51 protein-coding genes, 1 tRNA gene, 3 rRNA genes, 1 other RNA gene and 1 pseudogene (2 of these 57 running past the window's edge) are annotated in these 57671 nt (G+C 63.9%); 28 read left to right on the top strand and 29 right to left on the bottom strand.

Going from position 1 to position 57671, the window contains the following annotated elements:
• Both CDOO_RS03915 and CDOO_RS03910 read right to left on the bottom strand, forming a co-directional pair.
• Window positions 1-806, bottom strand: the 5' portion of a protein-coding gene (locus CDOO_RS03915) for an NCS2 family permease (protein WP_018021980.1). The gene continues 688 nt to the left of window position 1, outside the view; only the first 806 of its 1494 coding nucleotides appear in the window; its start codon is at window positions 804-806; its stop codon lies beyond the left edge, outside the window.
• Between the two features lie 100 nt (window positions 807-906).
• Window positions 907-1665, bottom strand: coding sequence for a DUF3027 domain-containing protein (locus CDOO_RS03910; protein WP_018021981.1), 759 nt, complete (start codon window positions 1663-1665; stop codon window positions 907-909).
• Between the two features lie 29 nt (window positions 1666-1694).
• Between CDOO_RS03910 and CDOO_RS03905 the strand changes: the two genes are divergently transcribed.
• A complete protein-coding gene (locus CDOO_RS03905) occupies window positions 1695-2561 on the top strand; it encodes a glutaminyl-peptide cyclotransferase (RefSeq protein ID WP_018021982.1) in 867 nt (288 codons plus the stop codon).
• Window positions 2562-2572: 11 nt separating this feature from the next.
• Window positions 2573-3115 carry a DUF2771 domain-containing protein gene (locus tag CDOO_RS03900; RefSeq protein ID WP_026159360.1) on the top strand — a complete coding sequence of 181 codons (543 nt, stop codon included), beginning with the start codon at window positions 2573-2575 and terminating at the stop codon, window positions 3113-3115.
• Here CDOO_RS03900 and CDOO_RS03895 read toward each other — a convergent pair.
• Window positions 3112-3495, bottom strand: coding sequence for a cold-shock protein (locus tag CDOO_RS03895; RefSeq protein ID WP_026159361.1), 384 nt, complete (start codon window positions 3493-3495; stop codon window positions 3112-3114). The two genes, CDOO_RS03900 and CDOO_RS03895, sit on opposite strands and share 4 nt — an antisense overlap.
• 535 nt (window positions 3496-4030) lie before the next feature.
• Here CDOO_RS03895 and CDOO_RS03890 point away from each other — a divergent pair.
• Complete coding sequence (locus CDOO_RS03890) at window positions 4031-4645, top strand: resuscitation-promoting factor Rpf1 domain-containing protein (protein WP_018021985.1); 615 nt, start codon at window positions 4031-4033, stop codon at window positions 4643-4645.
• Between the two features lie 85 nt (window positions 4646-4730).
• Here CDOO_RS03890 and CDOO_RS03885 read toward each other — a convergent pair whose 3' ends face one another.
• On the bottom strand, window positions 4731-4928 hold the full coding sequence (locus tag CDOO_RS03885; RefSeq protein ID WP_018021986.1) for a hypothetical protein: 198 nt from the start codon (window positions 4926-4928) through the stop codon (window positions 4731-4733).
• 64 nt (window positions 4929-4992) lie between these two features.
• Here CDOO_RS03885 and CDOO_RS03880 point away from each other — a divergent pair, with 64 nt between their 5' ends.
• The 8 genes from CDOO_RS03880 to CDOO_RS03845 all read left to right on the top strand — a co-directional run bounded on the left by CDOO_RS03880 (window position 4993) and on the right by CDOO_RS03845 (window position 12729).
• Entirely contained in the window at window positions 4993-7197 is a 2205-nt protein-coding gene (locus CDOO_RS03880; RefSeq protein WP_018021987.1) for a helicase-associated domain-containing protein, read from the top strand.
• Between the two features lie 33 nt (window positions 7198-7230).
• Window positions 7231-7500: a helix-turn-helix transcriptional regulator gene (locus tag CDOO_RS03875; RefSeq protein WP_026159362.1), complete on the top strand. Its 270-nt coding sequence runs from the start codon at window positions 7231-7233 to the stop codon at window positions 7498-7500.
• Window positions 7497-8006 carry a hypothetical protein gene (locus CDOO_RS03870; protein ID WP_018021989.1) on the top strand — a complete coding sequence of 170 codons (510 nt, stop codon included), beginning with the start codon at window positions 7497-7499 and terminating at the stop codon, window positions 8004-8006. Before CDOO_RS03875 ends, CDOO_RS03870 begins: the two co-directional genes overlap by 4 nt.
• Window positions 8006-8887, top strand: coding sequence for an ABC transporter ATP-binding protein (locus CDOO_RS03865; protein ID WP_018021990.1), 882 nt, complete (start codon window positions 8006-8008; stop codon window positions 8885-8887). The genes CDOO_RS03870 and CDOO_RS03865 overlap by 1 nt, the downstream gene beginning before the upstream one ends.
• A complete protein-coding gene (locus CDOO_RS03860) occupies window positions 8884-10062 on the top strand; it encodes an ABC transporter permease (RefSeq protein WP_018021991.1) in 1179 nt (392 codons plus the stop codon). The genes CDOO_RS03865 and CDOO_RS03860 overlap by 4 nt, the downstream gene beginning before the upstream one ends.
• A gap of 13 nt (window positions 10063-10075) precedes the next feature.
• On the top strand, window positions 10076-11734 hold the full coding sequence (locus tag CDOO_RS03855) for a DNA repair helicase XPB (protein ID WP_018021992.1): 1659 nt from the start codon (window positions 10076-10078) through the stop codon (window positions 11732-11734).
• Window positions 11735-11744: 10 nt separating this feature from the next.
• A complete protein-coding gene (locus CDOO_RS03850; protein WP_018021993.1) occupies window positions 11745-12392 on the top strand; it encodes a DUF3239 domain-containing protein in 648 nt (215 codons plus the stop codon).
• Window positions 12393-12453: 61 nt separating this feature from the next.
• Window positions 12454-12729, top strand: a complete 276-nt coding sequence (locus CDOO_RS03845; RefSeq protein ID WP_018021994.1) for a pseudouridine synthase family protein — start codon at window positions 12454-12456, stop codon at window positions 12727-12729.
• 114 nt (window positions 12730-12843) lie between these two features.
• Here CDOO_RS03845 and rrf read toward each other — a convergent pair.
• From rrf to CDOO_RS03800, 9 genes are all read right to left on the bottom strand, one after another.
• Window positions 12844-12961, bottom strand: a 5S ribosomal RNA gene (gene rrf / locus CDOO_RS03840).
• Window positions 12962-13132: 171 nt separating this feature from the next.
• Window positions 13133-16224, bottom strand: a 23S ribosomal RNA gene (locus CDOO_RS03835).
• 445 nt (window positions 16225-16669) lie between these two features.
• Window positions 16670-18194: ribosomal RNA gene (locus CDOO_RS03830) — 16S ribosomal RNA — on the bottom strand.
• Together the 16S, 23S and 5S rRNA genes form the textbook arrangement of a ribosomal RNA operon.
• Window positions 18195-18812: 618 nt before the next feature.
• Window positions 18813-19568, bottom strand: coding sequence for an iron ABC transporter ATP-binding protein (locus tag CDOO_RS03825; RefSeq protein ID WP_018022931.1), 756 nt, complete (start codon window positions 19566-19568; stop codon window positions 18813-18815).
• Window positions 19565-20623, bottom strand: coding sequence for an iron chelate uptake ABC transporter family permease subunit (locus CDOO_RS03820; protein WP_155861393.1), 1059 nt, complete (start codon window positions 20621-20623; stop codon window positions 19565-19567). The genes CDOO_RS03825 and CDOO_RS03820 overlap by 4 nt, the downstream gene beginning before the upstream one ends.
• Window positions 20624-20654: 31 nt before the next feature.
• Window positions 20655-21653 carry an ABC transporter permease gene (locus tag CDOO_RS03815; RefSeq protein ID WP_018022933.1) on the bottom strand — a complete coding sequence of 333 codons (999 nt, stop codon included), beginning with the start codon at window positions 21651-21653 and terminating at the stop codon, window positions 20655-20657.
• 71 nt (window positions 21654-21724) lie between these two features.
• On the bottom strand, window positions 21725-22768 hold the full coding sequence (locus tag CDOO_RS03810) for a siderophore ABC transporter substrate-binding protein (RefSeq protein ID WP_038573626.1): 1044 nt from the start codon (window positions 22766-22768) through the stop codon (window positions 21725-21727).
• A 196-nt stretch (window positions 22769-22964) separates the two neighbouring features.
• A complete protein-coding gene (locus tag CDOO_RS03805; RefSeq protein WP_018022935.1) occupies window positions 22965-23396 on the bottom strand; it encodes a hypothetical protein in 432 nt (143 codons plus the stop codon).
• Window positions 23397-23469: 73 nt separating this feature from the next.
• Window positions 23470-24174 carry a hypothetical protein gene (locus tag CDOO_RS03800; RefSeq protein WP_018022936.1) on the bottom strand — a complete coding sequence of 235 codons (705 nt, stop codon included), beginning with the start codon at window positions 24172-24174 and terminating at the stop codon, window positions 23470-23472.
• Between the two features lie 110 nt (window positions 24175-24284).
• On the opposite strand from CDOO_RS03800, the gene CDOO_RS03795 reads away from it, so the two are divergent.
• Window positions 24285-24614, top strand: coding sequence for a hypothetical protein (locus CDOO_RS03795; RefSeq protein WP_018022937.1), 330 nt, complete (start codon window positions 24285-24287; stop codon window positions 24612-24614).
• A gap of 45 nt (window positions 24615-24659) precedes the next feature.
• Here the strand turns inward: CDOO_RS03795 and ssrA are convergent.
• The 3 genes from ssrA to CDOO_RS13880 form a co-directional block, all read right to left on the bottom strand.
• Window positions 24660-25041, bottom strand: a transfer-messenger RNA (tmRNA) gene (ssrA, locus tag CDOO_RS13555).
• 82 nt (window positions 25042-25123) lie between these two features.
• A complete protein-coding gene (locus CDOO_RS03790) occupies window positions 25124-25636 on the bottom strand; it encodes a GNAT family N-acetyltransferase (protein WP_018022938.1) in 513 nt (170 codons plus the stop codon).
• On the bottom strand, window positions 25633-25962 hold the full coding sequence (locus CDOO_RS13880) for a DUF488 family protein, N3 subclade (RefSeq protein WP_155861390.1): 330 nt from the start codon (window positions 25960-25962) through the stop codon (window positions 25633-25635). The genes CDOO_RS03790 and CDOO_RS13880 overlap by 4 nt, the downstream gene beginning before the upstream one ends.
• A gap of 68 nt (window positions 25963-26030) precedes the next feature.
• Between CDOO_RS13880 and CDOO_RS03785 the strand changes: the two genes are divergently transcribed.
• Window positions 26031-27302 carry an acid phosphatase gene (locus CDOO_RS03785; protein ID WP_038573268.1) on the top strand — a complete coding sequence of 424 codons (1272 nt, stop codon included), beginning with the start codon at window positions 26031-26033 and terminating at the stop codon, window positions 27300-27302.
• Here the strand turns inward: CDOO_RS03785 and smpB are convergent.
• The 5 genes from smpB to prfB form a co-directional block, all read right to left on the bottom strand.
• Window positions 27292-27780, bottom strand: coding sequence for an SsrA-binding protein SmpB (gene smpB, locus CDOO_RS03780; protein ID WP_018022940.1), 489 nt, complete (start codon window positions 27778-27780; stop codon window positions 27292-27294). The two genes, CDOO_RS03785 and smpB, sit on opposite strands and share 11 nt — an antisense overlap.
• 125 nt (window positions 27781-27905) lie before the next feature.
• Window positions 27906-28469, bottom strand: a complete 564-nt coding sequence (locus tag CDOO_RS03775) for a hypothetical protein (protein WP_018022941.1) — start codon at window positions 28467-28469, stop codon at window positions 27906-27908.
• A gap of 4 nt (window positions 28470-28473) precedes the next feature.
• Window positions 28474-29376, bottom strand: a complete 903-nt coding sequence (gene ftsX, locus CDOO_RS03770) for a permease-like cell division protein FtsX (RefSeq protein ID WP_018022942.1) — start codon at window positions 29374-29376, stop codon at window positions 28474-28476.
• A complete protein-coding gene (gene ftsE, locus CDOO_RS03765; RefSeq protein WP_018022943.1) occupies window positions 29373-30077 on the bottom strand; it encodes a cell division ATP-binding protein FtsE in 705 nt (234 codons plus the stop codon). Before ftsE ends, ftsX begins: the two co-directional genes overlap by 4 nt.
• Entirely contained in the window at window positions 30074-31186 is a 1113-nt protein-coding gene (gene prfB, locus CDOO_RS03760; protein WP_018022944.1) for a peptide chain release factor 2, read from the bottom strand. Before prfB ends, ftsE begins: the two co-directional genes overlap by 4 nt.
• A 45-nt stretch (window positions 31187-31231) precedes the next feature.
• Here prfB and CDOO_RS03755 point away from each other — a divergent pair, with 45 nt between their 5' ends.
• The 3 genes from CDOO_RS03755 to CDOO_RS03745 all read left to right on the top strand — a co-directional run bounded on the left by CDOO_RS03755 (window position 31232) and on the right by CDOO_RS03745 (window position 33755).
• Window positions 31232-32098: an inositol monophosphatase family protein gene (locus tag CDOO_RS03755; RefSeq protein ID WP_026159498.1), complete on the top strand. Its 867-nt coding sequence runs from the start codon at window positions 31232-31234 to the stop codon at window positions 32096-32098.
• 6 nt (window positions 32099-32104) lie between these two features.
• Window positions 32105-32893, top strand: coding sequence for a histidinol-phosphatase (hisN, locus tag CDOO_RS03750; protein WP_018022946.1), 789 nt, complete (start codon window positions 32105-32107; stop codon window positions 32891-32893).
• A 496-nt stretch (window positions 32894-33389) separates the two neighbouring features.
• Complete coding sequence (locus tag CDOO_RS03745) at window positions 33390-33755, top strand: cupin domain-containing protein (RefSeq protein WP_018022947.1); 366 nt, start codon at window positions 33390-33392, stop codon at window positions 33753-33755.
• A gap of 286 nt (window positions 33756-34041) precedes the next feature.
• Here CDOO_RS03745 and CDOO_RS13550 read toward each other — a convergent pair whose 3' ends face one another.
• Window positions 34042-35247, bottom strand: a complete 1206-nt coding sequence (locus CDOO_RS13550; RefSeq protein WP_245616242.1) for a tyrosine-type recombinase/integrase — start codon at window positions 35245-35247, stop codon at window positions 34042-34044.
• 133 nt (window positions 35248-35380) lie between these two features.
• Between CDOO_RS13550 and CDOO_RS03735 the strand changes: the two genes are divergently transcribed.
• From CDOO_RS03735 to CDOO_RS03705, 9 genes and pseudogenes are all read left to right on the top strand, one after another.
• Window positions 35381-35779 (top strand): hypothetical protein, encoded by a 399-nt coding sequence (locus CDOO_RS03735; RefSeq protein WP_156111865.1) that lies wholly within the window; start codon window positions 35381-35383, stop codon window positions 35777-35779.
• 121 nt (window positions 35780-35900) lie between these two features.
• Window positions 35901-36125: a helix-turn-helix transcriptional regulator gene (locus CDOO_RS14505; RefSeq protein WP_081610400.1), complete on the top strand. Its 225-nt coding sequence runs from the start codon at window positions 35901-35903 to the stop codon at window positions 36123-36125.
• Window positions 36126-36381: 256 nt separating this feature from the next.
• A complete protein-coding gene (locus tag CDOO_RS03730) occupies window positions 36382-40506 on the top strand; it encodes a DNA polymerase (RefSeq protein ID WP_018022950.1) in 4125 nt (1374 codons plus the stop codon).
• Window positions 40507-40659: 153 nt separating this feature from the next.
• Window positions 40660-41385, top strand: a complete 726-nt coding sequence (locus CDOO_RS03725; RefSeq protein WP_162138673.1) for a hypothetical protein — start codon at window positions 40660-40662, stop codon at window positions 41383-41385.
• Window positions 41386-41387: 2 nt separating this feature from the next.
• Window positions 41388-41753 (top strand): hypothetical protein, encoded by a 366-nt coding sequence (locus CDOO_RS03720; protein WP_018022952.1) that lies wholly within the window; start codon window positions 41388-41390, stop codon window positions 41751-41753.
• Window positions 41754-42003: 250 nt separating this feature from the next.
• A complete protein-coding gene (locus CDOO_RS03715) occupies window positions 42004-42390 on the top strand; it encodes a MobC family plasmid mobilization relaxosome protein (protein WP_018022953.1) in 387 nt (128 codons plus the stop codon).
• 91 nt (window positions 42391-42481) lie between these two features.
• Window positions 42482-42769: pseudogene (locus CDOO_RS14500) on the top strand (relaxase/mobilization nuclease domain-containing protein); the annotation flags it as partial.
• Between the two features lie 610 nt (window positions 42770-43379).
• Window positions 43380-44300, top strand: a complete 921-nt coding sequence (locus CDOO_RS14255; protein WP_018022955.1) for a hypothetical protein — start codon at window positions 43380-43382, stop codon at window positions 44298-44300.
• Between the two features lie 575 nt (window positions 44301-44875).
• Complete coding sequence (locus CDOO_RS03705; protein ID WP_038573261.1) at window positions 44876-46297, top strand: IS1380 family transposase; 1422 nt, start codon at window positions 44876-44878, stop codon at window positions 46295-46297.
• A gap of 148 nt (window positions 46298-46445) precedes the next feature.
• Here CDOO_RS03705 and CDOO_RS14495 read toward each other — a convergent pair whose 3' ends face one another.
• From CDOO_RS14495 to CDOO_RS03685, 5 genes are all read right to left on the bottom strand, one after another.
• Window positions 46446-46592, bottom strand: a complete 147-nt coding sequence (locus tag CDOO_RS14495; RefSeq protein WP_081610309.1) for a helix-turn-helix transcriptional regulator — start codon at window positions 46590-46592, stop codon at window positions 46446-46448.
• Entirely contained in the window at window positions 46585-47673 is a 1089-nt protein-coding gene (locus tag CDOO_RS13525) for a restriction endonuclease subunit S (RefSeq protein ID WP_081610310.1), read from the bottom strand. The genes CDOO_RS14495 and CDOO_RS13525 overlap by 8 nt, the downstream gene beginning before the upstream one ends.
• Window positions 47670-49679: an HsdM family class I SAM-dependent methyltransferase gene (locus CDOO_RS03695; RefSeq protein WP_018021096.1), complete on the bottom strand. Its 2010-nt coding sequence runs from the start codon at window positions 49677-49679 to the stop codon at window positions 47670-47672. Before CDOO_RS03695 ends, CDOO_RS13525 begins: the two co-directional genes overlap by 4 nt.
• A 242-nt stretch (window positions 49680-49921) precedes the next feature.
• Window positions 49922-49995: transfer RNA gene (locus tag CDOO_RS03690), tRNA-Met, on the bottom strand.
• 119 nt (window positions 49996-50114) lie between these two features.
• Window positions 50115-53087, bottom strand: a complete 2973-nt coding sequence (locus CDOO_RS03685) for a UPF0182 family protein (protein ID WP_018021097.1) — start codon at window positions 53085-53087, stop codon at window positions 50115-50117.
• 113 nt (window positions 53088-53200) lie between these two features.
• Between CDOO_RS03685 and CDOO_RS03680 the strand changes: the two genes are divergently transcribed.
• Together CDOO_RS03680 and CDOO_RS03675 are read left to right on the top strand one after the other, a co-directional pair.
• Entirely contained in the window at window positions 53201-53734 is a 534-nt protein-coding gene (locus CDOO_RS03680) for a PPA1309 family protein (protein WP_020384548.1), read from the top strand.
• A gap of 54 nt (window positions 53735-53788) precedes the next feature.
• Window positions 53789-54502, top strand: coding sequence for a hypothetical protein (locus CDOO_RS03675; protein ID WP_018021099.1), 714 nt, complete (start codon window positions 53789-53791; stop codon window positions 54500-54502).
• Here the strand turns inward: CDOO_RS03675 and CDOO_RS03670 are convergent.
• Window positions 54499-55638 (bottom strand): YlbL family protein, encoded by a 1140-nt coding sequence (locus CDOO_RS03670; RefSeq protein ID WP_018021100.1) that lies wholly within the window; start codon window positions 55636-55638, stop codon window positions 54499-54501. The two genes, CDOO_RS03675 and CDOO_RS03670, sit on opposite strands and share 4 nt — an antisense overlap.
• Window positions 55639-55720: 82 nt before the next feature.
• On the opposite strand from CDOO_RS03670, the gene CDOO_RS03665 reads away from it, so the two are divergent.
• Window positions 55721-57148, top strand: coding sequence for a zinc-dependent metalloprotease (locus CDOO_RS03665; RefSeq protein WP_018021101.1), 1428 nt, complete (start codon window positions 55721-55723; stop codon window positions 57146-57148).
• On the opposite strand, the gene CDOO_RS03660 is transcribed toward CDOO_RS03665, so the two are convergent.
• Window positions 57145-57671 carry the 3' portion of a M48 metallopeptidase family protein gene (locus CDOO_RS03660; RefSeq protein ID WP_018021102.1) on the bottom strand. It continues 1 nt past the right edge of the window, so only the last 527 of its 528 coding nucleotides appear in the window; the start codon is cut by the window's right edge — 2 of its three bases fall inside, at window positions 57670-57671; it ends in the stop codon at window positions 57145-57147. The two genes, CDOO_RS03665 and CDOO_RS03660, sit on opposite strands and share 4 nt — an antisense overlap.

Here is a 57671-nt window from a genome sequence, read left to right as displayed (position 1 = left end):
GGAACCGCCAGGCCCCAGCCACCGGGGTGGGCGCCATCGGCGTCGACGCTGGGGCCGATGTGGAACACGGCCTCGAGCAGCAGAGACAGCAGCGTCGTGGTGACGATGCCGATGAACAGCCCGCCCGGGACGTTGCGCACGACGAGGATGCCGCAGAGGATGAGCCCGAAGACAAACACAAACGTGGGCCAGGAGGCGATGGAGCCGCCCATTCCCAGGCCCACGGGGACCGTGGTGTGCGCGGCGTCGGGCACGCGGGTGACGAAGCCGCCGCTGACGAAACCGACCAGGGAGATGAACGCGCCGATGCCGACGCTCATGGCGGCCTTCATCGACGAGGGGATGGCCCGGAACACCGCGGTGCGGAAGCCGGAGAGCGCGAGCAGCACGATGATGATGCCCTCGATGACCACCAGGCCCATGGCCTCTGCCCAGGTCAGGCCCTCGCCGCCGACCGCGGTCGCGGCGATGAGGGTGTTGAGGCCCAGGCCGGCGGCGATGCCGAAGGGGTACTTGGCGATGACACCAAAGAGGATCGTCATCACGCCGGCGACGAACGCGGTCACGGCGGCGACGTTGCTCACGCCGAGCACGGTGCCCTCGGAGTCGGGGCCGGTGCCCAGGATCAGGGGGTTGAGCAGGATGATGTAGGCCATCGCGAAGAAGGTGACCACACCCGCGCGGACCTCACCGCTGACCGTGGATCCGCGTTCCGAGACGTGGAAGTAACGATCCACCCAGCCGGAGCCGGCGGAGGGCGACTGCGCTGAGTCGGTAGCAGGCTGCGCCTGACGTGTCGAGGCCATGGGCGTTCACTTCCCCTTGATCATGTGTACCGGATAGTGGTGTACGAACGAGATAAACTTTCGCACTTCCAGCGGATATACACAAAACGGGGAGAGGGGGTCAGAAGACGGGGCTCTCGTCGTCAAAGGCGTCCTGAGCCGCCGGGGTCTCGTGCACCACGGTCTCCGAGTGGGCACCGCATCCGTAGGTGGCGTGGACCAGGATCCCGTCGGCGGAGTACTCGTTGGCACACACACCGAAGTTCTCCCCGACGGGGTCGGCGGCGGGCAGGTAGAACGCACAGGTCCGGCAGTGCAGGGTGGCCTTCTCGGCAAACTCGCTGCCCGGGCCGTACTCCCCCGTGCGCCAGCGCTGCTTGGCCTCGTCCAGACCCCGGCGGGTGAGGTAGTGGCGGCGCCCCTCGGCCGCCTCCACCCCTGCCTCATCGGGGTCGGGCGTCAGCCGGTGATCATCGGGCGCGGGAGGCATGAGGTCTCCGGGGCCGAGGTCGCCCGGCAGCAGTCGCTCGGAGTAGGGGACCCATTCCGGCGCCTGCAGCGCGTTGCCCGAGGGCGCGGGCACCAGCGCGGTCTCGTTGACCGTGACATGCTCCGACCCCGAGGCGCAGGCGACGACGACGTTCCATTCCCACCCCGGGTAGCCCGGCACGGCCGCCTCGAATCGGTGGGTGGCCACGTTGCGCTCGAGGCCGGAGACACCGATGTGGCGCCCGACCTCTCCGTCTCCGAGTTGCTCCAGCATTTCCCGGGACAGCTCGACCGCCCGCCTGCTCAGCAGCGGGTTGTTGCCGCGGCGGTGAGTGGAACCGCCGGCGGAACGAGACGGGGACGACTTCTTCGGCTGGGACACGCCCTTCATTATGGGGCATATGGTGCAGAATGTTTTACATGGGTCAACAACTGGGCATCCGGAAGCTCTCCGCCGCCATCCTCACTCCCACACTGTCACTCGCGCTCGTCTCCTGCGCGGAGGCGTCCCCGGCGGGGCCTGCCGGCGCCTCGTCTTCATCGTCGTCCCCGTCGTCTTCCCCGGAGGGTTCGCCGGCTGATTCCACGGTCGAGCGACTGGGTGTCGAGATCGTCGCCACGCATCCCGCTGATCCGACGTCCTTCACCCAGGGGCTCGAGGTCGAGCCGGGCGGAACACTGCTGGTGGGCACCGGTCGCAACGGCCAGTCCCGGATCTACCGCACCACCACGTCCGGGCAGGTGAGCGACGAACACCAGCTGGAGCCGACGTTCTTCGGCGAGGGGCTCACCCGGTACGACGACGTCGTGTGGCAGCTGACCTGGAAGTCCGGCGTGGCGTTTCGTCGGGACGCGGACACCCTGGCGGAGCTCGATCGTGTCAACTACACGGGCGAGGGGTGGGGGCTGTGCTCGCGCGACGGCGAGCTCATCATGTCCGACGGCACGGACAAGCTCCGGCGCCTCGACCCCCAGACCTTCGCGGAGCGGGAACGGTTCCCCGTCACGCTCCAGGGCCGGCCCGTCGCCGGGATCAACGAGCTGGAATGTGTGGGCGACGAGATCTACGCCAACATCTTCACCCGCACGGACATCGTGCGCATCGATGCGCGAACCGGGGAGGTCACCGGGGTCATCGACGCCTCGGCCGTGCCCGACAACGGGCCGGCGGACGACCCCGACGCGGTGCTCAACGGCATCGCGCACATCCCGGGCACCGACCGGTTCTACCTCACAGGAAAGCTGTGGCCCGACCTCTACGAGGTTCGCTTCGTCCCGCAGCAGTAGGATTGTCGGCCATGGCTACCCGCAAAGAGGCGCGAAGAAAGTCCCTGCTCCAGATGCTGGCGCTCGTCGTTGTCGCGGCGGTCGTCATCGCTGTTGTTGTCCTGGCGCAGTCGTGGCTGCGCAACCGGCCCGACCCGGAGCCGGAGAACACCACGCTCACCGCCACGGTCGGTGACCGGGACTACGAGATCCATCCCTACCTCGTCGCGGAACCCGGGGTCGAGCCGGATGAGAATGACGTGCAGACCATCGAGGTCGGCGACGACGAGTCCCTCACCATCACGGTTCCGCAGCACGTCGCCGACCACGACTGGTCAGCCGTGCTCATCTACGACGATGTCGCCGCCAACGACGAGGTGCTCCACGGCCCGTCCGAGTCGGACACTCTCACCGTCCCGGGCTCGGTCGACCCGCTCGCGGAGCGGGCCGAACGGCCGAAGCTGGTGGTGGTGGAGATTCAGTCCGTACTCATCGGTCACAACGACGCAGGTGAGGAAGGGCCGTACACGACCGTGTGGTCGGTGGCGACCCAGAACGCCGAGGACGCGTCCTAGGCGTCGAGCTCCTTCGCCACCGCGCGGAGGATCTCCGCCACTTGGCGGGCCTCCTTGCGGTCGGGGTAACGACCGCTCGCCAGGGGCGGCTGGATCTGTGTCTCAATGACGGTGAGCACATCGGAGAGCATGCTGGCCAGCTCGTCGGGCTTGCGCTGGCTGGTGGAGCGGCGCTTGGGCGAATCAAGCACCTTCACCCGCAGGGCCTGCGGTCCGCGGCGGCCCGCGGCGAAGTCGAACTCGATGCGCTGGCCCTGCTCAAGCTCCTCGACCCCGTCGGGGAGGACGGACTTGTTGACATAGACATCCTCGTCTCCCGGGTTGGTGACAAAACCGAAACCCTTGTCCGCGTCGTACCACTTCACTTTGCCGATCGGCATGGAGACCACCACTTCCTCGTTCGTTCGCTCACGCGCATGAAAATGCCGCAAATATAAGGCTCCACTATACGCCGCACTTCGCCCTCTCCCCTAAAGGCCGTTGAGGGCAGAAACTTTAATCGTGACATAGATCACTCTCAACGTTTCGCCTGTTCACGGCGGTAGGTCCGGCTCGCACGGTGCACGTGTGACTCATGGTGTCGCCGCGCCGTGTCCGTAGCGTGACTATTTCGTTATAAACCGTTAGGGTCATCCGCGAGCACTTAGACCAGCCGGTGTCGGACTGTCCGCACCGAACCCTGTCCGGGACATCTCCTCTCGCGCCGGCTGGATCTGCAAGTTCAAGTGCACGTACCCCCAAGAAAACGACACAAGAACACATTCATATCGCGCGGACAGGGACGTGGTGAGCAACCGTCGGCCCGGGAGAACCCGGAACGGCGGCACAGCGCAGGAGAACTACCCCCGCTGACGCGGGATCCTCCTGCCGCCCGCTCCCCCGCGTAGGCGGGCGATTGACTGAAAGGAACCCCTCATGGGCCGTCACAACCGCAAGACCGCATCCACCCGCACCAAGCTCGTCGCTTCGACAGCCGCACTCGGTGCCGGCGCAGCGCTCCTGGCCGCTCCGATCGCCTCCGCGGCACCGGACTCCGACTGGGACCGCCTGGCACAGTGTGAGGCCGGCGGAAACTGGGCCATCAACACCGGTAACGGCTACCAGGGCGGCCTGCAGTTCTCCCCCTCCACCTGGTCCGCATACGGCGGCCAGGAGTTCGCCCCCACCGCCAACCTCGCGACCCGCGAGGAGCAGATCGTCGTCGGCGAGCGCACCCTTGCCGGCCAGGGCTGGGGCGCATGGCCCGCCTGCTCCGCCCGCCTCGGCCTGAACTCGGCCCCGACGCAGCGCACCGCGCCCGCTGCCACCCCGGCACCCGCTCCGGTCGCCCAGATCATCCAGGCCGCCGCGTCCGACGATCTTGCCGTCGACGCCCTGTACAACGTCGTCGCCGACACCCTCGGCCAGTACGGCATTGCCATCCCCGCCGAGGTGAAGACCGCGTACGAGGCGAACCGTCACGACGTCAACGCGTTCTACACCGCGAACCGTGGCGTCATCGACCAGGCTCTGGCCATGGCCAACCGCTAGGTTGACGCACACCCGGTAACACACAAGGGCGGGGCCACCAGGAGTTTTCCTGATGGCCCCGCCCTTTCGCTCTGGGTATCAGCCCTTAGCGGTTGATGCGCGTGTACGGGTGGACGTAACCGAGCTTCTCCGGGGGAATCGGGAGCTCCAGGTCATCGCCGTAGGGGCTGGCGGCACCGACGGTGCGCGACAGCGTCTCGGAGACGGGGTGGAACCCTTCGGGGACGTTCGTGGGCCAGGCCGGGTTATCCGCGCGACCGCCATGCTTTTCAACGTTAGCCATGTCCCCCATTCAACCAAACCTCGCAGCAAAACGTAACCTCACCGGGGTTAGACTCTCCCCCACGATGAGTTCCGATTCCTACCGCCGCTGGCTGGCTTCGCTAGACGACGCCCACCTGGCCACCCTCCTGCGTTCCCGGCCCGACACCGTGCTGCCGCCCCCGCCGGGGATAATCCCGCTGGCCGGGCGCCTCCAGCTGCGCGCCTCCGTGGCCCGGGCGCTTCGTCGCCTGTCCGCGCTGGACCTTGCCGTCATGGAGGTGGCGGCCGACCTCGGGGCCGAGCTCACCCCGGTGGATCGGGTAGCGGTCGTCGACTCTGTGGTTTCCCGGCTGGGGGTCCCGGTGGATCGGCGGATGGTGGAACGGGCCGTCGATACGCTCTATGACCACGGTATTTTCTACGGCGATCTTCAGCTGCTCACGGAGGCAATGCCCGCGCTGCCCACCGGATGGAGTCTGCTGGATGCCCGGCCGGCGGGAGACGTGGCCGCCGCCGTCGCGGAACTCCCCGAGGACCACCGCCGGGTCCTGCTGACCCTGGCCAGCGCGGGAGGGGTCGGCCACAGCCGCGACGCCGCCATCGACGCCGATCCCGCCCGTCCCATCCCCCGCCTCATCTCCGTCGGCCTGCTCGAGCGGGTCGACGCGCAGCATGTCCGCCTGCCCAGGGTCGTCGCCCAGATCCTGCGCGGACAGCAGCCTGCCCGCGTCCCGCTGACTCCCACGGATCACGACGCGGCGCCTGACCTGCAGGCGCAGGAGCGCACAGACGCGTCCGGCGCCGCCCAGGGCCTGGAATTCACCCGTCGAGTAGCGCGGCTCGTCGAGCACCTCGGCGCCCAGCCCGCGGCGCTGAACAAGGACGGCCGCCCCTCCGCCCGGTTGACCTCCACCCTGGCGAAGGCCCTGAACACCGACACCCGCGAGGCGGCACTGCTCGTCTCCCTCGGTGAGGCCGCCGGCCTGCTCGGGATGGGCCTGGCGGCGCACGTCCCCGAGCCCCTCGACGCCGACGCCAACTACCTCGCCCCCACCCGGGAGGCCGACGCCTGGCTGGAGTCGAGCCTCCCCGACAGGTGGGCACTGCTTATCGACGGCTGGTTAACCAGCACCTGGGCCCACTGGCACGAGGGCCGGCCGCTTTCGGGCGAGCTCCGCGTCGAGGCCCTTCCCGCCCGGCGTCGCCACGTGTTGGAACAGTTCTCCCGCCTGCCGCTCGGGGCGAGCCTGGGCGACGAGGAGGCGATTTCCGACACCCGTTTCACCGCGCCGCTGTTCACCGAGGCGCCGAGTGACGCGGAGATTTCGGCGCTGTGTGCCGAGGCCCGCGAGATCGGCGTCCTGGTCCGCGGCTCGGCCACCTCGGTGCTGCGCGCGCTGCTCGCTGGCGAGGACACCGCTGACGCCGCCCGGGAGCACGCCCCCGGCGAGGTCAGCCAGGTCATCGTGCAGGCGGACATGACCGTCATGGCCCCCGGCCCGCTGCCGGCGCGGCTGCAGCAGGAGCTGGAGCTCTTCGCCGAGCTGGAGACCCCCGGCCTGGCCAGCATGTACCGAGTCACCGAGGCCTCCGTCCGCCGGGCCCTCGACGCAGGGCGCTCGCCGGAGGATGTCACCGGCTGGCTCGAGGGCCACGCTCTCGGGGAGGTTCCCCAGGCAGTGGGTTACCTGGTCGCGGACGTGGCCCGGCGGCACGGCACCCTGCGCGGGGGTGTGGCCCTGAGCTACCTGCGCTGCACCGACGAGTCCGTACTCGCGGAGGTCCTGCGTTCCCCCGCCGCGGTGGAGGCGCAGTTGCGTGCGCTGGCACCGACGGTCGCGATCTCGCCGCGCCGGCTGGCCGCGGTCATGGACGTGCTGCGCCGGGCGGGATTCCAGCCCGTGGCCGAGGACGACGCCGGTATCTCGGTGGACGTGCGCCCGGAACCGGCGCGTGTGTTCTCCTCGCCCCGCGGCAGAACTCAACGCGCTGCTCCCACAGTGGACGACAGCCGGATCGCTGCCGCCGTCGCCGCCATCCGCCGCAACGAGAGCTCGGGATCTACGGAACCCGCCGACGAGCCGGACGATCACGTGGCCGTCCTGCAGGCCGCGGCCAGGGCCCGCCGACCCGTCACCATCGCCGCCGTGGACAAGGCCGGACGGGCGCTGAGCGCGACCGTGAAGCCGCTGACCGTCTCGGGCGGGCAGGTCGATGCCATCGACGAAAGCACCGGTCAGGTGCACCGTTTCCTGGTCCACCGGATCACCAGTGTTTCCCTGAACTAGACAGATCCTTGGGTTTATGCAACACTTTGTCGCATGTCCCCAAAGAAACTTCCCAAAAACCCGATCCATAATCGGGTCCGCGTGCTGCGCGTCGAACGGGACATGTCACGTGCGCAGCTCGCCGAACTCATCGACGTCAACCCCCAGACCATCGGCGCACTCGAGCGCGGTGACCACTCCCCCAGCCTCGACCTGGCCTTCCGCATCTGCGAGGTCTTTGACCTGCCGGTCGAGGCGGTCTTCTCGCGCACGGAGTTTCTGCCGATGTCCACCGAACTCCACGCCAAAGGAGCACGAGCATGACCAATCTGCAACATCGACTCTGGCACACCATCGACGAAGCACCCACGCCCCGCTGGGCGGAGCGGTGGCGCACCCCGGAGCGCACCCGCGCCCTGGTCATCGCCTACTTCTTCTTTCTCGCCCTGAGCCTCCTCATGGAGATCGGGATCTTCCTCTCCTTCCACTTCATGTGGCCGCTCCTGGTCGCCATGGCCTGCGCAATGGGATCCTGGACCATGCTGCGCAACACCATCGGTGCCAAGGACATGGCACCGCGCCACGCGCGCGACGACTACGAGAACCAGGTACTTGACCAGTGGCGCTCGCGGGCGCTGACGCTACTCAACGCCCTGCTCATCGTCGGCGCCGTAGCTTCAATCCTCATCGGCACGATCATGGGTGAGCAGATCCGTACCGCGATCTTTGCCACCGCGACCGGCATCTATCTCCTCTTCACCTACCTCGCCGTGAGCACCCTTCCGGCGGTGGGTTTCGCCCTCACCTTCAACCGCCCGACGGAGGACTAATGCCTGCGCTGCACATTGACCACCTGAACAAGACCTTCGGCGACACACGCGCCCTGACCGACATGACCTTTTCTGTCCGCGAGGGCGAGATGTACGGATTCGTCGGCTCCAACGGTGCCGGGAAATCCACCACCATGCGCATCGCCCTCGGCGTGCTCAGCGCCGATTCCGGCGAGGTCCGCCTCGGCGACACCCCGCTCAACGACGACCTCCGCCGCCGCATCGGCTACATGCCCGAGGAGCGCGGCCTGTACAACAAGGAGAAGATCGGCGACCAGCTGGCCTTCCTCGGTCGCCTCCACGGCATGACGGCCCCGGCCGCGAAGAAGTCCGCGGAGGATCTGCTCGAGCGCCTGGGTCTCACCGAGCGCATCGGCGACAAACTCTCCGACCTCTCCCTGGGCAACCAGCAGCGTGTCCAGCTCGCGGCCTCGCTCATCCACGACCCGGAGCTGCTCATCCTCGACGAACCCTTCTCCGGCCTCGACCCCGTCGCCGTGAGTGTCATGAGCGACATGCTCGTGGAGAAGGCCCGCACCGGGGTCCCGGTGGTGTTCTCCTCCCACCAGCTCGACCTGGTCCAGCGCCTCTGCGACCGCGTCGGCATCGTCTCCCACGGCTCGATGATCGCCGAGGGCACCGTCGACGAGCTGCGCTCCGGCGGCCCCGTGCGCTACGAGGTTCACACCACCGCGCGCGACTGGTACCCCGAGGGGACATCACTAATCGACGTCCTCCCCAACCGAGTCGTGCTGGAGGCCGACTCCACCGATCGCGACCAGGAGATCCTCCACGCCGCGCTGGCGGCCGGGCCCGTCCATTCCTTCTCCCGCCAGGTCCCCAACCTCGACGACATCTTCCAGGAAGTGGTGCAGCGATGAGCTATTCCTCCACGAACACGATCACCACGGTAGCCAAACGCGAGATCGCGGTGGCCGCCAAGAACAAGGGGATGATCATCTCGCTGGCCATCACCCTGCTGGTCATCGTCGGCGGCATCGGTGCCCTGGCATATTTCAGCGACAGAGGCGAGGACGCCGCCGCTCCCCGCATCGCCGCCACCGAACCCGCCGTCCTTGAGGGCACGGGCGCCGAGGTCTCGCAGGTGGCGGACCGCGGCGAGGCCGAATCCGCCCTGCGCGACGATGACGCTGACGCGGCCCTCGTGCCCGGGGAGAACGGCTGGGAGCTGCTCACGGACGGGTCGGCATCGGCGTCGATAAGCTCCCTGGCCTCCCAGGCCGTCTCCACCTACGAGACCACCCACGCACTGGAGGCCGTGGGCGTGACGCCGGGCGACTTCGCGGCGGCGCTGGGCTCCACGGACGTCACCCCGGTGGACATCTCCGACGACGGCGCAGCCCCCGAGGGCGAGACCGCCAGCGTGCTGGCCGCGCTCGCCGGCACCATGATCCTGGTGTTTTCCATCATCTCCTTCGCGGCCACCATCGGCTCCCGGGTCACCGAGGAGAAGTCCTCGCGGGTCGTGGAACTCATTCTCTCCACGGTCCGTCCGATGGACTTCCTGGCGGGCAAGATCATCGGCAACGTCATCTTCGGATTTGTATGCACGACGATCTGGCTGGCCGCCGGGGCGATCACACTCTCGGCGTCGGGGTTGGTGGAGGGGATCGAGTTCTCCTGGGCGATCCTGCCGATTCTGCTGGTGTCGTTTGTCCTGGGCATGGTGTTCTTCGGATCGCTCTACGCCGCGGCCGGGGCGATGGTGCAGCGCACCGAGGACCTGCAGTCCACGCAGCTTCCCATCATGTTGGTCGTCTTCGCCGTCATGTACGTGCCGCTGTTCGGCTGGACCAGCGTCGACGCGACGTGGATGCAGGTCATGGCGTGGATCCCGCCGTTCTCCATCAGCACGGCCCCTCTGCAGTACGCCGCGGGCAACATGAGCCTCGGCGAGTTCGGACTGTCCATGCTCCTCATGGCGGTCGTCACCGCGCTGACCATATGGCTGGTCGCCCGCATCTACCGGGCGTCCATCCTCAACAACGGTCGGAAGCTCACCTGGATGAAGGCTCTGCGCGCACGTCCGGCGTAAACTTGCGGGCCTTATGACTTTTGGTGATGGCCCCCTGATCGTCCAGTCGGACAAGACCGTGCTCCTCGAGGTCGACCACCCGTCGGCCGCCGAGGCCCGCGCCGCGCTGGCCCCCTTCGCCGAGCTCGAGCGCGCCCCGGAGCACGTGCACACGTACCGCATCACCCCGCTGGCGCTCTGGAACGCCCGCGCCGCCGGCCACGACGCCGAGCAGGCCGTGGACGTGCTGGAGCGTTACTCACGTTTCCCGGTGCCGCAGGCCCTGCTCATCGACGTCGCGGAGACCATGGGCCGCTACGGCCGCGTGCGAATCCTCAAACATCCTGCGCACGGACTCGTGCTGGAGACGGACGAGAAACCCGTGCTCGAAGAGCTCGTGCGCCACAAGAAACTCCGGGACATGCTCGGTGAGCGTATCGATGACCGCACCATCATCGTCTTCCCCTCCGCCCGCGGCCGGCTCAAGCAGGAACTCATCAAGGTCTCCTGGCCCGCCGAGGACCTCGCGGGTTACGTCGACGGCGAGGCGCACCCCATCGCCCTGTCCACCGAGAACACCGACTGGAGCATGCGCGACTACCAGCAGTACGCGGCGGACTCTTTCTGGGAGGGCGGATCCGGCGTGGTGGTCCTCCCCTGCGGCGCGGGCAAGACCATCGTCGGCGCGGCAGCGATGGCCAGGGCACAGGCCACCACGCTCATCCTGGTGACCAACACGGTGGCCGGCCGGCAATGGCGCGACGAGCTCATCCGCCGCACCACCCTCACTGCCGAGGAGATCGGCGACTACTCCGGCGAACGCAAGGAGATCAAGCCGGTCACCATCGCCACATACCAGGTGGTCACCCGCAAGACGAAGGGTGAATACCGGGCCCTCGAACTTTTCGATTCCCGCGACTGGGGCCTCATCATCTACGACGAGGTCCACCTCCTGCCCGCCCCGGTCTTCCGCATGACCTCGGACCTGCAGTCGCGCCGGCGCCTGGGCCTGACCGCCACCCTCGTGCGTGAGGACGGCCGCGAGGAAGACGTCTTCTCCCTCATCGGCCCCAAGCGTTACGACGCCCCCTGGAAAGAACTCGAGATGGCCGGCTACATCGCCACCGCCGAATGCGTCGAGGTGCGCACCACCATGACCGACGCGGAACGCATGGTCTACGCCACCGCCGAGACCCGCGACCGGTACCGCGTCGCGGCGACGTCGGTGAGCAAGCACCGCGTCGTCGATAAGCTCCTCACACGCCACGAGGGCGAGCAGATCCTCGTCATCGGCGCGTACATCGAGCAGCTGGAGGATATCGCCGCCCACATCGGGGCGCCGCTTATCGACGGCTCCTCCACCACCCGCGCACGCGAGGAGGCGTTCGATTCCTTCCGCTCCGGCGACACCAAGGTCCTGGTGGTGTCCAAGGTGGCCAACTTCTCCATCGACCTCCCCGAGGCGGGCGTGGCCATCCAGATCTCCGGCACCTTCGGATCCCGACAGGAGGAGGCGCAGCGCCTCGGCCGGTTGCTACGTCCCAAGGCGTCCGGGAGCCAGGCGCACTTCTACACCCTCGTGTCCCGGGACTCCCTCGACACCGAATATGCCGCCCACCGGCAGCGCTTCCTCGCCGAGCAGGGGTACGCCTACCGCATCGTCGACGCTTCGGACATCGATCAGCTCCAGTAGAGTTGCCGCAATGAAGATCTTCAAGTTCGACGTCGACGAGCCCTTCGCCCGAAAACACAACGAGATGATCCGCGACACCCGCCGCGTCCGCGCCGGCGGCATCGGACTGGGAGTGCTGGTGGTCATCGCCGGCGCACTCGCCTACTTCTTCCTGGCCCACCGGGCGGTGTGGGGGCTGATGATCCTCCTCGTTGCCATCGCGCTGGGCATCACGTTCGCGGTGGTCGGTCTCGTGGTGGCAAAGAGGTTCAAAAAAGTTCAGCCGCTCTACGACGCCTACCCGCTCGTCCCCGCCGTCATCGCGGAGGTCAACGAACGGGACTTCATGCTGCTGGCGCTGGTGAACACCAACGTCGATCCCGACGCAGCTCCCCGTTGGGGCCTGGCGCTGCGCAACATCACCCACATCCCGGGGATCAAGAACCCGAAAGTGGGCATGAAGGTGCCCGCGGCCGCAGTGCTGGGCCGGCGGGACACGAGGGAGCAACACCACTGGCAGGAGGTGACCCCGATGCCGATCGGCTGGGGCACCCCGGACCAGGATGTGGTGGACATCGCCCGCAGGTCCATCCCTCAGTCCGAGTGGGATCGACTCGAACGCGAGCGCCGTCGACTCGATGACGTCAAGGCCACGCAGAACAACCTGCTGGTTCTCTAAACCCCCTCAGAACCTCGAACGGGGCCGCCTCCTCTGGAGGCGGCCCCGTTCTGCTGTCTGTGTGGTTCCGCTTGGCGACGACGAACACCGTCTCCTCGAATCCCACCACGGCAGCCAGCCACCGCTCGCGCGGTACGTGCTGAGCCCGCAGACCGGGAAGACCCACCAGCTCCGCCTGCACATGCACCTCGCCGGGGCGCCCATCCTCGGCGACAACGCCTATCCCGCTCCCCTGCCCGCAGCGCAGGAGGACTTCCACAGGCCGCTACGCCTGAGCGCCACGCAGCTCAGCTTCCGGGACCCCTTCACCCACGACTTCCGGACGTTTCGCCTCTGAGGCGCAACGGCATTCGGGCATGGGTGAAGGGCCTGTGGCCCACCCCCGAAGATTCTCATCCTCTCTGGGGTGGCCCACAGGCCCTCACACTTTTATGTAGTTGTTGTTGTTTTAGGTCGGCGGCAACTTACTCTCCCACACCCTCCCGGGTGCAGTACCATCAGCGCGGGCAGGCTTAGCTTCCGGGTTCGGAACGGGACCGGGCGTTTCCCTGCCGCTATCAACCACCGACACACACATGGAACACCACCCCAAAGGGGGTGGTCACCATGAACCACACGTGTGTCGTGTCAGACACTGCATAATGAACGCGAGCATATAATTTTCTTCTGTTCCCATTTACTTGGGAATCTCAGTGCGTGCAGCAGAACCACCCACCACCACGTGGTGGGCATAATCGTTTGTTGTGTTTGAAGTCGGTGCATTAGTACCAGTCACCTCCATGGGTTACCCCACGTCCAGATCTGGCCTATCAACCCCATCATCTATAGGGGACCTCAAAAGAAACCTCATCTCAGAACAGGCTTCCCGCTTAGATGCTTTCAGCGGTTATCCCTTCCGTACGTAGCCAACCAGCAATGCCCCTGGCGGAACAACTGGCACACTAGAGGTACGTCCGTCCCGGTCCTCTCGTACTAGGGACAGCCTTCTTCAAGTTTCCACGCGCGCGGCGGATAGAGACCGAACTGTCTCACGACGTTCTGAACCCAGCTCGCGTGCCGCTTTAATGGGCGAACAGCCCAACCCTTGGGACCTACTCCAGCCCCAGGATGCGACGAGCCGACATCGAGGTGCCAAACCATCCCGTCGATATGGACTCTTGGGGAAGATCAGCCTGTTATCCCCGGGGTACCTTTTATCCGTTGAGCGACACCACATCCACTAGTAGGTGCCGGATCACTAGTCCCGACTTTCGTCCCTGCTCGACCTGTACGTCTCGCAGTCAAGCTCCCTTGTGCACTTACACTCAACACCTGATTGCCAACCAGGCTGAGGGAACCTTTGGGCGCCTCCGTTACATTTTGGGAGGCAACCGCCCCAGTTAAACTACCCACCAGGCACTGTCCCCAACCCAGATCATGGGCCAAGGTTCAGGTATCCAATCCGATCAGAGTGGTATTTCAACAACGACTCCACCACCACTGGCGTGATGATCTCACAGTCTCCCACCTATCCTACACAAACCGAACCGAACACCAATACCAAGCTATAGTGAAGGTCCCGGGGTCTTTTCGTCCTGCCGCGCGAAACGAGCATCTTTACTCGTACTGCAATTTCACCGGGCCTGTGGTTGAGACAGCAGGGAAGTCGTTACGCCATTCGTGCAGGTCGGAACTTACCCGACAAGGAATTTCGCTACCTTAGGATGGTTATAGTTACCACCGCCGTTTACTGGGGCTTAAATTCTCAGCTTCGAACACCACAAGGGTGTCCTAACCGGTCCTCTTAACCTTCCAGCACCGGGCAGGCGTCAGTCCGTATACATCAACTTCAACGTTTTCGCACGGACCTGTGTTTTTGATAAACAGTCGCTTCCCTCTATTCTCTGCGACCACCACCAGCTACCAGCCGTCAAGACTGTCACCAGCAATGGCACCCCTTCTCCCGAAGTTACGGGGTCATTTTGCCGAGTTCCTTAACCACAGTTCACCCGACCGCCTTAGTATTCTCTACCTGACTACCTGTGTCGGTTTCGGGTACGGGCCATATGTGCACATCGCTAGAGGCTTTTCTCGACAGCACGGGATCACCAACATCAGACACTAGGTCCTACGCATCACGCCTCAGCCTTGATGGTGTGCGGCTTTACCTACACACCGGCCTGCACGCTTGCACCACAATCCACTAAGTGGCTCGGCTACCCTCCTGCGTCACCCCATCACTTGGCTACTACCGGATCAGGCCCCACGCACGCACACCACCTGCCCCACCCGAAGGCGGGGCTTGGCGGTGATTATGGGTGGTTAGTATCCCCGATTCACCATGGTCGCACACATACGGGTACGGGAATATCAACCCGTTATCCATCGACTACGCCTGTCGGCCTCGCCTTAGGCCCCGACTCACCCTGGGAAGACGAACTTGACCCAGGAACCCTTAGTCATCCGGCGGTAAGGATTCTCACCTTACACTCGTTACTCATGCCTGCATTCTCACTCGCACACAGTCCACCCGCCCTCACGGTCAGGCTTCACCCCATGCACGACGCTCCCCTACCCATCACACCTTTGGTGTGATGCCGCGGCTTCGGCGGTGTACTTGAGCCCCACTACATTGTCGGCGCACAACCACTCGACCAGTGAGCTATTACGCACTCTTTCAAGGGTGGCTGCTTCTAAGCCAACCTCCTGGCTGTCTTCGCGATCACACATCCTTTTCCACTTAGTACACCCTTAGGGGCCTTAGCCGGCGATCTGGGCTGTTTCCCTCTCGACCATGAAGCTTATCCCCCACAGTCTCACTGCCGTACAACACTTACACCGGCATTCGGAGTTTGGCTGACATTGCTAAGATGGTAGTCCCGCTCAATCAACCAGTAGCTCTACCTCCGGCAAGCTCATACGACGCTGCACCTAAATGCATTTCGGGGAGAACCAGCTATCACGGAGTTTGATTGGCCTTTCACCCCTACCCACAACTCATCCCCTCAGTTTTCAACCTAAGTGGGTTCGCGCCTCCACAACCTCTTACAGCTGCTTCACACTGGCCATGGGTAGATCACTCCGCTTCGGGTCCAGGACATGCCACTCAAACACACTAATTAGTATTCGCTTTCGCTACGACTACCCCACAACGGGTTAACCTCGCGACATGCCGCTGACTCGCAGGCTCATTCTTCAAAAGGCACGCCATCACACACAAGAGGTGCTCTGACGGATTGTAAGCACATGGTTTCAGGAACTATTTCACTCCCCTCCCGGGGTACTTTTCACCATTCCCTCACGGTACTAATCCGCTATCGGTCACACTGAGTATTTAGGCTTACCGGGTGGTCCCGGCAGATTCACAGCAGATTCCACGAGCCCGCTGCTACTCGGGTAAACACCAACCCCCCACACCTGGCCTTCATGTACGGGACTCTCACCCTGTTTCGTGGGCCATCCCAGACCACTTCCACTAACCACGCGCAAAAAAAGGGCACACCGTCGGGTAACCGGTGAACAATGCTCCCCACAACACCACGCATGCAACCCCTACCCAGGTATCACACACACGCGGTTTAGCCTGATCCACGTTCGCTCGCCGCTACTAGCGGAATCATTGTTATTTTCTCTTCCTACGGGTACTGAGATGTTTCACTTCCCCGCGTAACCCCCGAACCACTATGAATTCATGGAACGGTGACACCCCATAACAGGTGCCGGGTTTCCCCATTCGGACATCCTCGGATCAACGCTCAGTTGGCAACTCCCCGAGGCATAACGCAGCCTCACACGTCCTTCATCGGCTCAGCATGCCAAGGCATCCACCATGCGCCCTTAACGAACAAACACAAACTGTTCGGGCAAACACACACAAAAAACACAAAAGAACAGAAAAAACACACACCAACCACACCCACCACCCTCAGGTGGCAGGTGCCAATCAATGAAATGCTCGCGTCCACTATACAGTTCTCACACAACACACCACACCAGCACACAACCACCCACAGACGACAAACGCCTGCACAATGATGATCATCCACCAGTCATGGTCCACGGGAACACAAAACGTGTTGTCCCAGACACCCGACAGCATGCCAACGCACCGATCAAACTACTTGTTTCCTCACACCACCCAGGGCAGGCACACCACACACGGTCAGAACCGTTCGTGAAGCTTCCACTGCCAGATAAAACCTGTGGCAGGTGCACACTCGGCAACCTCAACCACACCCCACACCAGCCGGGAAACTACCCGACCCATGGGGAAAAAACTATTCCAAAAATCTCCTTAGAAAGGAGGTGATCCAGCCGCACCTTCCGGTACGGCTACCTTGTTACGACTTCGTCCCAATCGCCGATCCCACCTTCGACCACTCCCCCCAGTAAACTGGTTGGGCCATGGGCTTCGGGTGTTACCAACTTTCATGACGTGACGGGCGGTGTGTACAAGGCCCGGGAACGTATTCACCGCAGCGTTGCTGATCTACGATTACTAGCGACTCCGACTTCATGGGGTCGAGTTGCAGACCCCAATCCGAACTAAGGCCGGCTTTAAGGATTAGCTGAACATCACTGCATCGCAACCTGTTGTACCGACCATTGTAGCATGTGTGAAGCCCTGGACATAAGGGGCATGATGATTTGACGTCATCCCCACCTTCCTCCGAGTTAACCCCGGCAGTCTCTCATGAGTCCCCACCATCACGTGCTGGCAACATAAGACAAGGGTTGCGCTCGTTGCGGGACTTAACCCAACATCTCACGACACGAGCTGACGACAACCATGCACCACCTGTACACCGACCACAAAGGGAAAGACCATCTCTGGCCCGGTCCGGTGTATGTCAAGCCCAGGTAAGGTTCTTCGCGTTGCATCGAATTAATCCACATGCTCCGCCGCTTGTGCGGGCCCCCGTCAATTCCTTTGAGTTTTAGCCTTGCGGCCGTACTCCCCAGGCGGGGCGCTTAATGCGTTAGCTACGGCACAGAAGACGTGGAAGCCCCCTACACCTAGCGCCCACCGTTTACGGCATGGACTACCAGGGTATCTAATCCTGTTCGCTACCCATGCTTTCGCTCCTCAGCGTCAGTAACTGCCCAGAGACCTGCCTTCGCCATCGGTGTTCCTCCTGATATCTGCGCATTTCACCGCTACACCAGGAATTCCAGTCTCCCCTACAGCACTCAAGTTATGCCCGTATCGCCTGCCCATCCGGAGTTGAGCCCCGGAATTTCACAGACGACGCGACAAACCACCTACGAGCTCTTTACGCCCAGTAATTCCGGACAACGCTCGCACCCTACGTATTACCGCGGCTGCTGGCACGTAGTTAGCCGGTGCTTCTTATCCAGGTACCGTCACCCCGAAGGGCTTCGTCCCTGACGAAAGGAGTTTACAACCCGAAGGCCGTCATCCCCCACGCGGCGTCGCTGCATCAGGCTTTCGCCCATTGTGCAATATTCCCCACTGCTGCCTCCCGTAGGAGTCTGGGCCGTATCTCAGTCCCAATGTGTCCGTACACCCTCTCAGGCCGGATACCCGTCGACGCCTTGGTAGGCCATTACCCCACCAACAAGCTGATAGGCCGCAGGCTCATCTCGTACCGAAAAAACTTTCCACCACACCCTTACGATGCAGTCCTATCCGGTATTAGACCCAGTTTCCCAGGCTTATCCCGAAGTACGAGGCAGATCACCCACGTGTTACTCACCCGTTCGCCACTAATCCACCCAGCAAGCTAGGCATCATCGTTCGACTTGCATGTGTTAAGCACGCCGCCAGCGTTCATCCTGAGCCAGGATCAAACTCTCCACAAAAGAATGCAGAAACATTCAGACGCATCAAAGAGTCCAAACAACTGACAAAAAACAATCAAAAAACAAACATGAACCACCAAACATGATCCACGCCCACAATCCACGCAGGGATGAATCGACGAGACAAACCCCCACACGAACCGCTACACCACACCCCAGCCCACAAACGCAGACCAGAGGTGACAGGCGCATCACAGAACATGATCAACCATCCATGTATCACCAACCACCAACCAAACCCCGTGACAGAAGGGACAACATCAGCCGGTGGGGCAACCCACGAACAAAAAGGTCAACCACACGCCATGCACCCACCCCACACCACCCCACAAAAACGGAGATGATGCCGTGGTAGAAAAAACAAATAAAGTACATTGGCACACTATCGAGTTCTCACACAACACTGGCACGATTCTTACGATTTCGTCTCTCCGAAACCGCTTGAAAGGGCCTGTTCGAAGTTACATACTCACTCAACCGGAGTCAAGTTCGGTATGTAATTTCTTTCTTGTCACCCGCCTGTAACCTCTCGGCTACCGTTCGTGGCGACTTGATCTACTTTAAGGGACGCGGCGTGCAAGCGCAAATCGGACGTCGATACGCATCTTTAACCGCTGGTCAGTGGTAACAAGCCAGCAAACCGTCGGGCCCTTCGATGACGCGCACCTCGGTGTTGAAGATGTCGGTCAGGAGCTCATCCTGCATCACCTCGGCCGGCGTTCCGAAGGCCTCGATCTTCCCGTCCTTCACCGCGCAGATGTAGTCGGAGTAGCGGGCCGCGAAGTTGATGTCGTGCAGGACGATGATGATGGTGCGGCCGAACTCGCGGGCGGCGTCGGCAAGGTGTTTCATCATCTGCACAGAGTGGGCGATGTCGAGGTTGTTGAGGGGCTCGTCGAGAAGCACGTAATCCGTCTCCTGGCTGAGCACCATGGCCACGTACGCGCGCTGTCGCTGTCCACCCGAGAGCTGGTCCAGGTACCGGTTCTCCAGCTCCGTGAGGTTCAGGAAGTCGATGTAGCGCGAGATGATCGCCTCGTCCTCCTTGGTCAGCCGGCCCTTTGAATAGGGGAAACGGCCGAACCCCACGAGCTGGCGCACGGTGAGTTTGGTGATGAAGTGGTTCTCCTGGCGCAGGATGGAGACGATCTTGGCCAAGTCCGCGGACTTGGTGGCGGACACGTCGTGCTGCGCCACGTGGATCTCCCCCTCATCGACGGTCAGCAGCCGGCCGATCATGGTGAGCAGCGTGGACTTGCCCGCGCCGTTGGGCCCGACCAGGGACGTGATGCCGCCCGAGGGAATCTCCAGGTTGACGGGCCCAATGGCGACGTCGTTGTCGTAGGCCTTGCGGACATTGCTCAGCGTGATCACAGGCGACCCTTTCGGAGAATGACGTACAGGAACACCAGGCCACCCACGAGCTCGATGATGATGGAGACGACTCCCTGCGCGTAGAAGACGTGGTTCATGACGAAGTAGGCGGCCGTGAGCACGACAAACGCCGCCGCTGCGGCCATGGGGAACAGGTAGCGGTGGTCGTAGGTGTCCGCGAACTGATAGGCCAGCGTGGCCACGAGGAACCCGAGGAACGTCATCGGCCCCACCAGCGCGGTGGACACCGCCATGAGGATGCTGACCAGCACCAGCGTGTAGATGCTGTGGAAACGATGCCCGAGGCCGAGGTTGACCGACGTCTCACTGCCCAGTGCCACGAGGTTGAGGTTCCGGGAGTTCAGGTAGAGCAGCGTCACCGCCGTGAGGCAGAGGGGAATGGCGATGGGGTAATAGTCTGGGTCCGCGTTGTTCACGGAGCTGAACAGCCGCGCGCTGAGGATGTCGAACTCGCTCGGCGTGAGCATGCGCTGCATGAAGGTCGACAGCGACCCCAGCCCGCCGCCGATGACGATGCCGACCAGCAGCATCGCGTGCATGTTGGCCTGTTTGCCGGTCAGCAGCCAGGAGTACAGCACCAGCGACAGCGCCACCATGACCACGACCTGCAGGACAAACGTCGTGGTGGTGCGGGCGCCGATGATGCCGGCGACGCCGAAGAAGTAGATCGTCGACGTGTGAATCACCGTGTACAGCGCATCAAACCCCATGATCGACGGGGTGATGATGCGGTTGTTGGTCACCGTATGGAACGCGACCGTTGCCACGGCCTGGCACAACGCCACCACGGCCATGGCGATGACGGAATTCATCCGCCGCTCAGCGATGAGCCAGAACTGATCGGTCCCCAGCGGCATCGGATTTCCGTACCAGAGCAGTCCGAAGGTGGCGGCTACTCCGACCGCGAGCATCGCCAGCAGAATGATCCAGTACTTCCGCGCCGCCCGCGGGGACTGGAAGGCTCCGGCACTACGGTGCGCACTGTCGCGTGTCGACGACCGCTGCCAGCCAGATGCCGCCCGCGCGGCCGGCATCTCCTCGATTCCCGTCGACACTGCCTCTCCCCTATCCATTACGTGTCTGCCTGACGATGAGGAAGACAAAGACCACGGCGCCGACGACACCCAAAATCACCGAGACGGGCATCTCGAACGGCGCGATGATGAGCCTGCCGATGAGATCACACATAGTGACGATCCCCACCCCGAGCACACAGACCCAGGGCAGGTTGGAGCGCAGGTCATCCCCGCGGATCATGGAGACGACGTTGGGGACGATGAGACCGAGAAACGGCAGCGAGCCCACGACGACGGTGACCACGCCCGTCGCCACGGCGATGAGCGAGGTACCGATCAGCACCATGCGGTTGTAGTTCACCCCGACGTTGGTGGCGAACTCCTCCCCCAGGCCGGCGACCGTGAGCCGGTCGGCGAAGAAGAACACCGCGACCACCACGACGACGACGATCCAGAGGACCTCGTACTGTCCCTGCGTCGCGCTGGTGAAGGAGCCCGCGAACCACACGCCCAGCTGCTGGAGCATGTTGGTCTGCAGGGCGAAGAACGTCGACACCGCGCCGACGACCGCGCCCAGCATGATGCCGATGATGGGCACCACCAGCGAGGAGCGCAGCGAGACCCGGCGCAGGAAGAAGAAAAACACCATCGTTCCCACAAAGGCGAACAGCACCGCGCCGATCATGCGGTCGAGGATCGATGCGGTGGGAACGAAGTAGATGACAAACAGCAGGCCCAGCCCGGCCCATTCGGTGGTTCCGGTGGTGGTCGGTTCGACAAAACGGTTCTGGGTGAGCATCTGCATCACCAGCCCGGACATCGCCATCGCCGCGCCGGCGAGCACGAGCGAGACGGTGCGGGGCACGCGGGTGATGAAGAACATCTCCCGGCCATCGGGGCTGGAGAGGTCGTACTGCCCCGTGAGAAGGGACGCGACCAGAAGTGCAAGGACCACGGCGAGGGCAAGCAGGAGTTTCGTGTCCCAGAGCCGCGTGTGATGGGACGTGTCGTCCCTGCTCGGGGCACCGGTGGTGGCGGGTGAACTCATTGTCTGCGTTCTCAATCGTGGTCCGTGCATGTTGCCCGGGATCCGGGCGAGGTCAAACTGGGATGTGATCCCTACTTCGCCGCCTCGAACTGGTCAGCCAGGGCGTTGAGGATCTCGGTGTAGGTGATGATGGACTCGTTGGTGTACGTGTCCTCCGGGGCGTAGTAGACGTTGCCGTCGGCGATGGCGGCGGTGTTCTTCAGGGCGGCGTTGTCGCCGATGACGGTCTGGGCGGGGGTGAAGCCCGGCTCGTTGCGGTCGCTCGTACCGGCGTCGCGGTCGAGCACGATGATGATGTCCGGATTCGCTGCGGCGATCGCCTCGACGGAGATGTCGTCGCCCTGGTGGTCATCCGACCCGCCCTCGATCTCGAGTGCGGGGGTGAGTCCGAGGAGGTCGAACAGCGGCCCGAAGGTGCGGCCGACGGAGGGGGCGATGTAGCCGACCTCGCCGCCGGAGACGTTGACCGCCATGACCTTCTTCTCCGGATCGTAGGCGTCCTTGGCGCGCTGGAGCGCGTCCTCGAAGTCCGCGATGAGCTGGTCGGCGTCGTCTTCGTGGTCGAAGATCTGCCCCAGGGCCTCGGCGTGGCGGGTGAGCTCCTCGTCGAGCGGCTCACCCTCGCGGGGCTCAAACTCCACCATGGTGGTTTCCGGGTTGAGCTTGGCGATCGCCTCGTAGTGCTGGGAGAACCGCTGGCCGTTGACGACCACCTCAGGCTGGACCGCGGTGAGCGCCTCGAGATCGGGCTCGCGGTGGTTTCCGATGTCGATGACGTCGGGGTTGTCCTTGTACTCCGTGACGGTGAAGGGAACCAGTGCCTTGGGAGCAGCATCGATCTTCACGCCCCAGTCGGAGAGGATCTCGAAGGAGCGGTTGTCCGTGACCACCAGGGGCGAGGGATCGACCGGAACTTCCTGCGTGCCGTAGTTGTCCTCGACGGTGACCGTTTCCGCGCCGGCCGCCTCTGTCCCGGTGGCGTCGCCCGCTGCGCTGGTGGCACTGGCGGAGGCGGAGGACGTCGTCTCCTCGAAATCCTCACCGGTGGCGCAGGCCGAGAGAGCGAGCGCGGACACGGTCAGGGTGGCGACGGCGGCGAGAGCGCGGCGACGGATGTTCACGGGGAGTAGTCCTTAAGGTCGATGAGCTAACTGAAAGTTAGATTACCCTTAGTTAAGTTAGGGCATCTATACCTAGACCGTAGCTGTCAGCCACCCGCAACCGCAAGCGCCATCCTGGAAATAGACTGGCAGCCATCAAAAAACCGGCCGTGACCTCGGCGGTCACGGCCGGTTCGCGGGCCAGACGGTCTTACTTCTTCCGGTTCTTCTTGCGCTTGCCGTCGAGGGCGGTGGCCGCGAGAGCCAGCCCGGTGGCGAGCAGCCAGGAGTCCTTGGCCAGGGAGAGACCCTGCTCGGACGGGCGGATGCCGTCGTCCTCGCGGTTGTCCGGATCGGCGAAGTACAGCGACAGCAGACCGGCCGCGAAGGTGGTCAGCGCGCCACCGGCGACGGCGTTGGGGACGAAGGGCGCGAGCAGCGCACCGCCGACGGCCGCCTCGGACCAGCCGAGCACGGTGCCGAACTTCTCGGAGGGAATCTGCTTCACCGCGGGAACGCCGGATGCGGCGAACTGCTGGATGCCGGCCGACGCCTCGGCGGGCATACCGATCTTGCCGATGCCGCTATTGAGGATGAAAGCGCCGGGGATGGCGCGGAGGGCGACGCTGGACAGGAAGTTCATGGTTTCTCCTCAAGTTTTGTTGATGTGACCGCATCCCAGGTTAGCGCGGAACTCCGGCGTATGCAACCGCAGCTTATCGACGAAGCCGCCACGCCTTCCGCGAAGGATCCACCACCCAGGACGCAGACTCCCCCGAAAACGACTTGAGTTCTCCCCCGGCGATGAGGTGGCGGGAGGCGTCGATAAGCAGCAGATACGCCTCCGGTGTCGAGACCTCCGCGTCCACCAGCTGCAGCTCCGGAAGGCCGAAACCGGCCAGGCCGTACGTGTAACCGGTGACACCGTCATCGCCCTCCCACACCCAGGCGGGCGCCCAGAGCTGGACCGGCGATTCCGGAGAGTTCGCCAGCTCCGAACGCAGCCCCTGCGCGCCCATGGTCGTGCCGTCGATGCTGTAGCCGACGGCGTGCTCCAGACCCGCAAGCGCCGAAAGCGCGCGGGCATGCGCACGGTAGACATCGCGGACGTCACCGAACCCGAGCGCCCCGACGATGAGGTGCGCCGAGTGCATCCCGATGGCCTGCATCTCCTCGTCCGTGGTCAGCACCGGGTGAATGTTGTCCAGCACGCCGTCGCCGCCCAGGGAACGGGGCACGGGCGAGATCATGAGTTCGACTCCCTCGACGGCGGAGAGCACCACGTCCCCGCCGTCGCTGAGCCGGGCTTCGAACCCCGCGTCGTCCAGGAACTTCCGCACCTCGTCGGCCGAGACGGGTTCGGCGAGCAGGAGCATGCCCAGCGTGGCGGATCCGGATGAGGTCGAGGCAGAGTCAGTCACCCCACCCACGTTAGCGGCATGGGGGCCAACACCCGCTTTCCCGGAGCAACGATCCGGTGAGCCCTAGCATTGGCCACACCACGACGACTCCACCGAAAGGCCCCGAACCCGTGAGCACCGACACGCTTTACACCCGCTACCTGCAGATCCGCGACGACGACACCAACATCCAGGGTGCCTCGGCCATCTCCGGGAGCTCGCTGCTTCCCATCATCCAGCACCTGGCGACGGAGAATGACCTCTCCGAGCAGGAGGTCAAGGCCCAGATCGCCACCGGGTTCGCCGAGAAGTCCGGCACCGACGTTGACCGGGTACTGCGCACGATCGACGAGCTCATCGCGCTGCGCGAAGAGGCTCACGCACGCGCCATGGACTGGAAGGAATCCAACATGGCCGAGCGCGCGGCCATCAGGCGCGACCGGGAGGAGCTCCCCGCCTAAACATGAAAAGACCCCTCACCTGTTCTAGCAGGTGAGGGGTCTTTCTGGTGGAGCTGCCGGGGATTGAACCCGGGTCCTCCGGCACGTTGCCAGGGCTTCTCCGTGCGCAGTCCGCATTGATCGCTACTCGGCTCTCCGGCTTGGACGGACACCGTCCCGGATGATGAGCCCAGTCAGCGGTAAGAGTCCCCGCCGGCCCCGCTGACGCGGCCGACAGGCAAGCCACTTGAGTCGATGCCGGGGTCCAGGTTAGTGGCGAACCTGGTCCGACAGACACGCAGCTCGCTACTTAGGCAGCGAGGGCGTAGTCACGCTGAGAGTTCTTCTCTGCGCTTATTTTTTTGCTGCGGCGCTTGCGGTGGCCTCCAGCCTTCACCGGCACGCTTCCCCTGGCTCAGTGTCCGAAGTCGAAACCATAATCAGCCCCGTACAGTGAAACACTGCCCTCGGGCGGGATAATGCCGGTTTCCCGAGGTTGCGCTGATCCTACGCTCCCACGCAAGTGGCCGTCAAGGCAGGTCGAGGGCGAGAATCCAGTCGAGCTGCTCCTCCGCGCCCGTGGTGAAGGTGTGCTCGCCGATGCGGTGGAAACCCTGTCGTCGATAGAAATCCAGCGCTGCTTCGTTATGTTCCCAGGCCCCCAGCCACAGTGTCCTTGTGCCGCGCTCGAGCGCCCATTCCTTGGCGTGCCCAATGAGTGCCCTACCCAGACCCTGACCTTTGCTGCTGGCGGAGACGTAGATGCGTTGCAGCTCGGCGTGATCGGCCGGCATCTTCTCCGTTTGCGCCGACCCGACGTTGAGCTTGAGGTACGCCTCCGGCCGCCCCTCGATCTCCGCGAAAAACACCTCGGATTCGGGATCGCGAAGTTCGCTGAGCAGGGTCTCTGTCGAGTACGCGTCGTCGAGGTAGCGGTACATGTCCACGTCCGAGGTCGCGCCCCGGAAGGTCTCGACGAAGGTGTTCCGCGCCAACCGCTGGAGCTCGGCCACGTCCTTTTCCCCCACGCGCCGGATAATCATGCCCTCTCCAATCGTGCTGCCGGGATCCGCAAACGGCCGCTTTCCCTGCCCTTCCCCGCATCGAGCAGCGTCAGGACCCCCTGTGCCGGTACTTTGCGCTTATCGACATCCCGTCCACCCCGTTCCAGCTCTGCACGGTGTCGCCGGAAACACTCGTCGAACTTCCTGCGGGTCTCAGTGGACGAAGCCACATATTTCAGCCGTTCGTCGTGCCCGAGCTCATCCTCACTGCTCCCCCGGTGCCAGGTTCGATCCACCAACACCTCGGTGCAGTAGCGAGTCTCACGGGCGCGCAGATCGTTTCCTTTCACGCAGTAGTTCGCCATATGCCAAAGGATAATCAGGTGTCCCGCTGGAGTTCACCCGGGATTCATCAGGCGCACCTACAGTCCACATGTCATTGCCCTTGTCTACGGAGTACCTCAACATGCGCCTGCGTACCGCCACCGTTCTCACCGTCGCCGGCATGATGCTGTCGGCCACCGTCACCGCTACCGCCCAGTCCTCGGCAACGGGATTGCAGGGCGTCGATACGCATCTTCCCGGAAACCCGGTGGTGGTGCCCGCGGCCGTCGCGCACGAGGATGCACCGACACCCTCTCCGTTTACCCCGGATCAGATCGCCCGGGTCTACGCCTCCGACTTACCGGCCAAGGGCCCGTTCTACTTCGACGCCATCAACTCCTACGACGGCGTACGGCAGCACCATCCCGAGGTCATGGCCCGCAACCTGGACCTCACGGTGGAGATCAACAACGCCGCCGCCGATGACCCTGTACTGGTGGAACGTGCCCTCGCTGACGACCACGACGATCTCATGCTCACCATGTCCGACGCGTGGGGTGAAACCCTGGGCCAGCATTTCCGGGATGCCGTCGCCGAAAACCGCCTGCCCAAAACAACCCAGCTGCTCTCCGGGGCACTCGGACGCGGAGGCTGGTTGGCATCCACCACGTTCCCGGAGAAGTATTTCTACGGTGAGGACCGTCCGTTCGTCGTGGACCCGGCACGCATACAGCGTTTCCACCGTGATGGCGCCGAGGACGAATACTCCACCTCGCCGTCCTTTCCTTCCGGTCACACCAACCAGGCCACCTGGAAGTCCACCATGATGGCCGCGATGCTGCCGGAGCTGGGAACACAGATGCTCGCGCGCGGATCTGAGGTCGGCTACAACCGTGTGGTGCTCGGTGTGCACTACCCGCTGGATGTCATCGGTGGCCGGCAGACCGGTACTGCGGCAGCCATCGACCGGATGTCTGACCCGGAGTTTGTGGCACTACTCAACGAGGCATCGGCCGAACTGCGCGCGGAGCTTGAGTGGCGGTGTGGGGCGCCGCTGGCGGACTGCATCGCCGAGGACAGCGGCTACCTGTCGACCCGGGACGCCGTGGACGTCTACACCGAGCGCATGACCTACGGCTTCGACCAGATTGGCCCGGCCGGCCAGCCCATGGACGTCCCCTCCTATTCAGAGGTGCTGTTGCAGACACGCTTCCCGGAGCTGACCTGGGAGCAGCGCAAGGCGATCATGCACCTCAGCGCCATTGACTCCGGCTACCCGCTGGACGAAGGCACCCACTCCTACAACCGGCTCAACCTCGCCGCCGCGTGGGCCGCTACGCCACAGGTCAATGCCGATGGCGGAGTCAGCCTCATGCGTTGATGCCCTTGATTTTGCGGCCCATCTCGCGCACGACCTCGCGCTCCTCGGTGCGCTTCTTGATGGACTGGCGTTTGTCGTAGTCCTGCTTACCCTGCGCCAGGCCGAGCTCGACCTTCACGCGGCCATCCTTGAGGTAGAGGCTCAGTGGGACGAGGGTTCGGTTGCCGTCGCGCACCTTGCCGAAGATCGTGTCAATCTCGCGGCGATGCAGGAGCAACTTGCGGGTACGCCGCGGCGAGTGGTTCGTCCAGGAACCCATGGAGTATTCGGGAATGTGCAGGTTACGTAGCCACACTTCGCCATTGTCGATGGTGGCGAACGCCTCCACGAGGGACGCCTTGCCGTCTCGCAGAGACTTGATTTCGGTGCCGACGAGGACGATTCCCGCCTCGTACGTGTCCAAAATGGCGTAGTCATGGCGGGCTTTTCGATTCGTCGCAATGACATTGCTGCCCTGCTTCTTCTTTTTCTTGCCCATAATGAGAGGTCATCCTACCTGCCAGGGTGGGCTAAGCCCCAAACCCACCGGAGGGCGGGCGCCGCCCATTGCACCGTGTCGACTCCCGGGCCCAGGTATCCGCCGGGAAATCGCCTCCGGAAGGGCTACCGGAGAGACCACCACCGACGGCGCTTCGTCGACAGCTCAACCGGCATGAGCGTCAAGGCGAGCGCCGCCAGGGCCGGCCGTTCCACCAGGGTGGGAGGAAAGTCTCTCGCGGCAACAACATAACTGTCCCGGGAGGCGGGCTCCCCCGTGAGATAGACCGAGTGGCCGAAGGGATCCTCCGCGAACCAGTCGGCGAGAACTTCCGGGGAGAAGTCCACAACAGGGCCCGCAGAAGAGGCGAGGAGACCCGCGTCGGAATCGATGAGCAGGGCTCGCCTACCTGCCATCGCTGCGAGAACCTCCGTATCTCGCGTCGCCACAGGCGCCTTCACACCGGCAATGGCGCACTCACCCAGCTGCTCGCCCAGTTCGTCTGAACTCATGGACTGGGGATACACGAGGATGATGTGTTCCGGCGCACCTCCCGGTGCTGCCCCGGATGCTGCGCTGACGGCCCGGGCGGCAGTGGGAAAGACTCCGATGAGATGCGCAGTTTCGACCCGCACCGCGGTGCCGACACCCTCGGGGCCCAGCGAGAGACCCAGATCCCATCTGATCATCCGTCTACTTTCGCACGTACAGCCGCAGCGTGGCCCAGGCGATCACACCGGCCAGAATCACTCCCCCGAGTCCGAGCAGCGGCATGACCTGCCAGACATCAGCATTCGACACCCGAGCCAACAGACCGGAATCGTAGAGCCCGGACAGTGCCGGCATGACGACGAACCGGTTGCCCACCACCATTCCGAGGATGCCCAGAGCTGCACCCAGCGCAGTGGCAAGCACGGCCTCGACAACGAAAGGGCCCTGCGACATGCGTCGATTAGCGCCGACGATTCGCATGATGCTGGTCTCCACCCGGCGCGAGTGCGCGGAGAGAAGAACCATGTTGGACACGAGGAAGACGGCGGCAATGAGCTGAACCAACGCCAGAATGGCAGCGGCATTGCGGAGGGAATCAAGGTTGTCAGTGGCGGCGCTGACATCGTCGGTCTGATCGACCACACGAACCACACCCGGCATCTGCGCGATCGGATCCAGGGGCGAGATGTCGGTGGGCTCGGCCAGCCGGACATGCAGAGCGGCCGGCAGGGCGTCCGGTGTGGTCTCCTGCACGAGCGTCGGGTCGGACTCGCGGAAGATCTCCACGAACCTCTCATAGGATTCCTCGCGGGAGCGGAAACGCACTGACTCGACGTCATCCGAAGCCTCGAGCTCGGAGCGGACCGAGGAACACTCGGCGGAGGAACAGTCACTGTCACCGGCGGAGATGGCCTCGTCGAACTGCACCATCACCTCTACGCGGTCGAGGTAGATCTGCTTGGTGTCCTCGGTCATCTGGCCGATAAGCACCGCCGTGCCCAGCAACGCCAACGTGATCGCCGTGGTGATGATCAACGCGATGGACATGGTGAGGTTCCGGCGCAGGCCTCGGAAGCCTTCGCGGAAGATGTAGGCCAGATTCACAGTGCCTCCCCGGTCTCGGCTGAGTGGTACATGCCGTGGTCGTCGTCGCGGACGAACTTACCGTCACGCATCTCCAGCACCCGGTGACGCAGCGAGTCCACGGTTCGGGAGTTGTGGGTGGACATGAGCACGGTGGTGCCTGTCGAATGGATCTCGGTGAACAGGCCCATGATTTCGTCCGCGGTCTCGGGGTCGAGGTTGCCGGTGGGTTCATCGGCAAGCACCGCCCGGGGTTTGTTCACCAGTGCGCGGGCGATGGCCACACGCTGCTGTTCGCCTCCGGAAAGTTCGCGTGGCCTGCGGGTGCCCTTGGCAGCCAGGCCGACCATCTCCAACGCTTCCGGTACGGCGTGGGCGATCTCTGCCTTTGACTTGCCGATGACCTCGAGAGCGAACGCCACGTTGTCGTGGACACTCAGGAGCGGAAGCAGCCGGAAGTCCTGGAAGACGTAACCGATGCGCTGTCGTAGCTCGGAGACCTCCCGGTCCTTCAGGGTGTTGACGTGGAGGCCGTCGAAATGCACGTTTCCGGAAGTGACATTTTCCTCTCTGATGAGCAGGTTGAACAACGTCGACTTTCCGGATCCAGACGGGCCAATGAAGAAGACGAACTCACCCGGGGCGACCTCCAGGTTCACGCCGTCGAGCGCGGGCTTCTCCGTGCCCGGGTAGGCCTTGGTGACATTGTCGAAGATGATCACTGTGCTCCCTCCGCCTCCTGCTGCTGCGCCATTCGCCAGCGGATTCCGGCCTCGAGGAATCCGTCGATGCCGCCGTCGAGGACCTTGGTGGGGTCGTTGACCTCATAGTTGTTCCGCAGATCCTTGACCATCTGGTACGGGTGCAGGACGTAGGAACGCATCTGGTTGCCCCAGGAGGCGTTGCCGCCGGCACCGAGGGCGTCCATCTCCGCACGCTCCTCGATGCGCTTGCGCTCCAGAAGCTTGGCCTGGAGCACGTTGAGAGCCGAGGCCTTGTTCTGAATCTGCGACTTCTCGTTCTGGCAGGTCACCACCACGCCGGTAGGCAGGTGGGTGATGCGCACTGCGGAGTCGGTGGTGTTGACGGACTGCCCGCCGGGGCCGGAGGAGCGGTAGACGTCGACGCGGATGTCGTTGTCCGGGATCTCGATGTGGTCGGTCTTCTCCACCACGGGCAGCACCTCGACCTCGGCAAAGGAGGTCTGACGCCGGCCCTGGTTGTCGAAGGGGGAGATCCGCACCAGCCGGTGCGCACCCTGCTCGACGGAGAGCTGGCCGTACATGTACTCGCCGTGCACGACGAAGGTGGCGGACTTGATGCCCGCCTCCTCGGCGTAGGAGATGTCGTAGACATCGACCTTGTGGCCGTTCTTCTCCGCCCAGCGGGTGTACATGCGCATGAGCATCTCGGCCCAGTCCGCAGCGTCGACCCCGCCCGCTCCGGAGCGGATGTTGATCACCGCCTCACGCTGGTCGTAGTCGCCGGAGAGCATGGTGGTGACCTCGAGGGAGTCAATGGCCTCCCCCAGCTCCGCGAGCTCATCGTCGGCCACCGAGGCGTCACCCTCCTCCTCGGCGAGTTCGTACATGACCGGCAGGTCGGTGAGGCGCTCGCGCAGGCCGGTGACCCGGCGAATGCGGGACTGCACGGTGGAGAGCTCGCTGGTGACCTGCTGCGCGTGATCGGGATCGTCCCACAGCGAGGGATCGGACGCCTGCTGCTCAAGTTCCCGGACGCGGTCGGCGAGCTCGTCCAGATCCAGCACCTTCTCAATGGTGGTGAGGGTGGTATCGAGTTCGTCGATTCGTGCACTAGTCTCCGGTCGCATGGTTGCACATGCTACCCGAGGCACCATCGGCTCCTAACGGGCACAATGAAGGCCATGAGCTCTAAAGAATCCGACATCTCCCTGTCCGACATGGTGGACGCCCTCACTGCCACCTTCGCCGATGCCCACCACGGTGACAGTGACGAGCAGCTGGCCAAGGCCCTGGTGTTCAACGCCGGGCGCCTGGCCTGGCGAATGCGCGAAAGCGGGGTATCGACCGACTTCAAGACCTCCATCTCGGATGTCGTCACCGACGCCGACCGGGCGGCCGAACAGTTCGTCGCCGGTGTCCTCGACGCGCTGCGGCCGGAGGACGGGGTCCTGGGGGAGGAAGGGGCGCAACGGGCGTCGAAAAGCGGCCGTACCTGGGTCATCGACCCCGTGGACGGCACCTATAACTTCACCTCCGGTTCGGACTACTGGTGCAGCGCGCTAGCACTCGTCGAGGGCGAGCCGTCCGATCCCGAACGTCTGATTCTCGGTGCCGTCCACCGCCCGGCCATGGGTTACACCTGGTGCGGCGGCCCGGAACTTCCCACCACCATCGACGGCACCAGCTTGGCGGAGCTTGTCGACGCCCCGTCCAGCCACCTCAGCCTGGGAACCTATCTCCACCCGCACTGGCTCGACGATGACCAGGTTCGTGGTGCCTGGCAGTCCGTGGTCACCGGTTTCGCCACCCTGCGCATGTTCGGCGCCGGCTCCGTCGACCTCGCCGGAGTGGCGGCCGGAGAACTGGGAGTGTGGATGCAACACACCGTCGCCGACTGGGACTGGCTGCCAGGAAAGGCACTGGTAGAAGGCGTCGGCGGCACGTGCATCAAGGTCGAGGCCGGCGGGGTGGTCTGGTGCGTGGCTGGAAACCCGCAGGCCGTGGCCGAGGTCGCCGACACGCTGAAAGCCATAGGATAGGCCAGCATGAGCACCTATGTAGATGACCTTGCCCTCGCCCTCGAGCTGGCAGAGGCAGCCGACGCCATCACCGCCGAGCGATTCGAGGCCTCCGACCTCGAGGTGGACACCAAACCCGACATGACCCCCGTGTCCGAAGCGGATCTGGCCACCGAGAAACAGATCCGCTCGCTCATCGAGACCGCCCGCCCAGCAGACGATGTCCTCGGAGAGGAATTCGGCGGCGACGTGACATTCGAGGGCCGCCAATGGGTCATCGACCCCATCGACGGCACCAAGAACTACGTGCGCGGTGTGCCCGTGTGGGCGACGTTGATCTCGCTGCTCGACGACGGCGTGCCCGTTGTCGGCGTCGTTTCCGCTCCCGCCCTGGGCCGACGCTGGTGGGCGGCCAAGGACTCGGGCGCATGGCGCACGGTGCACGGCGGCTCCCCCAAGCGACTGTCGGTCTCCACCGTCGGCCAGCTGGATGACGCCTCGGTCTCCTTCTCCTCCCTCGGCGGCTGGTCTGAGCGCGGGCTGCGGGAGAATTTCCTCGACCTCACCGAACGCACCTGGCGACTGCGCGGATACGGGGACTTCTTCTCCTACTGCCTGGTGGCCGAGGGCGCGGTTGACATTGCCGCAGAGCCCGAGGTGTCCCTGTGGGACCTCGCCGCGCTGAGCGTGCTGGTCACGGAGGCGGGCGGCCGGTTCACGTCCCTGGCGGGCGAGGATGGCCCGCACGGTGGAGACGCGCTGGCGACCAATTCGCTGCTTCACGACGAGGTGTGCGCGGTGCTCGGCGCGTCCTGAGCTTTCCGAACGCAGAGCAAAGGCCCGGGGCGGACTACCGACCCCGGGCCATTGCCAGACCGTGAAAATCAGCCGAAACGGCGCACGCACTTTTTCCTTCCCCGCCGCCTGTGACCACGACGGGGCGATACCGGTGACACACGGAATCAACCCGCTTCAACCCTGGTGAACTGGAGGATGTGGACCGCATCCCGCCACCGCGAATCAGTTTAGGATAGCCTCGCCTTACTGTCTAGCCCTGGCCGGGAAGTGTTTCCTATGTCACATATGCGGGGATCTGGGAGCGCCCGATGCTGCACTCTTTCCCGGCTTTGTGCGACCCGCGCTGACGGTGTTGTCCGCACTGGTGGACCTTTCAGGCGCGGTGTTAGAGTTCAGTTTACTTACTGGATTTTCAGTATTTAAACCTGGACCCCCGCCTTGGCGATCGCACCGGCCACGTTAGTGTCAGTGAGCGCTGGGACCCGCCCGAGAATGGACTCCCGAAAGGAACCTCATGTCTGACCCTCACACCGCTCCCTGGACGCTGCTCACTGGCCTCGCCGACCCGTATCCCACCGCCCACGATTCCTCCCCGAGGAGGGCCGTTCCCAACCTCAAGGTGATCGAGCGTCTCGAAGGTGCCACCGTGGTCCGCCTCTCCTTCCGTCCCGGCGACGAGATGGCCGACCACCAGGCCCCCGCCCCGATCCTCATCCTCGGGCAGACCGGAGACGTCTCCGTCACCGTGGATGCCGGCGACGGCCGCGCGGTGACCGAGAACTTGACCCCCGGCCGCGCCCTGCACATTGAGCCGCGGCGAAAGCACAGCCTTGTCGCCCGCGAAGCTGCGACGGTCACGCTGGTGATTCTCACGCAGTAGGGGCGGAGCTGGATGCCCTGGGAAACCCCGGGCGGTTCAATACTTCAGCATCCAGGAATAGAAGAAACCCCCTCCCGGCCATTCCTGGCCAGGAGGGGGTTCTCATCAGAAGAAGTTGGTAGCGGGGACAGGATTCGAACCTGCGACCTCTGGGTTATGAGGGGGCTGTACGTGCCACCTGGGTATTATCACCACTGAACTGCGGTTATACAACCAGCTAGTTCCCGTTGATTCCCGCAGAATCCCGCAGAATCCCGGTTCTTAAGCGACATCTAAAGCGACATTTTTACTCGGTCCGGAGAGCACGGGTCATACCCTCGATGTCGGTCAAGTCGGTATAGGAGGCAGCATTCATGGCCGGGTCGTGCCCAAAGAAGGCCGCCCGGACGTCCGGGCCGACACCCCGGGCAATCGCTCGGTTGTTCAAGACAGTCCGCCAGGCGTGCGACCGCATGGCTGAGATAGCCTCGCTACCCAGGTCGGCACCTACGCTGAGGTATAGAGCTTTTGATGTCTTCACCGCATTGTCGGTCCGCCACGGACTGGCGAGGTCTCCCGGTGCAGAGATGATCGGCGTGGATGCCGCTGCCGGGAGCGTGTCGAGCCGAGCTCGGTGCCAGGCCTCGACCCGCGCGTCAAGAATCGGGACCGTGCGCGACCGGTGGGTTTTGCTCACGTCGGCAGACACGGGCACCGCCAGGCGACCCCCAGACTCGGAGAGGTCGGCCCGGGTCAGCGCCAGAGCCTCGGTGATCCGCAGGCCAGTGCCCGCTTGGAGCAGCGCCAACGCGACGGCTCGCTCATGTCGGGCTAGCGACGACCCCCGGCGGTCGGTCCCCGGTGGTAGCGGTCTGTCTGTGTCCCGGGTGATGAGGTGATTGACGACCCGGTCGTAGTCGGTGTCGGTGAGCGCATGAGAAGCGGGTTTCTTGCTCTTACTGACGGTCCCGAGGTCGATAGACACTCCACGCAGGGGATTGTGCTCGACCAGCCCCTCCCGGAGGAGCTGGTCAAGCACGTATTTCGAAAGTACGGTGCGGGCCTGGCGACCGCTCTCAGAGCCGTGGCGTGCGGCGATGTCCTGGAGCGCATGCTCCAGTGTCCTGAATCTCACGGCGTCGCCGATGGGGAGGCCGGAGAGCGCAGATTTTATTTGCGCCAGGGCTGTGACATATCGGCGGAGGGAGTTTTCACGTAGTCGCGCGGACTGGAGGACAGGCGTTGATACAGAGTCGATGAAATCGACGATTTTGTCAGATTTCGACCATGTCGACGAGCCCGCTGCGAGGGCATCACCACATTTCATGTGCCCTTTTCGTCGGAATTCGCCTCGGGTTGCGGCCCTGATTTTGATGCGTTTCAGCCGTCCGTCCCAGAGTCTGACGGAGACATCGCTCTGGAAAGGCCCCCGCCCCTCCAGAGCGTCTGCGACGCGGTCGACAGAGGATTCTCCAGGGGCTAATCGTGTTTTAGCTGCTGTTTTAGGTGTCATAACCCATATTATAGCGACACTATTGTCATAGGTTCGAATCGGGGATAAGCTCGGGGTTATGGAACGGAACCCCTGGTCAGAATGGTGGACAGAAGAGGCCCAGTCGCGCCGCGACGCGGTTATAGCGGAGCTGGTGGATCTAGGCGTCGTCGGCGGCGAGAGCAGCCCCGACGAGTACGAGATCCTGGACATCTCCCTCGCCCAGGCCATGAAGCGGGACATCTCCCTCGCCCGCGAGCTGGAGAGTCAGGCGGATGCTCAGATCAGGGAGGACGGAGACCGATCTCTCCTGCGGCAGCGACAGGTGCTCAGGGAGGCCCTGAAAGGGATGACCGCCGCGTGGCGGTCCCGCTTCGATCACGAAGTGATGACCGACGCCCCAGGGCGGGGGCGTGTGGGCGTGTGGGGATACGTCTACGACGGGGAGGACCACGCGATGACCATCGAGGACACCGTCCGCGTAGACGCTGGGATCGTAGATACGCTGTGGCCGCCCCTACTACGGGACACTCCGGGCATTGACGGGACCTAGCGGGATCGGTAGGGTAGGTACAAGCCCCGGCTGGACTGTCGATCTACGGATCAGCACCCCTGAGACCGGATAAGAACTCGGCTAAGTGCATCGACTGCGCGGCTCGCCATGCTGATTCAGCATGTCGCGAAAGAGGTTCTTTCCAGTGGGCTCTCCACACACTATTGACGCGTCGCTCCGCCCATCTGAGGCAGGAGCCGTCCTGGGGCTCAGCCCTAAAACTCTCGCAAACTGGCGCAGCCAGGGCACTGGCCCGGCGTACGCCCGTGTCGGCGATCGCATCACGTACCGGCTGAGTGACCTGCTCGCCTACCGCAGCGCCCGCATGGTCAGGGGTGAGCGGTAATGAACCACGTTTCCGCAGGTCACGCCTATGAAATGGCGGTTTCCGAGACCCGAAACGGGCAAAACCGCAGGTCACAGCTACTTTCTGCCCTCTCGGGGGTTACAGGGGTTACTTATACCCCCGCGCTAGCAAAACACGAAAAAAGAGAAGCTTTCAGGGGGGAACACTTCTGTTTTTTCGTGTATCTGAGTAGAGGGGCTCAAAGTAACCCCGGAAACCCCCATAACCCCGCCGCACCGGTCGGGGGTGTCGTGCGATGAGCGACGAAAAAACCCCCACCGGCCAGGGTGAGGGTATTGATCAGGGGTCCGCTACTTCCCTCCAGCCTAAGGCCACCTGTCCCGTTGGTCAAGGCCCTACACTTGACAGACTCTCGCCTGAGCACCTGACCGAGCTACGCGCCTCTGCCATTTCCGACGCGGTGATCGACGCGTGTGGCGCATACACCGCGTACGAGCGCGACGACCTGCCGGAGCCGCTGCGGTGGGTCGGTGACCGGGACGGCGCCCTGCCTGCGCTGGTGATCCCCATGACTGAGGCTGGTCGCGGGATGACCTGGCAGGTGAAGCCTCGGACGGGGACCGTGGCGGTGGACGGCCGCACACTGAAGTACATCTGCCCGTCGAAGAGCAGTGGTGCGATCGTCCCGTCTCTGATCGAGCGTCGGGCTGTCACCGACGAGACGAAGCGGGTTCTCATTGTCGAGGGGACGAAGCAGTCAATGGCGGTGCTGTCGTGCACCGACAGCACCACTGCGGTCTATGGTGTGCCCGGCATCCAGAGCTGGATGGGCGGCGAGGACGGGCCTTCCCCTGCATTTAGCCTGGTCACGGGCCTGTCGACATACATTCTTCCTGACGCAGATGCTGCTCGTAACCGTGCGGTCTACGACGGGGCCTCTGCACTTGGCGCTCACTGCCGCCAGTGGGGCGCGTCGCCTGTGCGGTACATCTCAATCCCCGGTCACGGGACGCAGGGCGTTGACGACGTCTTGGCATCGGTAGACGCCGAAAGACGGGCTGAGTTGCTGGACCTGTGGGTCCGGCAGGCTGGAGACAAGCCCTCGCTGAAGATGCCCCCCAAGAAGAAGAAACCCGAGGGTGAAGACCTGGACGATGACCGGCCACGGGTGTCCGCTGACGCGCCACCTCAGGAAATTCTCTCGGTCGTCGGGGGCGCGCTGCACACCAGCCTGGGTGGCCGGTCGCTTTTCCGCCAGGGGTCGTCTCTGGTGTCTCTGGTGGAGATGGAGGGCCGACGCACCCTCGCCCCGGTAAGCCGGGCTCTGATGCAGGATCTGGGGTCTCAGGCAGCTGCCGTCGTGCATGAAACGGAACGGGCCTCGCGCGAGCGATTCCTGTCCGGGTCTGAGGCGGACATGCTCCTGTCCCCTCCCCGTGTCGCGCCTTACCCGCGAATCGACGGCATTTTCGCGTCCCCGGTAGTAAGTGGAGGCGGTCGGATCGTGTCCGATCCCGGCTACGACGCTGGCAGTGGAGTGTATCTGGACCTGTCTCGTGAGCTGGTCGGCTTCTCGGTGCCAGAGAGCCCGTCGCCTGATGATGTCACGGCTGCGCTGAACCTGCTGGAGGAGATGCTGGTCGACTTCCCCTTCAAGACCGCCGCTGACCGAACTAGGGCCCTGGGGATGCTCCTGACAACGGTGACGCGCCTCATGTATGGGACGTCCCCCATGATCGTCGTGACGGCTAATACGCGAGGGTCCGGAAAAAACCTGCTTGCCGACAATATGTCTCTCATCGCCACGGGCGAGTGCGTCTCCGTGCAGCGGCTACCGGACTCAGAGACGGAGGTGCAGAAGGTCCTCGTCTCCGCTCTCCTAGCTGGCCGCACGCAGCTGACCTGGGACGAAGCGAGCGCTGGGCTGGACTCTCCGACGTTGTCGGCATTCCTGACGAGCGAGGTGTTCGGCGGCCGTCGCCTGGGTGAGTCCGAGGATTTGCGGTCGAAAAACCTCGCCTGCGTGTGGGCGATGGGCAATAACGTCTCGGTGTCCGGGGACCTGTCTAGGCGGACCATCGCGGTTGAGCTGGAGTCCCCCCTGTCCGATCCCGAGGCCCGGACGGGATTCAAGCACGCTGACCTGCGGGGTTGGGTACGTAGTCGCCGGCGAGAGCTGCTGGAAGCCGTATTCACCCTCGTCCAGTCGTGGGTCGTCGCCGGGCGACCTGCGCCGACGTCTTCTGCACCCGTCGGCAGTTTTGAGGGGTGGTTTCACGTCGTCGGGGGCGTCTTGGAGCATGCCGGTCTACCTGACCTCATGGAGGGTGTGGCTGAGCGGCGAGCCGCAGGGAATGTCTCTGAGCAGGAAGATCTCGCTTTCCTCGCGTGGGTAGTCGAGGTGACGGGCGGCAGCGAATTTATCGCTTTCGATCTCGAAGAGGCTGTCGCGACGTACTCCGGCTACGTGCCGCTGCCATCGACGATCCAGAGCCTCGGTGATGCCACCGCTAGACGGTTAGGCCGGGCTCTGACCCGGATGCAGGACCGGCACCTGGGCGGATATGTGGTCCGGAGCGCTGGGACGCAGGCTCACGTCAAAAAGTATCGGGTCGACGTAACAGGCGGTCCTGGCAACGGTGGCGATGGCACTCCCCCGCCGTCCGCTCCGACTCCGGGCCCCGGTGACCCCTCTGCGCCTATCGGCACCCTTGTCTTCGACCTGGAGACCGGGTCGGCGGATGATCTCCACACTGCCTCTGACCCGGGCTGGGTCCGTCTCGCGGCGTACAGCATCGACGGTGCCGATCCGGTGGCGACGACGGATATTCGTGAGCTCGTCGGTCTCATCGAGCGGGCTGAGACGGTCGTAGGCCACAACATTGTGGCCTACGACCTGCCCGCGCTGGCGCGACACTACGGCCTGGACGTGGACGCCCTGGTGGCGCAGGGCCGTGTCCGCGACACTCTGGTCCTGGCTCGGTTGGCTGAGCCGCCGCGACCGGGGCTGCGCTACGGCCTCGACGCCGTAGCTACCCGGCAGGGTGTCGACGGGAAAATACTCTCGGCTGGCGAGAGCGCCCTGAAAAAGCTGGCCCGTGACCACGGCGGATACGACCGGATCCCCGTCGACGACGAGGACTACCGCGCCTACGCCACGCAGGACGTGCGCGCCACGGCGGCGGTGTACGCGGCTCTCCTGCCCCGGGCCGTGGACGTGGTCGGCGAGGAGTACGTCACCTACGAGCACCAGGTGGCGCACGCGCTGGCCCAGGTGGAATCACACGGTGTGCGTGTAGACCGCGTCGAGGTCGAGCGTCGCCTCGCCGACGAAGACCTGGTGCGGGGTGAGATCCGCACCTGGCTGGTGGAGACGGTCGGCATCCCTGACGAGGGGAAAGCGCCGTGGGCTAGCGCTGAGGGTAAGGCCGCTCTGGCTCGATATGTCCACCATGCCGGTGCAGAGCTCCCTCTCACTGCCAAAGGCTCGGTGAGTGCCTCTGGCGAGGCTTTTGCGGCCGTAGCAGCGGAGCATCCAGAGAGCGCCGCGCTGGCGGAGCTGGCTGAGAAAATGACGACCCTCCTACAGGCGTCGTCTCCGGCCGCGACGGTGAAAAAGTGTCTGCGGTCCGACGACCGCGTCTACCCCGCGATCCAGCCCTCCCAGGCGACAGGTCGGCTGTCCACGACCTCGCCCGGCATGACCATTTTTGGCAGTAGATCGGACCGGCTCATCGCTCAACGGGCGATGATCGTGCCGGATGAGGGCGACGTGATGGTCGCCGTGGACCTATCCGGCATCGACGCTCGGTGTATGGCGGCGGGTAGCGGAGACGCCGCGTACGCTGCGCTTTTCCAGCCGGGGGTCGATCTGCACTCCGAGACGGCGGCAAGGCTTTTCGGCGACCCTGGGCGCAGGGCTGACGCCAAGATCGTGAACCACTCCATGAACTACGGGGTGGGGGCAGCGAAGCTGTCAGCAGCTCTCGGTGTATCCGAGGGTGAAGCTCGGCAGATCCTCACTGACTACGACCGCGCGTACCCGGGCCTGGCGGCTTTTAAGGCCCGTCTCCGGGCCGGGGCTGAGTCGGGCGGTTACGTCACCTCTGGCTACGGCCGTCGTGTCGCTGTCCCGCGTGACCGCGCATGGACACAGGCTCCGGCGGGCTATGGCCAGGCCACGGCCCGCGACGCCTTCCTGACGGGAGTCCTCTCACTGCCCGACGAGGTGAGTGCGATGGTCCGCATCTTCGTCCACGACGAGGTGGTGCTCTCTGTCCCGGGTGACCGGGCAGAGGAGATACAGGCCGCTGTGGTCGCCACATTCGAGTCGGTGACCCTGCCGTGCGCGGGCGGCGTCGTCGTGCCCGTCCTGGCCGAGGCGGCCGGCCCAGCCGAGACCTGGGCAGGGTGCAAATGATGGCTGCCGACACGCTCGCGCGGCCGCCACCGCTGGCCCCGTGAGTACCTCAAAAGACCAATCAATTTTTCAATTCACAGAATGGAGCAGGACATGTCCGATGGATTCGGCCACGATATTTTTACCGTCCTCGCAGCGCTGATGATGGCTTCGTTGGCGGCTGCACAAGAGCAGGAGGCGCAGGCCCAGCGGCAGGCTGCGCTGGATGATGAGCAGCGCCGCACGGAGCAGCGGCGCGCCGAGAAAAAAGCACTGTGCGATCGTGAGAAGGCCCAGGCGGATTACGAGTCTCGGTGGGATGTCAAGACGCGGCGTCAGATCGACGCTGCGAAGGCTGCGGTGCGCATGCAGAAATTCAAGCCCGCCACCACGCGTGCTATCTGCGCTCGCCTGGATTGCCTCGGAGGTCCCCTCGCCGAGATCGCCGAGGGGTCTGTCCACGCCACCAGCCGGAGGGCGGTCGGGGATGAGATCACTCTGTGGGAGCGCGATCTCAGCGCTCTCGCGGCGGCGGATCGGGGCCTCATCCCCGGTGATGACCGGCGGGTGGAGGCGGCCAGGACGCGCATCGCTGAGCTGGTCTCGGCCCACGAGGCCGGCCTCGCCTCGCGGGGCCTCGATGCCCCTACAGCTGGCGTGCTCAGCGTGGACTGGGAGGCGCTCGCCGACCGCGCTCGGCGTGGAGCTGAGGACGCTGAGGCGGTAGCGGCAGCGGGTCCGGGAGGACCGGCAGAGGGCAGATCTACGGCCATCGAAGATCTGCGCCTGGCGCTCGACAAGGGCAGTGACCGCTCCGACAAGGGCGGTAGGGGAAGCCAGCGGACGGCCCCCACACCGCCGCGACCGACGAAGACTACCGACTACGGAATGGAGCTTTAATCATGGCAACGAAGCAGAAGGTCAACGCTGCCGTCAAGCGCTTGCGCGATCAGCAGCAGGCGCTCGCAGACGCTCAGCGCCGCGAGGACGAGGAGCGCCAGGCGGTGCTCGTCGCGCTCGGTGAAGTCCTCGAAGCTGCGGCCACGTCGCCGCGCTCGCGGTGGCACGGTTTCCGTGACCGCCCGCTGCGAGATCTCCTCGTGGAGGCCGGTCTCGAAGAGGCTGAGGAGACGGCTGAGACTGAGGTCGTGCCTGAGGCTGAGGCTGAGGCTGAGGAGCAGGGCAGCTCGGAGGAAGCCGCTGACTCACCGGTAGAGGACGCGTCAGTGCAGTCCGAGGCCCCGGCCCCGGCCTCGGACTGGGGCTAGGGGGTCCAGGGGGCGCAGCGCGCCCCCGGCCAGCCACCCGGTCGGCGCGCCAGCGCCGAGAGCACCGGAGGTGCTCAGGGTGATGCTGGCACCGGGGTTTCGCTGCCGTCTCCGACGATCCCAGCGCTCACAGATCACGAAGTGTCTGGGAGACGGGATCGCTCGGAGCGTGTCAGAGAAACCCCGGCATGGATCGGAGCGCGTCAGCGGTTCGGTCCACTATCTGTAACGACGATGGAAGAAGGCGAAGATGAAGTTAAAAGGTGAGGTAGCGAAGCGACTGACGATCCGCCTCGACGCGGCCGCGTGGGGGGTGGTCGAGGCTGTCGCCCGGCAGCTGGGGATCACGCCAGCGGAGGTGATCAGGGGTGGCGTCCACACGCTGTCAGACCGGCTACCGCCGGGGTGGCGGGAGCGGGCTACGGCTCCCCCGCCCGGACTGGTGGCCGAGTTGCGCGCCCTGCGGTTGGAGGTACGCCGCATCGGTGTGAATGTGAATCAGTCGGTGCGGGCGCTGCACCAGCGCGGTGCAGGCGCAGACGCGTCGGTGCTGTCGCAGCAGATGGCCGAGATCGAGGCCCAGCTCGATGAGCTGAGCGGGGAGGTGAGCGCCCGTGTCTGTCACGACGGTGGATAGGTCTCAGGACGTGCGCGGCGCGGTGGTCTACGCCGTGTATGGCACCGCCAGCGGTGCCCGGGACGGCGTGATCCGCGCTGCCGGTCTGAGCATGGTGGGCGTCGGCGAGGCGCGCGACGACCCGTGGGCCGCGCTGGCGTGGGTCGATGAGGGACAGGAGATGCTGAGGCCGCACACGCAGCGGTCGAATCAGGCGGTGACCATCGTCCAGAGCTGGGCTGTGGATGAGCTGGACGCCCAGGACCCTGCTGACATCGAGCGCGCACAGGCGATGGGCAGGGAGCTGGCCACGCGGCTGGCCCCGGGCTCCCCGGTGGTCGTGGCGACGCACACTGACTCGAAATCTGGGTGCGTGCACAACCACATCATCGTGCTCAATCATGACCTGGCGACTGGTAAAGCCACGTCGAAGCAGGCGGGCAACTGGCACGCAGTCGCTTTCGAAAACGACCGCTTAATGCGTGACTGGCACATGCGTGTTCTGAGCCAATCGGAGGTGAGCCTGTCCCAGGCTGAGCGCACGGCTGCGCGGGAGGGACGGAATATCGACTCGTCGGGCCTGGCACTGCACGAGATCGGCCCGGACACGTGGCGGCATTATCTCCGCGCCCGCGTCGATGAGGTCCTAGCCGATCCGCGTGTCACGGGGGCCAGTGACCCCGAAGCTGGCTGGACGGCGGCGCAGCAGATCGCCGCTGACCACGGAGTCTCGATCCGCGTTGAGGGGGGCTCTGCCGTCACCCTCGCCCTTGTCGATGACGACGGCGAGGTCGCCACCTACGCGACCTCTCGGGGCCGCACCCGAAAAGCCGCCACGGCCGGGTCGAAATTGGGTGAGACCTACACGATGACCGGCCTCGGCGATCGGATCGCAGAGGCGCAGGCGGCACACGCCGCACGGATAGCACGACAGGCGCGGAGAGACGCTCTCGCGCGCATCACATCAGATCGAGATACAGAGGAGAAGGACGATGTCACAGGAAACACACATGGAGACTCTCATCGAGCAGTACCTCAACCCGGAGTTGGACCCGGTGATGGAGGCTCTGGAAAAACTGACCGACGACCGGGTCAGCCAGAAGCAGAAGCTCTCGTCAGCGATGGAGGCGGCGGAGCAGCTGGCCGAGAGGGTCACCGAGGTCGAGGTCTCGGTGGTGGGACTGACGCACTTGTCCGAGCAGCAGCAGCAGCTCGCCGAGCGGCTGCGGCAGCTCAGCCAGACGACGGTGGGGACGGAGGAGTACGACACGGCGCAGAGAGCGGTCGCGGAGACGATCTCGTCGCTGGTGACGATGATCTCATCGATGGGCCCGGCGTTACGGTCGGTGCAGGGCACGCTGGCAGATTTGGCGCTGATGTACAAAGCGACACTGGAGGTCGCGGAGCACCCCGTGAAACTCTCCGCCGCCAGCACCAAGAACGTCTCTCAAGGATTGTCCAAGCAAATATCGATGAGCCTGAAATCTGAGCTTGGGCCCTTGGTTAACCAGTCGTTCGCGCGTGTCCAGGAGAGCATCGACGGCACGGTAAACCGAGCGGTCGAGCGACTCCAGCGGGAGCGCGCATTGTTGACAAAAGAGCTGGGTAAGGTTAGCCAGGAACGACAAAAAATCGAAGAATCAATCCGCAAAGATACTGACCGAATTAACAACACGAAGCGGTTCGCCCTCTGGACTGTGTTGGCTGCGCTGTTGGTAGGAGCTGGGTTCGTGGCTATCGGCTCGCTGGGTGTTGGCGCGATGAACTTCCTTGGTATCCCTGATGGTTTAGGCACGCTCTGGAGCAACGTCGCGTCGGCCGAGACCTGGTATTCCACCGTAGGCTGGCTGGTAGTCACACTGGCTGTTATGGGGTTGATAGTTAGCCCAATGGCCTACGTGGCGGCGAAGGTGGTTAGTGAAGGAAAGTAGTGAAACCGCCACTCTTCGGAGGTTGAGCGCCTGTACAGGCAGCGTGCTTAGCGCGACACCGTCTTCTTGGCAGTACAAATGGTAGAAAATGGCCCCACATCAGCCGTAGCTGATGTGGGGTTAACGTCGAAGGCTTCGCAGTACTCATCGTGAGATTCCACCCAGCTGCGATGAATACCCATGATGGTGACGCCCTAGACGGCATCAGAATCTAACCAGCCTCCAACAAGGAAACCCTTGTTATAGCAGATCGAATAGCCGATCCGTACAAAAGGAAGTAATAGTAGAAACAAGGATGAGCGGGCCTTTTCGGGACCCAGTTATAGGTCAATTCTTGGCCCAGACCGGCACCACCGGGCTAACTCGCGTGTTCTTGTAGTACAGGCTTAGCATTGAGAGCTTCACAAAGCTTGCTAAGCGTGAGTGTTGTTATCCCAGCGCCAGTCTCTAAACCTTGATCCACCGATGCGAGTATCCGGATCAAGCCGCGCATGAAATGGAAATGCCCCCTCTGAAATGGGAAAATGATGATGTTCTAAGTCAACCAATCCCGCCCAGAAAGGGGCACCTCTCAGGTGCTATTCAACCACACACCCGCGTCTGCGTCCCATTCCTTCGACGATGAGAACCTCACCGCAACCACCGGGCTGGTCCCGATCATGGCACTGGCCCAGAAGGCAGGCCTGCCAGCCCTCGCCGAAGACCGTCTGACCGTGACCACAACCGGGGCGGACAAAGGCGCGAACCCAGCACCGAAACTGGCCACCCTGGTCGCAGGAATGGCTGCCGGGGCCGACTCGATCGATGACATGAACATCGTCCGCCACGGCGGCATGAAACACCTCTTCGACCGCGTTTACGCCCCTTCGACACTGGGCTCGTTCCTCCGCTCGTTCGCCTTCGGCCACGTCAGACAACTCGACGCCATCTCCTCCCGCTTCCTGACCAACCTCAACGCGCACACACCGCTGCTGCCCACGAACCAGGACAGTGCACAGGCGTCAATGATCTTCGTCGATGTCGACGACACCGTCATCGACGTTCACTCCGCGTCGAAGCAGGGAGCCGGGTTCGGCTACCAAGGTAGTCGCGGGCTCAACGCACTATTGGCGACCGCATCGACTGCCAGTTCCGGCCAAATCATCGTCGGTCAACGCCTGCGCAAAGGCTCAACCTCCTCAGCCCGGGGTGCTGACAAATTCGTCTCCGACGCTCTGGCCACCACAACCCGGATCAACTCTGGCACTTCGGTGTTGGTGCGCGCTGATTCGGCATACTACTCATCAGGCGTCGTCAAAGCCGCCCACGACGGCGGGGCTCATGTGTCGATCACGGTACGCATGGACAAAAGGGTCAAAGCAGCGATCGGAATGATCAGCGATGACTCCTGGACTGGCATCGAATACCCCGAAGCGATCTACGACGAAGATTCCGGGGCATGGATTTCGAAGGCCGAAGTCGCTGAGATCCCATTCACCGCGTTCACCTCAAAGAAGAAGGCACTGCAAACGACGGGGCGTCTGGTGGTGAGACGCATCCCGGAACTCAACGAAACAAAACGGGCTGCCGGGCAAGACCCGTTGTTCAACTTGTTCCGGTACCACGCGTTCTTCACCACCGTCGATCAGGATCGTTTCGACACTGTCGCTGCTGATCACATCCATCGCAGACACGCGATCATCGAGCAGATCAATGCGGAGCTGAAGAATGGTGCCCTGGCGCATATGCCCTCCGGGGTGTTCAACGCCAACGCCGCTTGGCTCGCAGTCGCAGCGATCACGCACAACCTGCTGCGGGCTGCTGCCGGAGTCGTTGGTGGACGGATGGGCAAGGTGCGCGCCCAGACGCTGCGAACACGGATCATCAGCGTCCCGGCCCGGATTGCTCACCGGGCTAGGAAACTGATCCTGCACCTGCCGAGAGCCTGGCCGTGGGCGACGGAGTTCTCACGACTCTGGCAATCGGCGTTGGGACCACCCCGGACAGTGTCGATCTGACCAATTCGCCTCTGAAAGGGGGGCCCGAGACCGGAGTTATGGAGGAGCCTCCGGGAAGCTCAGTGTGGAAGAGACCGGTGAGAGACCGGGACACTACCTCCTGCCCGCTCATCGTGTCCGAGCTCAAATTCGAGTGAGCCCCCGGACATCAAGCAGATCGGTGGATCAAGGCTAAACGGGCAATGGTCGGCCGTGAAACCTCAGAATATCGGGCCAGCTCTTCCTGCGTCCAACCTCGCTCAATACGCAGACGTTTAACCTGCGCACCAATCAGCGGACCGTGCACACTAGGCATGGACACCTTCTTCTGTGGTCACCGACGCACGGACGGTATTCTCTACGCGCACACGCATTGCGCCCCCGTATGTAGTCATGCCCTCCCAGTCTGGGACAGTTTCGCCTGCAGGCGTGGTGATGACTGGGACCATGATATGCGTGGCCTTGAGGCGCTTGAGGGTCGCGCCATTTCCTCCCCAAGAGAACTTCCCAAGCTGCTGCTTGATGGCCGTCATTAGCACAAAGGCGTTGTCGACGTTAAGCTGTTGGTGCTCCAGAATTTGAACGTTCTGGCTGGTGTAGAAGTCCACAGGTTGATACCCAAGGGTCTGAGTATCAAGACCGAGTGAAATCACATTGCCTCTCTCGGGCGGCTTACCCTGCCGGGGCACAAAGCCGACAATGCTGTTACCGGCACCAGACCGGGATACGAATGGATATTGTGGGACTCCTATTAGTTCAAGCTGAATCTTGTCGTACCACGCCTTCGATGATCGGACTTTTTCGAAGACCTCGGTCAACAGCATCGGCGCGAAGTCCAGCTCCGGTAGTTCAGAATCGCTGTCTAGAGCAGTCCGCAGCACATGTGCACGGGCTTGGAGGGTCTGCTCTCGTAGCTCTCGGCCTAGCGCTTCCATACCTCCCCAGTCGGGCACAGTTTCACCTGCCGGGTTGTTGGTAACGGGGACCATGATGTGCGTAGCTTTAAGGCGCTGAAGTGAGGCGCCATTTCCCCACTGAAACTTACCTTTTTGTTGACGCAGGACAGTAACAAGGAACAGCCCGCTATAGAAATTCATTTTTGGATGCGACAGTACCTGTATCTCCTTGCCGGAATAGAACGACCTAGGTTGGTAGAACACGGTCGCAGTCGATACACCCACGGTGATTACATTCCCAGGGTTGCTTGGAGGGAAACCTTGTGACGGGACAAAGGCAGCTACCCCGTTCGAGGTGCCGTTCCGAGCCACATAGGGAAACCTCCCCTGTCCTCCTTGCTCACCATTCACGAGGTCAAACCATTTTCCAGCCGCTCGCACCTCATCAAAGACCTTAATCAACAGCATCGGCGCAAAGTCGAGTTTTTCATACATACTCATTGCAGCTCTCCGTCCGAGGCACTCTCTGCACCGATTAGGCCCCCCTGCCCGTGCGCATGCATGTCAGTCTCCCACGTCAGGTAATCAGCGAAAGTCCTAAGAAAGTCTTCGTAGGTTGGCGGCTGGTCGTTGAAATAGAAGTAACTGTGCTGCCATTCGTCCTTAGCGGTGACCTCTGAACGCACGACGAAATGAGTGTCGGCAGGAACCCCATCATTAAGCACCGACAGAAGACGCTGCTTATAAGAATCCTCGTTGCCTTCACCTACCAGACCGACATGCTGACGGACCTTGTAGCCGTCTTTCTTGAAATTTACGAAGGCGGTCTGTTTATGTTCGGGATGCGCGACGCCCGCAGTAAATAGTGCAATGACTGTGTGGACACCGACGCCGTGAAACGTATCGGGGTTCATCGTGATGACAGCATCGAGCGTGTGGTGACGCATGATACGCTCTTTCAGCTCCCTATCTTCCCTGGTCTTACCCACCATCGCCGACTGGGGCACAATGGCGGCCAGACGACCACGCACATCGAGCAGGTCCAGAGCGCGGCTAACGAAAGACAACTCCGATAGGTGACGAGTCTCTTTGTTTTTGGACTGACTATATGGCGGGTTGATGAGCACCTTGGTGAAGCCGTGGCCGCTAAGCCATGTGCCCGTCCCAGGGTCGAGGACATCCCCACGCAGCTCGTGGATATCGAGGTCAAAGAAGTTGTGGCGTTGGAAATTGGCCTTGCCATCACCACGCAGAATCATGTTGGTGGTGCCGATAGCAAACAGCTTGTCCTGGAGTTCCACACCATGTAGACGGTTCTTACGAATGTCTTCGAGCCTGGCCTGGAGCACCGCCGCGTTGTTACTGTAGCGGGCGTGAGCGTCGCGGAACATGCGGTTCATCGAGGCGATAAGGAAGGACGCCGTACCTGCTGCCGGGTCAACAACCACGTCGTCGGCATTGACGTCTATCAAATCGGCCATCAACTCGGTGATATGGTGCGGGGTCAGGACGATACCGAGCGCGCTGCCATCCGAGCCACCGTACTTGACGAACTCACCGTAGAAGCTTCCCAGCACGTCGAAACTGCTATTGCCCGGCTGCGAGATGGCATCAAGGATGTCTGCCTTTAGTGTCTCGGTGTATTTATGCAGCGGGGTCACATCACCCAGGTTGTTATTCTTCTTGTTGAGTAGCACGTGTGACTTGATGAAGACGAACTGGTCGAGCAGCGCGCCCACCTTTTGCTTCGGCATGAAGTCGGTGAGATCGCTCTCCAGGTACTCTTTGGCCGCTTTGTAGACTTTCTCTCCGTCCTTGTACCCGCCCTTCTGTTCCCCAATGAGGTCATCCAACAGGTTAGGGCGGTATTTGAGTGCAAGCAGGATAGCGGACACCAGCGTTGCTTTCCGTTCGCCCTCCAGGGAGGCATAGTTGCGCATCGCCTCGTGTAGATCTGCCGCGACAGCACGAACCTCGCGGGCCTCTCGCTCCTCACGCGGCAGCTCGCCGAGAACCTTGACCCGGTAGTACTCCTCAATCTTGTCTGGCCCTAGGTTCTCCAGGTTGTCCAGCGCATCGATGAGGCGTGGCACAGAGTTCGGCGCAACGAAGGCGATCGTGAGGTCATGCAGCGTCTCGTTGCCAGCCACACCGACAGCGAAAACGCGCTTGCCCGTCCGGTCCGCGAAGTACTTTGCGTAGTGCACGGCCCCGTTGAGTGCATGAGTGGCGCGGGCCGGATGGGACAAATCGAGCTGGTCATCGGCATCGTAAAGGAGGCTGAAGTCAATCTCCGGTTTATCCTCGATGACGACGATGAACCGGTCAGACTCAAATACGAACTCCGGCTTTCCACGCCCGCCGCCGGTGCCCTTAGACGCGCCCTCCATCGCGTCGTAGAGATACTTCGGCGCGTCCGCAATGCTCTGCTCGTACGGCGCTGTGATGCCAATTTCACGCAAAATGCGCCGAACAAATTGGTCTGTGGTCTTCTCGTTAACCCTCATTAAGGCGTTGTCCCTCTAGTTTAGTAGCATTTATCTACGTTAAGCCACGTTAAGAGGCATTTTGTATCATAAGCCATACAAGCTCCCGCATGAAAGCTGCGACACGGGCACAAAACCCAAGAATGGTGACCGAGCGACAGAATCAGACGCCTTAAGCGACATCCAAAGCGACATTCGGAAGCTTCAACCAAAAATAAAAGAACCCCGTGCCAGCGTTCACACTGGTACGGGGCCTTTCTTTGTAGCGGGGACAGGATTCGAACCTGCGACCTCTGGGTTATGAGCCCAGCGAGCTACCGAGCTGCTCCACCCCGCGTCGGGTGATCTTCTTCAATTCACCTCGCCGATTCTTGATGTTTACCATCTTGTCTCGGCGACATGGACTACTCTAACGCCGCTCCCCCGGGGAACCAAATCCCCAGGGCAGCACGGTTATCAGCGCTGCATTTCCTGGTACGCGGCCACGGCCTTGTCCACCTCGTCGAGCGCCGCGCCGTACTCCTCGAAGGAGCCGCCCTTGGACTCGTCGAGTTTCTTCAGCGCGTCGTTGATGCGCTCGATCGCCTCTCCCTCGCTGCCTGAGCCACCCGCGGGAGCGGACGGCGCCGGAGTCGCCTCCGCGGAGTCGCCCTCAGCCTGCGCCGCGGCCTCTCCGTCTGAGGCGGTGGAGGCCTCCCCCACCACTTCCTGGGCGGCTTCCGAGCTGATGCCCACCTGCTCGAGTGCCTGGGCGATGGTCGGCGCATAGCCCACCCGGCCCTTATAGGACACGAGCATGCGCAGCAGCTTGGGGAAAGCCGAGTCCTGGTTCGAACGCTGGGAATAGATCGGCTCCACGTAGAGCACCTCGCCGTCTCCGAGCGGGAGCGCCAGCAGGTTGCCGTTGTACAGGGTGTTGGTGCCCTCCCACAGCGTCCGGTCCCGGGCGACCTGGTCCGAGGACATCATGGCGTCCTGCGCCTGGCGCGGACCCTGGGTCTGCGTGGTGGTGGGCAGCACCCGGACGGTGATCTTGCCGTAGTTCTCCGGATCAGAGCTGACCGTCATGTGCGCGGCCAGGAACTCACGCTGAAGCCCGCGGTACGGGGTGAGCAGCTGGAAGGTCGCCTCGTCCGGGTTCTGCGGGTCGGCGGCCATGACGTAGTACGGCGGCTGGTTGAGGGTCTCGTTCGCGCCGCTGGCGGTCGGGTCGCCGGGCACGGACCAGAAGGCGTCGTTGTTGAAGAAGACGCCCGGGTCGTTGACGTGGTAGCGGGCCAGCAGTTCGCGCTGCACCTTGAACATGTCCATGGGGTAGCGGAAGTGCTCGCGGAGAGTATCGGGGATCTCACTCTCCGGCTTGACCGTGTCCGGGAAAACTCCCCGCCATGCCTGGAGGACGGGATCCTCGGTGTCGAACTCGTAGAGCTCCACGCTGCCGTCGTAGGCGTCGACCGTAGCCTTGACCGAGTTGCGGATGTAACCGACCTCCTCGTTGATGAGGTTGGTGGTGCCGTCGGGGTTCAGGGTGTCCTGCGTCGATTCCGTGAGCGAGGTCTGCTCGCTGTAGGGCAGCTGGCTGAGGGTGGTGTAGCCGTCGACGATCCACTTGATGCGGCCGTCGACGACCGCGGGGTACACCTCGGAGTCGGTGGTCAGCCACGGGGCGACCGCCTCGACCCGCTCGGCGGGGTCGCGGTCGTAGAGGATCTTCGAGCTGGGGCCCACCCGGTCGGAGAGGATGAGGTTGAGCTCACGGTTCTTCACGGCGTAGGCGGCGCGGTTGACCCAGTTGCCGATCTCCACGCCTCCCTCGCCGTCGTAGGTGAACTGGGTGTTGTCCGTGTCGTATTCGACCGGGCCCTGACCGTTGTCACCGACGATGGCGTAGTCCACGCCGTCGTCAGCCGAAGCAATGACGGGTCCGTAGTAGATGCGCGGCTGGTCGGCGACGATGCCCAGCTCCTCGGCCTGCTCGCTGGCCTCGGCGATGGCGTTGCTCTGGAGGTCGGAGACGGTGAACACGGGGAAGCCGCCGCGCGTGGAGCCGGCCTCCTGCGGTGCCTCGTCCACGGTGTTGGCCTGGGCGGCGACGAAGCCGTTGCCGTGGGTGTAGACCGTGTGCCGGTTGATCCACTCCTCCTGGTTCTCCTGCAGGGCGTTGGGATCCAGTTCGCGGGCGGCGACGACGAAGTCACGCATTTCGCCGTCGATCTGGTAGCGGTCCATGCTCAGCGTGTCGGGGAACCCGTAGAAGTTGCGCAGCTGCTGCATCTGCGTGAACGTCGGGGAGATGATGTCCGGGTCGAGCAGTCGGATGTTCGAGATGGTGTTCACGTCGGAACCCACGGCGTCGTCGGAAACCTCACCCGCACCCCAGTTCTCCTCGAAGTCCACCTTCTCGTCAGTGAGCCCGTAGGCGAAGCGGGTCGACTCGATGTTGCGGCCGATGTACTCGTTCTCCTTGGCCTGACGGTTCGGCTGCACGGAGAACTGCTCCATGACGAGCGGCCAGACCGTGCCGACGGCAATGGCGGAGACGAGCATGAGAACCACGGCGATGGCCGGGACACGCAGGTCCTTGTAGATCACGGAGACGAAGAACGCCGCCGCGACCACCACAGCGATAACCGTGAGGATGATGCGCGCGGGCAGGACCGCGTTGATGTCGGTGAAGCCGCCACCGGTGAAGATGTCGTGCTCGGTGTAGAGCAGACCGAAGCGGCCCAGCCAGTAGTTGAAGGCTTGGACCAGCATCCACAGACCGGCGGTGACGGCGAGCTGGACCCGTGCGGTGTTGGACACGTGACCCGTGACTCCGGCGACACGGTTGCCGATCCGGATACCACCGAGCAGATAGTGCCCGACCAGCGCCACGAGGAAGGCAATGATGAGCAGCAGGCCGAGCGTGCTGGAGATCACCTGGAGGAACGGCATGGTGAAGGCGTAGAAGCCGTAGTCGCGCCCGAACTGCTGGTCGGCTACGCCGAACTCGGTGCGGTTGAGGAACAGCAGGACCACCCGCCAGGTGGCCTGCCCGATGAACCCGGACACCAGGCCGACGACAACGGGGAGAAACAGCAGCAGCGCGCGGACCGAACGTTCGATGTTCTCGCGGTACTGGGCGACGGGCGAGTTGATGTCAAAGACGTCGACGTCGCGCGGGCGGCCCCGCCAGGTGAAGTATCCCGCCGCCCAGGTGATTCCCGCCCCGACAAGCCCGAAGACGAGGAAGAGGAGAATGCGGGTGACGTAGGTGACGGTGAAGACACCCCGGAAATTCAGGGATCCGAACCACAGCCAGTCGGTGTAGAAACCCACCGCCATCGGCAGCAGGATGAGGATCGCGGCGACGAGGCCCACGATCCAGCTCAGGGCGCGCGACGGGCGCCTGGGCGCCGGGGAATAGGGGGAAGTTCCGGTCGACAAGACCTAACTCCTTCGGGGTTGCGGCGGGCCATGCCGAATTCAGGCCGTGTTCAAGCAGTACAGTCCTCCACTCTAAGGAAGTTTTCCGACGAACAAAACGAAGGGGCCAATTTATGACTGCCACCGGATACCCACAACAGGCGTTGAACGCGGCGATGCGCGAGGCGGTGGACTTCGTCCACGCCGAGGGCTGGGACGCGGAACCGACGCTGTTCGGACTGGTCCCCACCGAGCTGCTCGTGGACCAGCTCGACCCGGATGACGCCACCACTCCCCTGACCCTGGTGGTGCAGGACAACCTCCCCGACAACCTCCCTGCCGGCAGCGAGGAACTGGTGGACTACTGCTCCCGCATCGCCTGGCCCGCGCAGATCGCCGGCGCGGTCCTTGCGCAGGAGATCTCGTTCCGCGATGCGTCGGAGGGTGACGACGCCGAGCCCCGCCCCGCCCGCCTGTTCTCCGGGGTGCTGCGCGAGGAGGGAAAGGAGCTCACGCTTCTGCAGCTGCGGCCGACGGAGGAGGAGCTCAGCGAGCGGGGGCCGTTCGCCGAGGACGAGGTGGAACTGCGCGGCGGGCCGGGTGTGGCCCCGGGGGTTCTCGCCGCCCTGCGCCATGGCCTGGAACAGGATCCGGATGACCTGGCGTAGCTGACATAGAATGGGAACGCATCTGTGCCGTCGATAAGCCCCCGGGAGAATCCTGTGTCCAAACTGCCCCGCCACCGCAGCCTCAGTGCGCGACGGATCACCGCGGGCGTCTCCGCGACGCTGGCAGCCGTGGCGCTGACCGCGTGCTCGGACCCCGACCAGCCGGCCACCCCTGAGGAGCAGACCACCACCAGCGTCGAGCCGACCACCTCGGCGACGGAGACCTCCGCCGAGACGGCCACGTCGACACGGCCGTCGACAAGCGAGACCCCCACCTCCACGTCCAAGGCTTCCTCGGCCGACGGGGTGACGGAGGCGCGGGAGGTCTTCTCCACCCTGGCACCGGCCTCGCTGTGGGAGAGCTTCGACAGCTGCGACCCCACCGGGCTCGAGGGCTCCTACGAGTGCGCGGGGTCGGAGGTCGGGTCCTTCCAGTTCTTCGACTCCAAGTCCAAGGCCGCCTCCACCACCCAGCTGATCACGGAACTGCGCAGCTCACAGGTGGTCGCGGACACCGGGCGGTTCGTGGTGGGCTGGTCCACGCTCGGCACCACCGCGGTGATCACCGTGGTGGACAACGACGAGGGTCAGGTCATGCAGCAGCTCGTGTCCTCGGACATCGAGGACCCGGACAAGAAGATCGAGGAGCTGGGGCTCACCGAGCCGCCGTTCGACGCCGAGAGCGCTGAAGGGGCGGAGACTACCGCGGCCACTTCAACCGCGGCCGAGGAATCCACGCCGGCCACGACGTCGACGCAGTCCCGCTAGGGCTGGCAGGTCTTCACGTCCCGGCCCGCCGTGAAGTCCTCCATAGCGGTGACGGCATCTTCGAGCGTATCGACGGACGCCACCACCAGATCGCCCCGATCCCTGCTCATCGCCTCCGCACAGTTCGAGGAGGGGGCCAGGAACAGCTCCACGCCGTTCTCCTCCGCGGCCTCGACCTTGTGCACGATGCCGCCGATCGGGCCGACCTCCCCGCTCTCGGCGATGGTGCCGGTGCCGGCGACGACCCGGCCCCCGTTGAGCTCCCCCGGGGACAGTTTGTCGATCACGGCGAGAGAGAACATCATGCCCGCCGACGGCCCACCCACATCCTGCAGGTTGTAGTTGACCTTGATGTCCTCCACGGGCGCGGACGTCATGAGGATGCCCACCTGGGGCACGTGCGGATCCTCGTCACTCTCCGCCAGGGTCACGGTGACGTGCTCCTCGTGGCCGCCCCGGTCCACGGTGAGGGCCACCTCCTCGCCCGGCTTCTTCGCCCTGACCAGGTCCTGCACCTGTCCGGGCTGGTCGACCTCCCGTCCGTCGACGTGGGTGATCACGTCGTCGGCCTGCAGCGGGCCCTGCGCCGGGGAGCCCTCCAGCACCTCCGCCACCACGACCTTGACCTCGGCGCCCAGGTAGTGCATGGCAGCGACGGTCGCGGCGGACTCCGACATGAGGAAGGCCGCCTCGTTGGACTTCTGCACGTCCTCCTCGGAGACGTTCGGGGGGAAGACCTGCTCGATGGGCACGAGATCGTCGTCGGTGCCCACCCAGCGGGCCGCCGCCTGCGCCAAGCTCATGTTCGTTCGCACGGACACGGTGGTCATGTTGAGCTCGCCCGCGGTCTCGTCGGTGTCCGCACCGTCGATGGACACGACCTGCTCCCCCTCGACCTCGCCGAGGGTGTCGAACATCGGGCCCGGACCCTCCGCCGCGTAGGGAACCGCCAGCGAGATGTCGGTGAAGGGGACGTGGTCCATGACCATGAGGGAGGCGAGCACCACCACCGGGACGGCGCCCCAGAGCGCGGTGTCGAGGCGACGCGGGGCTGCCCGGTCCCCGTCGTCGTGTGCGCGGCCGACCTCGTGCTCGGACGGGTCGGACTGCGCTGAGGGTTCGGGCGGGAGTTTCACGACGACTGAGCGTACCTGTGTTCGCTGTCAGCGTTGCAGTCATCATGGCCAGCCTGCGACGGGTGCCGGTAGGTTGGACACCATGAGCGACAACGGATTCGGATTTTCCTTCTCCAGCGACGATGACGACGAGAACGGTCGTGACCGCGGAGGCAACCAGAACCCGTTCGGGGCCTTCGGCTTCGGATCGGGTGGCGCAGGGGGCGCCAACGGGCTGGGTGACATTCTCAACCAGTTCGGGCAGATGCTCTCCGGCATGGGATCCTCCATGAACTCCGAGGAAGCCCAGGGCAAGGACGGTGGCGGGGTCAACTACGACCTGGCCACCCGCATCGCCCGCCAGCAGATCGGCTCAGCGCAGCCCGTACGCCAGCAGGATCAGGTCGCGGTGACCGAGGCCGTGCGCCTCGCCGAGCTCTGGCTCGATGACGCCACCACGCTGCCCGCGGTCAACGGGAAGGCGGGGGCGTGGAACGCCGAGGACTGGCTGGAGAACACGTTGCCGAAATGGAAGCGCATGGTCTCGCCCGTCGCCAAGCACATGAACGACGCGCAGCTGGACGCCATGCCCGCCGAGGCCCGGGAGATGATGGGCCCGATGACCACGATGATGCGGCAGATGTCCAGCATGAACTTCGGCATGCAGCTGGGCCACGCCCTCGGTGACCTGGCCAAGCAGGCCCTCACCGGCTCCGACTTCGGCCTCCCGGTGGCCCCCGACGGCACCATCGCCGTCCTCCCGGCCAACGTGCAGAAGGCCGCGAAGGATCTGGGTATCGCGGACCAGGAGGTGCTCGTCTACATCGCCGCACGCGAAGCCGCACGTCAGCGACTGTTCAAGCATGTGCCGTGGCTCGTAGAGCGCCTCGTGTCCTCCGTGGAGGAGTACGCGGCCGGCCTGGTAATCGACACCTCCCACATCGAGGAAGCCACCCGCGAGCTCAACCTCGAGTCCGGCGATCCGCAGGCGATCCAGGACGCCCTGGGCCGGCTGCAGGGCATGGACATGTCCCCGAAGATCGCCTCGCGCAACGCCCAGGCCGTCTCCCGGCTGGAGACCCTGCTCGCGCTGGTCGAGGGCTGGGCCGAGTTCGTCGTCGACGAGGCTCTCGGCGAGCGCATCCCCTCTACCGCCCGCCTGACCGAGGCGTGGCGGCGACGTCGTGCCACCGGCGGCAGCGCGGAGAACGCCTTCTCCAAGGTCGTGGGCATCAAGTTCGACGCCCCCAAGGTCGCCGAGGCGGTCGAGCTCTGGCGTCGCTCCACCGTGGCGGTCGGCGCCGAGCGTCGCGACCAGGTCTGGGACCACCCCGACTTCCTGCCCACCGCCGAGCACCTCGATGCGCCCGCCGACTTCATCGACGGTCTGCTCGACGAGGCCGGCGACACGGGCTTCGACGAGGAGTTCGCCAAGCTGGAGGAGATGCTGCGCTCCGGCGAGACCGGCCCCTCCGAGGACGACCAGGAGCGCGGCAAGGACGACGGCTCCCAGGACGGGACCGAGCTCTAGCTCCCCCACCGCGAGTAGGCCTCGAGGTACCCCGCCGCCCGTTCGGCGCGCGGGGCTCGGTCAGCCCAGCGGTGGAATTCTCTGGTGTGCCCGGGGATGAACGTGTGCACCATCTCGTGCACGAGCACGGAGTCGAGGACATAACCCGGGACCTCGCGCAGCCGGTCGCTGATCCGGATGTCCCCGGTCGACGTGGAGCACGAACCCCACCGCGAGTTCTGGTTGCTCACCCACCGGATCGACCCCACCGTCGCGCGGCCCTCCAGCACCTCGGCGTTGAGAACCTCCGCCCGCTCGGCCAGTGCCTCGTCGCTCACCGGCGCCACCGTGGTCTTGCGCCGCAGCTTCTCGACGATCCCGCTCACCGCCTCGCGTTCCTGCGCGCGAGTCATCCGGGCGGGAATGCGCACCTCGACGACGTCGCCCACCACCCGGGCCTGCACGGTCTTGCGTCGTTTCGCGGAACGGATGACGTGCACGTTTTTCAGGCCGTCCCCGCCCGGGGGAACCGAAGCGGTGTCCA

It is taken from the genome of Corynebacterium doosanense CAU 212 = DSM 45436 (assembly GCF_000767055.1).
Lineage (GTDB): Bacteria > Actinomycetota > Actinomycetes > Mycobacteriales > Mycobacteriaceae > Corynebacterium > Corynebacterium doosanense.
The sequence above is the reverse complement of the archived record's forward strand: the minus strand, read 5'-3'. Positions and strand labels throughout refer to the sequence as shown.

Bases quoted from the DNA above. Each gene is read 5' to 3' on its own strand.
- CDOO_RS03715 (WP_018022953.1), top strand. From the start codon at position 42,004: ATGAAGTTAAAAGGTGAGGTAGCGAAGCGACTGACGATCCGCCTCGAC.
- CDOO_RS03890 (WP_018021985.1), top strand. From the start codon at position 4,031: ATGGGCCGTCACAACCGCAAGACCGCATCCACCCGCACCAAGCTCGTC.
- CDOO_RS03775 (WP_018022941.1), bottom strand. From the start codon at position 28,469: ATGATCAGATGGGATCTGGGTCTCTCGCTGGGCCCCGAGGGTGTCGGC.
- CDOO_RS03755 (WP_026159498.1), top strand. From the start codon at position 31,232: ATGAAGGCCATGAGCTCTAAAGAATCCGACATCTCCCTGTCCGACATG.
- CDOO_RS03820 (WP_155861393.1), bottom strand. From the start codon at position 20,623: ATGCCGGCCGCGCGGGCGGCATCTGGCTGGCAGCGGTCGTCGACACGC.
- smpB (WP_018022940.1), bottom strand. From the start codon at position 27,780: ATGGGCAAGAAAAAGAAGAAGCAGGGCAGCAATGTCATTGCGACGAAT.
- CDOO_RS03860 (WP_018021991.1), top strand. From the start codon at position 8,884: ATGAGCTATTCCTCCACGAACACGATCACCACGGTAGCCAAACGCGAG.
- prfB (WP_018022944.1), bottom strand. From the start codon at position 31,186: ATGCGACCGGAGACTAGTGCACGAATCGACGAACTCGATACCACCCTC.
- CDOO_RS03900 (WP_026159360.1), top strand. From the start codon at position 2,573: ATGGCTACCCGCAAAGAGGCGCGAAGAAAGTCCCTGCTCCAGATGCTG.
- CDOO_RS13525 (WP_081610310.1), bottom strand. From the start codon at position 47,673: ATGAGTATGTATGAAAAACTCGACTTTGCGCCGATGCTGTTGATTAAG.
- CDOO_RS03785 (WP_038573268.1), top strand. From the start codon at position 26,031: ATGTCATTGCCCTTGTCTACGGAGTACCTCAACATGCGCCTGCGTACC.
- CDOO_RS03910 (WP_018021981.1), bottom strand. From the start codon at position 1,665: ATGAAGGGCGTGTCCCAGCCGAAGAAGTCGTCCCCGTCTCGTTCCGCC.
- CDOO_RS03905 (WP_018021982.1), top strand. From the start codon at position 1,695: ATGGGTCAACAACTGGGCATCCGGAAGCTCTCCGCCGCCATCCTCACT.
- CDOO_RS03745 (WP_018022947.1), top strand. From the start codon at position 33,390: ATGTCTGACCCTCACACCGCTCCCTGGACGCTGCTCACTGGCCTCGCC.
- CDOO_RS03790 (WP_018022938.1), bottom strand. From the start codon at position 25,636: ATGATTATCCGGCGCGTGGGGGAAAAGGACGTGGCCGAGCTCCAGCGG.
- CDOO_RS03865 (WP_018021990.1), top strand. From the start codon at position 8,006: ATGCCTGCGCTGCACATTGACCACCTGAACAAGACCTTCGGCGACACA.
- CDOO_RS03850 (WP_018021993.1), top strand. From the start codon at position 11,745: ATGAAGATCTTCAAGTTCGACGTCGACGAGCCCTTCGCCCGAAAACAC.
- CDOO_RS03855 (WP_018021992.1), top strand. From the start codon at position 10,076: ATGACTTTTGGTGATGGCCCCCTGATCGTCCAGTCGGACAAGACCGTG.
- CDOO_RS03895 (WP_026159361.1), bottom strand. From the start codon at position 3,495: ATGCCGATCGGCAAAGTGAAGTGGTACGACGCGGACAAGGGTTTCGGT.
- CDOO_RS03880 (WP_018021987.1), top strand. From the start codon at position 4,993: ATGAGTTCCGATTCCTACCGCCGCTGGCTGGCTTCGCTAGACGACGCC.
- CDOO_RS14255 (WP_018022955.1), top strand. From the start codon at position 43,380: ATGGAGACTCTCATCGAGCAGTACCTCAACCCGGAGTTGGACCCGGTG.
- CDOO_RS03875 (WP_026159362.1), top strand. From the start codon at position 7,231: ATGTCCCCAAAGAAACTTCCCAAAAACCCGATCCATAATCGGGTCCGC.
- CDOO_RS03885 (WP_018021986.1), bottom strand. From the start codon at position 4,928: ATGGCTAACGTTGAAAAGCATGGCGGTCGCGCGGATAACCCGGCCTGG.
- CDOO_RS14505 (WP_081610400.1), top strand. From the start codon at position 35,901: ATGTCGCGAAAGAGGTTCTTTCCAGTGGGCTCTCCACACACTATTGAC.
- CDOO_RS03720 (WP_018022952.1), top strand. From the start codon at position 41,388: ATGGCAACGAAGCAGAAGGTCAACGCTGCCGTCAAGCGCTTGCGCGAT.
- CDOO_RS03815 (WP_018022933.1), bottom strand. From the start codon at position 21,653: ATGAGTTCACCCGCCACCACCGGTGCCCCGAGCAGGGACGACACGTCC.
- CDOO_RS03730 (WP_018022950.1), top strand. From the start codon at position 36,382: ATGAGCGACGAAAAAACCCCCACCGGCCAGGGTGAGGGTATTGATCAG.
- hisN (WP_018022946.1), top strand. From the start codon at position 32,105: ATGAGCACCTATGTAGATGACCTTGCCCTCGCCCTCGAGCTGGCAGAG.
- CDOO_RS13550 (WP_245616242.1), bottom strand. From the start codon at position 35,247: ATGACACCTAAAACAGCAGCTAAAACACGATTAGCCCCTGGAGAATCC.
- CDOO_RS03665 (WP_018021101.1), top strand. From the start codon at position 55,721: ATGAGCGACAACGGATTCGGATTTTCCTTCTCCAGCGACGATGACGAC.
- CDOO_RS03680 (WP_020384548.1), top strand. From the start codon at position 53,201: ATGACTGCCACCGGATACCCACAACAGGCGTTGAACGCGGCGATGCGC.
- CDOO_RS03870 (WP_018021989.1), top strand. From the start codon at position 7,497: ATGACCAATCTGCAACATCGACTCTGGCACACCATCGACGAAGCACCC.
- CDOO_RS03695 (WP_018021096.1), bottom strand. From the start codon at position 49,679: ATGAGGGTTAACGAGAAGACCACAGACCAATTTGTTCGGCGCATTTTG.
- CDOO_RS14495 (WP_081610309.1), bottom strand. From the start codon at position 46,592: ATGCCTAGTGTGCACGGTCCGCTGATTGGTGCGCAGGTTAAACGTCTG.
- CDOO_RS13880 (WP_155861390.1), bottom strand. From the start codon at position 25,962: ATGGCGAACTACTGCGTGAAAGGAAACGATCTGCGCGCCCGTGAGACT.
- CDOO_RS03805 (WP_018022935.1), bottom strand. From the start codon at position 23,396: ATGAACTTCCTGTCCAGCGTCGCCCTCCGCGCCATCCCCGGCGCTTTC.